This is a genomic window from Bacteroides caecigallinarum (assembly GCF_016901995.1).
In the GTDB taxonomy this organism is placed as follows: Bacteria; Bacteroidota; Bacteroidia; order Bacteroidales; family Bacteroidaceae; genus Phocaeicola; species Phocaeicola cellulolyticus.
On the sequence record NZ_JACJLE010000036.1, the window covers coordinates 1 to 45401 of the forward strand.

41 protein-coding genes, 2 tRNA genes, 1 rRNA gene and 1 pseudogene are annotated in these 45401 nt (G+C 44.2%); 28 read left to right on the plus strand and 17 right to left on the minus strand.

Going from position 1 to position 45401, the window contains the following annotated elements:
* Positions 1-85, plus strand: a 5S ribosomal RNA gene (rrf, locus tag H6A61_RS10040); the annotation flags it as partial.
* Between the two features lie 261 nt (positions 86-346).
* Here rrf and H6A61_RS10045 read toward each other — a convergent pair.
* A complete protein-coding gene (locus H6A61_RS10045; RefSeq protein ID WP_204393328.1) occupies positions 347-1231 on the minus strand; it encodes an NAD kinase in 885 nt (294 codons plus the stop codon).
* A 106-nt stretch (positions 1232-1337) separates the two neighbouring features.
* Between H6A61_RS10045 and H6A61_RS10050 the strand changes: the two genes are divergently transcribed.
* The 13 genes from H6A61_RS10050 (at position 1338) to H6A61_RS10110 (ending at position 16393) form a co-directional block, all read left to right on the plus strand.
* On the plus strand, positions 1338-2051 hold the full coding sequence (locus H6A61_RS10050; RefSeq protein WP_154044469.1) for a pyridoxine 5'-phosphate synthase: 714 nt from the start codon (positions 1338-1340) through the stop codon (positions 2049-2051).
* Positions 2052-2054: 3 nt separating this feature from the next.
* The gene (locus H6A61_RS10055; protein ID WP_154044470.1) at positions 2055-2774 is read left to right on the plus strand and encodes a MotA/TolQ/ExbB proton channel family protein; all 720 of its coding nucleotides are present in this window, start codon (positions 2055-2057) and stop codon (positions 2772-2774) included.
* A 4-nt stretch (positions 2775-2778) separates the two neighbouring features.
* Positions 2779-3195 carry an ExbD/TolR family protein gene (locus H6A61_RS10060; RefSeq protein WP_154044471.1) on the plus strand — a complete coding sequence of 139 codons (417 nt, stop codon included), beginning with the start codon at positions 2779-2781 and terminating at the stop codon, positions 3193-3195.
* Positions 3192-4034, plus strand: a complete 843-nt coding sequence (locus H6A61_RS10065) for a TonB family protein (RefSeq protein WP_204393330.1) — start codon at positions 3192-3194, stop codon at positions 4032-4034. The genes H6A61_RS10060 and H6A61_RS10065 overlap by 4 nt, the downstream gene beginning before the upstream one ends.
* A gap of 174 nt (positions 4035-4208) precedes the next feature.
* Positions 4209-4754 carry a DJ-1 family glyoxalase III gene (locus tag H6A61_RS10070; protein WP_154044473.1) on the plus strand — a complete coding sequence of 182 codons (546 nt, stop codon included), beginning with the start codon at positions 4209-4211 and terminating at the stop codon, positions 4752-4754.
* Positions 4754-5437, plus strand: a complete 684-nt coding sequence (locus H6A61_RS10075) for a 2-C-methyl-D-erythritol 4-phosphate cytidylyltransferase (protein ID WP_204393365.1) — start codon at positions 4754-4756, stop codon at positions 5435-5437. The genes H6A61_RS10070 and H6A61_RS10075 overlap by 1 nt, the downstream gene beginning before the upstream one ends.
* A gap of 38 nt (positions 5438-5475) precedes the next feature.
* Positions 5476-7575: an ATP-dependent DNA helicase RecG gene (gene recG, locus H6A61_RS10080; protein ID WP_204393367.1), complete on the plus strand. Its 2100-nt coding sequence runs from the start codon at positions 5476-5478 to the stop codon at positions 7573-7575.
* Positions 7576-7725: 150 nt separating this feature from the next.
* Positions 7726-9345 carry a sialate O-acetylesterase gene (locus H6A61_RS10085; RefSeq protein WP_239469180.1) on the plus strand — a complete coding sequence of 540 codons (1620 nt, stop codon included), beginning with the start codon at positions 7726-7728 and terminating at the stop codon, positions 9343-9345.
* A gap of 36 nt (positions 9346-9381) precedes the next feature.
* Positions 9382-10875, plus strand: a complete 1494-nt coding sequence (locus H6A61_RS10090; protein WP_154044474.1) for an MFS transporter — start codon at positions 9382-9384, stop codon at positions 10873-10875.
* A gap of 47 nt (positions 10876-10922) precedes the next feature.
* Positions 10923-12056, plus strand: a complete 1134-nt coding sequence (locus H6A61_RS10095) for an endo-1,4-beta-xylanase (RefSeq protein WP_154044475.1) — start codon at positions 10923-10925, stop codon at positions 12054-12056.
* Positions 12057-12133: 77 nt separating this feature from the next.
* The gene (locus tag H6A61_RS10100) at positions 12134-13132 is read left to right on the plus strand and encodes a glycoside hydrolase family 43 protein (RefSeq protein WP_204393332.1); all 999 of its coding nucleotides are present in this window, start codon (positions 12134-12136) and stop codon (positions 13130-13132) included.
* 60 nt (positions 13133-13192) lie between these two features.
* Positions 13193-15205: an alpha-glucuronidase gene (locus H6A61_RS10105; RefSeq protein WP_204393334.1), complete on the plus strand. Its 2013-nt coding sequence runs from the start codon at positions 13193-13195 to the stop codon at positions 15203-15205.
* A 204-nt stretch (positions 15206-15409) separates the two neighbouring features.
* Positions 15410-16393 carry a glycoside hydrolase family 43 protein gene (locus tag H6A61_RS10110; protein WP_204393371.1) on the plus strand — a complete coding sequence of 328 codons (984 nt, stop codon included), beginning with the start codon at positions 15410-15412 and terminating at the stop codon, positions 16391-16393.
* Between the two features lie 146 nt (positions 16394-16539).
* Here the strand turns inward: H6A61_RS10110 and alaS are convergent, their stop codons facing one another.
* On the minus strand, positions 16540-19161 hold the full coding sequence (gene alaS / locus H6A61_RS10115; RefSeq protein WP_204393336.1) for an alanine--tRNA ligase: 2622 nt from the start codon (positions 19159-19161) through the stop codon (positions 16540-16542).
* A 130-nt stretch (positions 19162-19291) separates the two neighbouring features.
* Between alaS and H6A61_RS10120 the strand changes: the two genes are divergently transcribed.
* Positions 19292-20260 carry a M23 family metallopeptidase gene (locus H6A61_RS10120; protein WP_204393338.1) on the plus strand — a complete coding sequence of 323 codons (969 nt, stop codon included), beginning with the start codon at positions 19292-19294 and terminating at the stop codon, positions 20258-20260.
* Between the two features lie 17 nt (positions 20261-20277).
* Positions 20278-20625, plus strand: a complete 348-nt coding sequence (locus tag H6A61_RS10125; RefSeq protein ID WP_154044480.1) for a MerR family transcriptional regulator — start codon at positions 20278-20280, stop codon at positions 20623-20625.
* Here H6A61_RS10125 and H6A61_RS10130 read toward each other — a convergent pair.
* From H6A61_RS10130 to H6A61_RS10150, 5 genes are all read right to left on the minus strand, one after another.
* On the minus strand, positions 20622-22892 hold the full coding sequence (locus H6A61_RS10130) for a RelA/SpoT family protein (RefSeq protein ID WP_204393340.1): 2271 nt from the start codon (positions 22890-22892) through the stop codon (positions 20622-20624). The genes H6A61_RS10125 and H6A61_RS10130 overlap by 4 nt on opposite strands.
* A 105-nt stretch (positions 22893-22997) precedes the next feature.
* Positions 22998-24236: a lytic transglycosylase domain-containing protein gene (locus H6A61_RS10135; protein WP_204393342.1), complete on the minus strand. Its 1239-nt coding sequence runs from the start codon at positions 24234-24236 to the stop codon at positions 22998-23000.
* A gap of 3 nt (positions 24237-24239) precedes the next feature.
* Positions 24240-25031, minus strand: coding sequence for a DUF5683 domain-containing protein (locus H6A61_RS10140; RefSeq protein ID WP_239469182.1), 792 nt, complete (start codon positions 25029-25031; stop codon positions 24240-24242).
* Positions 25032-25042: 11 nt separating this feature from the next.
* Positions 25043-25927, minus strand: a complete 885-nt coding sequence (locus H6A61_RS10145; protein ID WP_204393344.1) for a ParB/RepB/Spo0J family partition protein — start codon at positions 25925-25927, stop codon at positions 25043-25045.
* 6 nt (positions 25928-25933) lie between these two features.
* Positions 25934-26698 (minus strand): ParA family protein, encoded by a 765-nt coding sequence (locus tag H6A61_RS10150; RefSeq protein ID WP_154044484.1) that lies wholly within the window; start codon positions 26696-26698, stop codon positions 25934-25936.
* Between the two features lie 273 nt (positions 26699-26971).
* Between H6A61_RS10150 and surE the strand changes: the two genes are divergently transcribed.
* From surE to pyrH, 6 genes are all read left to right on the plus strand, one after another.
* On the plus strand, positions 26972-27748 hold the full coding sequence (surE, locus tag H6A61_RS10155) for a 5'/3'-nucleotidase SurE (RefSeq protein WP_204393346.1): 777 nt from the start codon (positions 26972-26974) through the stop codon (positions 27746-27748).
* 11 nt (positions 27749-27759) lie between these two features.
* Positions 27760-28893: a lipid-A-disaccharide synthase gene (lpxB, locus tag H6A61_RS10160; protein ID WP_204393348.1), complete on the plus strand. Its 1134-nt coding sequence runs from the start codon at positions 27760-27762 to the stop codon at positions 28891-28893.
* A 270-nt stretch (positions 28894-29163) separates the two neighbouring features.
* Positions 29164-29928 (plus strand): DUF1295 domain-containing protein, encoded by a 765-nt coding sequence (locus tag H6A61_RS10165; RefSeq protein WP_204393350.1) that lies wholly within the window; start codon positions 29164-29166, stop codon positions 29926-29928.
* A 4-nt stretch (positions 29929-29932) separates the two neighbouring features.
* Complete coding sequence (locus tag H6A61_RS10170) at positions 29933-31159, plus strand: NADH:flavin oxidoreductase (RefSeq protein WP_204393352.1); 1227 nt, start codon at positions 29933-29935, stop codon at positions 31157-31159.
* The gene (locus tag H6A61_RS10175; protein ID WP_204393373.1) at positions 31159-32013 is read left to right on the plus strand and encodes an SDR family oxidoreductase; all 855 of its coding nucleotides are present in this window, start codon (positions 31159-31161) and stop codon (positions 32011-32013) included. The genes H6A61_RS10170 and H6A61_RS10175 overlap by 1 nt, the downstream gene beginning before the upstream one ends.
* Before the next feature lie 55 nt (positions 32014-32068).
* Positions 32069-32779: a UMP kinase gene (gene pyrH / locus H6A61_RS10180; protein WP_204393353.1), complete on the plus strand. Its 711-nt coding sequence runs from the start codon at positions 32069-32071 to the stop codon at positions 32777-32779.
* Positions 32780-32876: 97 nt separating this feature from the next.
* On the opposite strand, the gene H6A61_RS10185 is transcribed toward pyrH, so the two are convergent.
* Complete coding sequence (locus H6A61_RS10185) at positions 32877-33392, minus strand: histidine phosphatase family protein (protein WP_204393355.1); 516 nt, start codon at positions 33390-33392, stop codon at positions 32877-32879.
* Positions 33393-33552: 160 nt separating this feature from the next.
* On the opposite strand from H6A61_RS10185, the gene H6A61_RS10190 reads away from it, so the two are divergent.
* A tRNA-Pro gene (locus H6A61_RS10190) sits at positions 33553-33625 on the plus strand.
* 21 nt (positions 33626-33646) lie between these two features.
* A tRNA-Leu gene (locus tag H6A61_RS10195) sits at positions 33647-33730 on the plus strand.
* Positions 33731-33860: 130 nt separating this feature from the next.
* On the opposite strand, the gene H6A61_RS10200 is transcribed toward H6A61_RS10195, so the two are convergent.
* From H6A61_RS10200 to H6A61_RS10220, 5 genes are all read right to left on the minus strand, one after another.
* Positions 33861-34292: a DUF4405 domain-containing protein gene (locus H6A61_RS10200; protein ID WP_204393357.1), complete on the minus strand. Its 432-nt coding sequence runs from the start codon at positions 34290-34292 to the stop codon at positions 33861-33863.
* A gap of 75 nt (positions 34293-34367) precedes the next feature.
* Positions 34368-34901 (minus strand): Crp/Fnr family transcriptional regulator, encoded by a 534-nt coding sequence (locus H6A61_RS10205; protein WP_071147999.1) that lies wholly within the window; start codon positions 34899-34901, stop codon positions 34368-34370.
* A gap of 159 nt (positions 34902-35060) precedes the next feature.
* Entirely contained in the window at positions 35061-35678 is a 618-nt protein-coding gene (locus H6A61_RS10210; RefSeq protein WP_022053087.1) for a flavodoxin family protein, read from the minus strand.
* Between the two features lie 6 nt (positions 35679-35684).
* Positions 35685-36224: a flavodoxin family protein gene (locus H6A61_RS10215; RefSeq protein WP_071147998.1), complete on the minus strand. Its 540-nt coding sequence runs from the start codon at positions 36222-36224 to the stop codon at positions 35685-35687.
* Positions 36225-36238: 14 nt separating this feature from the next.
* Positions 36239-36622 carry a nuclear transport factor 2 family protein gene (locus H6A61_RS10220; RefSeq protein ID WP_022053089.1) on the minus strand — a complete coding sequence of 128 codons (384 nt, stop codon included), beginning with the start codon at positions 36620-36622 and terminating at the stop codon, positions 36239-36241.
* 155 nt (positions 36623-36777) lie between these two features.
* Here H6A61_RS10220 and H6A61_RS10225 point away from each other — a divergent pair, with 155 nt between their 5' ends.
* Both H6A61_RS10225 and H6A61_RS10230 read left to right on the plus strand, forming a co-directional pair.
* Positions 36778-37125: a winged helix-turn-helix transcriptional regulator gene (locus H6A61_RS10225; RefSeq protein WP_022053090.1), complete on the plus strand. Its 348-nt coding sequence runs from the start codon at positions 36778-36780 to the stop codon at positions 37123-37125.
* A gap of 150 nt (positions 37126-37275) precedes the next feature.
* On the plus strand, positions 37276-39291 hold the full coding sequence (locus H6A61_RS10230) for a KUP/HAK/KT family potassium transporter (RefSeq protein WP_018710110.1): 2016 nt from the start codon (positions 37276-37278) through the stop codon (positions 39289-39291).
* A 158-nt stretch (positions 39292-39449) separates the two neighbouring features.
* Here H6A61_RS10230 and H6A61_RS10235 read toward each other — a convergent pair whose 3' ends face one another.
* Positions 39450-40607 (minus strand): PDDEXK nuclease domain-containing protein, encoded by a 1158-nt coding sequence (locus H6A61_RS10235; protein WP_204393359.1) that lies wholly within the window; start codon positions 40605-40607, stop codon positions 39450-39452.
* Between the two features lie 25 nt (positions 40608-40632).
* The gene (locus H6A61_RS10240; protein WP_191710853.1) at positions 40633-41862 is read right to left on the minus strand and encodes a site-specific integrase; all 1230 of its coding nucleotides are present in this window, start codon (positions 41860-41862) and stop codon (positions 40633-40635) included.
* 393 nt (positions 41863-42255) lie between these two features.
* On the opposite strand from H6A61_RS10240, the gene H6A61_RS10245 reads away from it, so the two are divergent.
* Both H6A61_RS10245 and H6A61_RS10250 read left to right on the plus strand, forming a co-directional pair.
* Positions 42256-43065 carry a Fic family protein gene (locus H6A61_RS10245; RefSeq protein ID WP_204393375.1) on the plus strand — a complete coding sequence of 270 codons (810 nt, stop codon included), beginning with the start codon at positions 42256-42258 and terminating at the stop codon, positions 43063-43065.
* A 69-nt stretch (positions 43066-43134) separates the two neighbouring features.
* Entirely contained in the window at positions 43135-44478 is a 1344-nt protein-coding gene (locus H6A61_RS10250; protein ID WP_204393361.1) for an MATE family efflux transporter, read from the plus strand.
* 69 nt (positions 44479-44547) lie between these two features.
* On the opposite strand, the gene H6A61_RS10255 is transcribed toward H6A61_RS10250, so the two are convergent.
* The gene (locus H6A61_RS10255; RefSeq protein WP_204393363.1) at positions 44548-44919 is read right to left on the minus strand and encodes a thioesterase family protein; all 372 of its coding nucleotides are present in this window, start codon (positions 44917-44919) and stop codon (positions 44548-44550) included.
* 177 nt (positions 44920-45096) lie between these two features.
* Positions 45097-45401, minus strand: a pseudogene (locus tag H6A61_RS10260) (reverse transcriptase domain-containing protein); the annotation flags it as partial.

Sequence of the window (45401 nt, forward strand, 5' to 3'; positions counted from 1 at the left end):
CACCTCTTCCCATTCCGAACAGAGAAGTTAAGCTTCGTCACGCCGATGGTACTGCATATTGTGGGAGAGTAGGTAGTCGCCGTCTTATATGAGAGATCCTCGAGGTAGAAATACTTCGGGGATTTTTTGCGTTTATACGCTTTAGATTTTCTCTGCACGGATGTTGCGAATCAACGTAAAAACGGATCAACGTAAAAACGGATCAACGTAAAAACCTGAGGAATTCTAGATTTCTGATCTTGAAATTGAACAAGGATAAACGTATGGAATTTGCACCAATAAAAATAGCATATGAAACATCTAAATAATTTCACATGCTATTTTGTATATATGGAATATCTGATTATTAGATTCTACTATCTGCTCCCCACATCATTTTTTCTCTTAGTGTATTGAAAAAAGTATGGTTGTAGCGTTTTACTATCTTTATAAAGTGGCTAGCTCTTTTTATTATAAGTATTGCTTCTTCATGACAACTTTCACTTCTTCCATCTAAAGATATAAGAAAGTTATGACTGCGACTTCCTACTTCAAGTTTTATTTCCCAATCATCGCGTAGGACAATTGGTCTGACATTCAAACTATGTGGAGCTACTGGTGTTATGCAGAGAGTTCCACTTTGTGGTACCATTATAGGACCTCCTACACTTAATGAATATCCTGTAGAACCAGTAGGTGTTGCCACAATCAGACCGTCAGCCTGGTATATATTAAGTAATTCATTATTTACATATGCCTTAATGGTAATCATTGATGAACTGTCTCTTTTCAATACCGCTACTTCATTAAGAGCATATGGATTTCCTTTAAGAATATTGTTTTCGCATGTCAGTTTTAAGACTCTCCTAGGTTCTGCTATGAATTTCCCTTGATATATTTCGTCAAATGTTTCTTCCATTTCATCCGGTGAGATAGCAGCTAAAAATCCTAAACGTCCTGTATTTATTCCCAATATAGGAATTTCTTTTTCCCCAACGCGACTTGCTGCTTTCAGGAAGGTACCATCACCTCCTATGCTTAAAGCCATGTCTGCAGTGAAATTATTACCGTCGAATATTTCCAGACCGCTTAAATCTGTTTGTGTGTGTATTCTTAGAAATTCGTAGAATTCATGGCTTATGCATATATTTGCATTCTTCTTTCTCAGAATACTAAGTAAATGAGCAACATGCGCTGATTTGTGCTCTTGATATGTATTCCCGAAAATAGCAAATCTCATTTCTTTTTGCATAGAGTGTAGCTTATTATCAATCTTTTTTAACCTGTATGTTAGTTGGTTTATAATAAAACCTGCTAACTTTGCATTCTGATATGCAAAGATATAAAAATCATTCATTATGACCAAACTAAGTGTTAATATAAACAAGATTGCTACTTTACGTAATGCCCGTGGAGGTAATAACCCTGATGTAGAGAAAGTTGCAATGGATTGTGAGGCATTCGGTGCCGAAGGAATTACTGTACATCCCCGTCCTGACGAACGTCATATCAGGCGTAGCGACGTATATGCATTGCGTCCGTTGCTTAGAACCGAGTTTAACATTGAAGGATATCCTTCGGACGATTTTATAGACTTGGTTCTGAAAGTTAAACCTCACCAGGTGACGCTCGTGCCAGATGCTCCCGACCAAATAACATCGAATTCAGGCTGGGATACAAAAGCCAATCTGGATTTCTTGTCTGATTTGATGGACAGGTTTGGCGAAGCAGGAATCAGAACTTCCATTTTCGTGGGGACAGATATTGAGATGATAGAATATGCCGCGCGTGCCGGAGCAGACAGAGTGGAGCTATACACTGAGCCTTATGCGTCGGGTTACAAAAAGAATCGTGAAGAAGCTGTAGCTCCTTTTGTGGAAGCTGCCATGGCTGTTCGCAGGCTGGGAATGGGGCTTAATGCCGGACACGACCTGAGCCTGGAAAACCTGGAGTATTTTCACAAGAACATTCCATGGCTGGATGAAGTGTCGATAGGTCATGCTTTGGTGTGCGATGCCCTGTATCTGGGATTGAAGAAAACTATTGAAGAATATAAAAACTGCCTTCGTTAAATTATGATTACAATGACTTTAATGGCAGCTGCACAGATGGCTGCCGACACAATGGCGGGTGCCAATCCGGTTCTGACTCCGGTGGTAGATGGCGAACCGCAAATGAATCTTTGGGATATGGCCCTGAAGGGCGGATGGATAATGGCTGTACTGGCTCTGATGTCGGTCATAGCATTTTATATCTTCTTCGAACGTGCTTTCACCATAAGCCGTGCGGCAAAGGAAGATCCTCTGTTTATGGACAGGATACGCGACTATATACGCACGGGTGAGGTGAAATCGGCCATCAACTATTGCCGCATAGCGAATACTCCGGCTGCGAGGATGATTGAAAAAGGTATTACGCGTATGGGGCACCCTGTGGCAGACGTGCAGGCTGCTATCGAGAATACGGGAAATATTGAGGTGGCAAAGCTGGAGAACGGACTCTCCATAATGGCCACCATCTCCAGTGGTGCTCCGATGTTGGGATTCCTTGGAACCGTCACCGGTATGGTACAGGCATTCTGGAATATGGCAAATGCGGGTAATAACATTGACATTACACTTTTGTCGAGTGGTATTTACGAGGCTATGATAACCACGGTGGGTGGTCTGGTGGTTGGTATCGTGACGATGTTTGCCTATAATCATCTGGTCTATAGGATAGACAAGGTGGTGAGCCAGATGGAGGCACGCACTATGGCTTTTATGGATTTGTTGAACGAACCTAACGAAAAATAATATCATGGCGCTGAAAAGAAGACAAAGGATATCGCCGGAATTCAGCATGTCGTCGATGACGGACCTGATATTCTTGCTGCTGATATTTTTTATGATTACTTCTACCATGGTTTCGCCAAATGCCATAAAGGTGCTGCTCCCTCAGGGATCACAGCAGACATCGGCAAAGCCTATGGCAAGAATTATCATTGACAAGAACTTGAATTATTACGGGGCTTTCGGCAATGAGGACGAGATGCCTCTGTTTATAGACGAGGTGACAGGTTTTCTGCAGGACTGTGCCGCCAGGGAGCCTGAAATGTATGTGGCGCTTTATGCCGACGAGTCTGTCCCTTACAGGGAGATTGTGCGCATATTGAATATTGCAAACGAAAATCATTTTAAAATGGTGTTGGCCACACGTAGGCCGGATAAAAAATGAAAAGAAGCAAACTGACAGGAATTATAGGAACACTGGCTGTACATGTGCTTGTAGTTGTGTTGCTGGTCTTGCTCCGTCTGGCTGTGCCGGAAAAGCAGGAAGAGGGAGGTGTGCCTGTTATGATGGGAAATACCGACCTGGCACAAGGAAGCTCGGATCCTTATACTATGACCGAAGTGGATGTTGTCAGCGAGCCACAGCCTGAAACTCCGAGTGTGCCGGAACCGCGGCCGGAGGTGAAACAGCCTATGATAACACAACAGGATGAACCATCGCTGAAGGTGAAGGAAGAGAAGCCGAAAGAAAAGAAAAAGACTGAAACCAGGAAAAAAGATACTCCCGAGAAGAAAACAGAAGAAAAGCCTGAAGCGGTAAAGGAAAAAACTGAGGCTGAGAAACGTGTCGAGGCTGAGAAAGCTGCTGCCCAGGCTGCTGCCAGCAAAATTGCCGGAGCTTTCGGAAAGGGAGCACAGATGGGCAGTAAGGGAACGGCTGCATCGGGTACGGGAGTGCAAGGCAGACCGGACGGAAACAGCACGACAGGCGGCACGGCGGGTATGGGAGGATATGGTACTTTCGACCTGAACGGACGTAGCCTGGGACAGGGTGGCCTGCCGGTGCCGGTATATAATGTGCAGGAAGAGGGCCGCGTGGTGGTGACAATAGTGGTGAACCCGGCAGGACAGGTGATAAGCACAAGCATAAACAAGCGTACGAATACGGTTAACCCTGCATTGAGAAAGGCTGCCGAGGATGCGGCGAAAAAAGCGCGTTTCAACGCTGTGGAAGGACCGGACAATCAAAGTGGTACTATAACGTATTATTTCAGACTTAGATGAAGGGAATTAATAATTAATAATGAAAAATTAATAATTAACCAACGGTCTGCGAAGCTGATAATGAAGTCGTCTGCTTATTCTTGACTTTCAGTTAACTTCATTGACTTTTAATTTTTAATTGAATATCATTTTTAATTCTTAATTCTTAATTTTTAATTGAATTAATTGAATATCATGAGACCAATGATTTTTTTGGCTGAGGGATTCGAGGAATCCGAAGCCTTGTTGCCGTTGGATATATTACGCCGCGGTGGAGTGGATGCCATTACAGTTTCTGTGTCATCAGATAAAGTAGTGAAAAGTTCGCATGGAGTTCAGATAGTGGCAGACGCAGTGATAAATGAAATCTCTGCTGCCGATGTTCAGATGATTATCCTGCCGGGAGGGCTTCCCGGAGCTACAAATCTTGACGCATCGGAGCAGCTTGACAGGCTGATTATGGATTTTGCCTCTGCAGGCAAGCCTCTGGCTGCCATCTGTGCCGCTCCTATGGTTTATGGCAAGCGTGGCCTGCTCAGAGGAAAGAAGGCTACCTGCTATCCGGGTTTCGACAAGTATCTTGACGGGGCCGAATATACGGGAGCCTTGGTGGAATGTGTGGATAATTTCATCCTTGGCAAAGGTCCGGCTGCAGCAGCGGAGTTCGGATTTGCCATCCTTGAAAAGCTGGCCGGTAGCGAAAAGGCTGCCGAGGTGAGAAAAGGTATGCTCTACGCATGATGAAGCGCTATGTCATTATAGTGGCAGGGGGGAAGGGCCTGCGTATGGGGGCCGACCTGCCCAAGCAGTTCATTCCCCTTGCCGGCAGGCCTGTGCTGATGCGCACGCTGGAGAACTTCGCCACTTGCGGGATGCCGGCGGACATTGTGCTGGTTCTGCCGCGCGACCATCAGGAGTACTGGCGCAGGCTGTGCGGGGAATATGGCTTCAGGGTGCCGCACCGCATTGCCGACGGGGGCGAGACGAGGTTTCACTCCGTGCGCAACGGCCTCATGCTGGTGGACGATGATGATGCGGTGGTGGCTGTTCACGACGGTGTGCGTCCGTTCGTGAAGCACGATGTGATACGCCGCTGTTTCGCGATGGCTGCCGCCGGACGGGCCGTGGTGCCTGTTACGGGGGTGGTGGACTCGGTGCGCAGGATGGGGCCGGACGGAAGGAGTGCCGCCGTGCCGCGCGGAGAGTACAGGCTGGTGCAGACTCCGCAGGTGTTTCCGGCACGCATGCTGAAGGAGGCGTATGCCTGCGGCTACAGCGAGGACTTCACCGACGATGCTTCTGTGGTGGAAGCTGCGGGCATAAGTGTGGAGCTGGCGGAAGGAAACAGGGAGAATATAAAAATCACCACGCCTTTTGATCTGATTGTGGCGGAAGCATTGTGCCGAAGCCGTGTCTGGGAATAAATGTATAAATCTGAATAGAAATCTTGTCATCCGGCCAAATTATCGACTTGTCATCGCGCGACATCAAGTTTCTCCCGGGTGTGGGACCGCACAGGGCTGAAATTCTGGAGAAGGAGCTGGGAATCCGTTCCTTCAGGGACTTGCTGTATCATTTCCCGTACAAGTATGTGGATAGGAGCCGCATATACCGCATATCGGAAATAGACGGCACGATGCCCTACATACAGCTCAAGGGGCAGATTCTGAGTTTCGAGACTTTCGGCGAGGGAAGGCAGAGGCGTCTGGTGGCGCATTTCTCGGACGGCACGGGGGTGGCGGATCTGGTGTGGTTTCAGGGGATAAAGTTCGTCAGCGGAAAGTACAGGTGCAGGGAGGAGTATATCGTGTTCGGCAAGCCTACCGTGTTCGGAGGGAGGGTGAACATCGCTCATCCGGATATAGACAGTGCCGACGGTGTGACGCTTTCTGCCATGGGCCTGAGGCCGTATTACAACACTACGGAGAGGATGAAGAGGATGAACATTTCGTCGGGCGCAATAGAGAAGCTGGTGGCGAACCTTTTCGCGGTGATTGGCGACGATGCGGTGGAGGAGACTCTGAGCGGGGGGATTATTTCGGCCAATGGCCTTATGCCTCTTATGGAGGCGCTGCGCAATGTGCATTTCCCGCGAAATCCGGAGGTGCTCAGGCGGGCGCAATACAGGCTGAAGTTTGAGGAACTGTTCTATATACAGCTTAACATCCTGCGCTTCTCGCGCGAGAGGAGGAACCGTTTCGGCGGAATAGTGTTCGGCAGGGTGGGCGAGAATTTCAATACTTTTTATTCGGAGTATCTGCCTTTCAGCCTTACGGGGGCGCAGAAAAGGGTGGTGCGCGAGATGCGGCGCGACATGGGCAGCGGACGGCAGATGAACCGCCTGCTGCAGGGCGATGTGGGCAGCGGAAAGACGCTTGTCGCACTGATGGCCATGCTCATAGCTACGGACAACGGTTGCCAGGCGTGCATGATGGCGCCCACGGAGATTCTGGCGTCGCAGCACTACGAGACGCTGTGCCGTTTTCTTGACGGGATGAGTGTCAGGGTGGAGCTGCTGACGGGCTCGGTAAAGGGGAAGAAAAGAGAGACAATATTGAGGGATCTTATGGCCGGCACGGTGAATATCCTGGTGGGTACGCATGCCGTGATAGAGGATACTGTGGGCTTTGCGTCGCTGGGGCTGGTGATTATCGACGAGCAGCACCGCTTCGGAGTGGAGCAGAGGGCAAGGCTGTGGGCGAAGAACAAGGTGTTGCCCCATGTGCTGGTGATGACTGCCACGCCCATTCCGCGCACGCTGGCAATGACGCTTTACGGCGACCTGGATGTGTCGGTGATAGACGAGCTGCCTCCGGGCAGGAAGCCGGTGACCACCGTTCACCGTTTCGACTCGACCAGGGCTTCGATGTATGAGTTCGTGCGCGGGCAGTTGCGCATGGGGCGCCAGGCGTATATCGTCTATCCTCTGATACAGGAGAGCGAGAAGATGGATATCAGAAATCTTGAGGACGGATATGCCACGGTGTGCGAGGTGTTTCCGGAGTACAGGATAAGCCGTGTGCACGGCAAGATGAAACCGGCGGAGAAGGATGAGGAGATGCGCCGCTTCGTGCAGGGCGAGACTCAGATTATGGTGGCCACTACGGTGATCGAGGTTGGGGTGAATGTGCCCAATGCCTCGGTGATGGTGATTGAGAACGCCGAACGCTTCGGCCTCTCGCAGCTGCATCAGCTCAGGGGAAGAGTAGGCAGAGGAGCGGACCAGTCGTACTGCATCCTGATGACGGGATACAAGCTTTCGGAGGAGACGCGCAAGAGAATTCAGATTATGGTGGATACGAACGACGGCTTCGAGATTGCGGAGGCGGACCTGAAGCTGCGCGGACCGGGCGACATCGAGGGTACGCAGCAGAGTGGGGTGGCTTTCGACCTGAAGATAGCAAATCTGGCTCGCGACGGACAGCTGCTGCAGTATGTGCGCGAGGTGGCCGAACGTATCATCGACGACGATCCGCAGGCCACCGGACCGGAGAATGCAGTGGTGTGGCGACATCTGGCGGAAATCAGAAAAAGGAATGTTGACTGGTCGGCAATATCATAGAAATATGGCGTTTCGGGGCGCAATGTAACATACGGCAAAGTTTTTGTTACATTGCTCCCCGCGTATGTTACCTCTCCAAAACCCTTTGTATCATACGGATATACGGGTGGGCGCGGTTTTATGTATCTTTGCCTTAAAACCAGATATATCATGAATACACACAGTTTATATTCAGTAATTATCGCTCTGCTTGCCGCATGGACTTTTTCGGCAGATGTTGTGGCAGAGGTCAGGATGTCGCCTCTGATATCCGATGGTATGGTTCTGCAGCGCGGACGTGAGCTCAGCATAGGCGGATGGGCCGCTCCGGGCGAGAAAATCAGCTTCAGCTTGGCGAACAGGAAGTGTGAAGTGCGTGCGGGTGCGGACGGACGATGGACGGTGAAGCTGGAGCCTATGAAGGCGGGCGGACCGTATGTGATGAGGGCGAACGGCACGGAAGTGAAGGATGTTATGGTGGGCGATGTGTTTCTCTGCTCGGGACAGTCTAACATGGAACTCACCGTGGCGAGAGTTATGGACCGTTTCGCGCAGGAAGTGAACGGATATGAGAACACGCGCGTGAGATATCTCAAGGTACCGTATGCATGGCGTTTCGACCATCCGGCGGACAGCATCCGACGCGAGCCGTGGAAGGCGATGACGGAAGACAATGTGCCCGGATTTTCTGCCTTGTGCTATTTCTTCGGCAGGCTGATGCAGGAGCGCACGGGAGTGGCTGTGGGAATAGTGAATGCAAGCTGGGGAGGCACTCCGGTGGAAGCATGGACAGGCGAGGAAGGACTGAAGGACTTTCCGGAATATATAAATCTGAAATCGATGTACGAGGACAGGAGTCTGACTGACGGAATATCGCGTATGGAACGTGCCAGACAGGCTTCGTGGAGCAGACAGCTGTATGCTGCCGATCCGGGTATGCACGACACCGAGCCGTGGTATGCCGCCGGTATGGACGACAGCGGATGGGACAAGGTGGATATGTTTGCCGGCGGCTGGGCCCTGAGATGCGGACGACCGGCTGCGGGCTCGCACTGGCTGAGGAAGGATTTCACGGTGCCGGCTCACATGGCGGGCAGCGAGGCTGTACTCAGGCTGGGCTGTATGGTGGATGCCGACTCGGTGTATGTGAACGGCCGTTTCGTGGGCAGCACAGGCTATCAGTATCCTCCGCGTATATATAAGGTGCCTGCCGGTCTGTTGCATGAGGGCAGAAATCAGGTTACCATCCGTCTGGTGAGCTATGGCGGTGTGCCGTCGTTCGTCAGGGAGAAGCCTTACAAGATTATCTGCCGCGGGGAGGAGATTTCCCTGGAGGGGGAATGGAAACACCGCATGGGGGCTCAGATGCCTGCATCTCCGCAATCTACATCGTTCCAGAACATGCCTGTGGGGCTCTATAACGGGATGATATATCCGCTCCGTGATTACACGTTCAAGGCTGTGGCGTGGTATCAGGGCGAATCGAACGTGGGACGCTGGAATGAGTATTCCTCTCTTCTCTGTGCCATGATGAAGGACTGGCGCAGGACTTTCGGCGACAATCTGCATTTCTATATCATCGAGCTGGCGGACTTCCTGGCTCCTGACGATCCGGGCAGAAAGGCTTGGGCGGAGATGAGAAAACAGCAGGCTGCGGCCGCGAAAACAGACGGTAACGCCACGCTGATAAAGAACAGCGATACGGGCGAATGGAACGACATCCATCCTCTGGACAAGAAAACTCCTGCGGAAAGGCTGGTGAAGGTGATAATGGAGAATTCCGGAAAATGATAATTGAAAACCAACAACTAATAATCCTAATACCAAATGAATATTCTTAATCAAAAAGTGTCCATGGCCGAGAAGGTGGGCTACGGACTGGGAGACTGCTCGGCAAATCTTGTCTTCCAGATGATGATGATTTATCAGACTAAGTTTTATACCGACGTGTTCGGGCTGGAAGGTGCCATTGCGGGTACGGTGATGCTTGTGGCGCGTATAGCGGACGCGTTTGTCGATCCTACCGTGGGAATCCTTTCGGACAGGACAAACACACGCTGGGGTAAGTATCGTCCTTGGGTGCTTTGGACGGCGTTGCCTTTCATGGTGTTCTATGTGCTGGCGTTCTACAATCCCGGCATCGAGGACAAGGGGCTCGTGGCTCTGTATGCCACTATCTCTTACACCCTGCTCATGACCATGTATTCGTTCAACAATACTCCTTACTCGTCTTTGGGCGGTGTGATGTCGGCTGATATAAAGGAGCGCACCAGCATCACTTCGGTGAGGTTCGTGTTCTCTACAATAGCGCAGTTTGTTGTGCAGGGACTCACTCTGCCGCTGGTGAGCAAGTTTTCCGAAGGTGCCGACAAGGCGCACGGATGGCTGTGTACGGTATCGCTTTTTGCGGCAGTGGGACTGGCGTTCCTGCTCGTGGTGTTCTTCTCTACCAAGGAACGTATCACTCCTCCGGCAGGACAGAAGAATGACACCCGTCAGGATATCAAGGATGTTTTGAGCAGTGTGCCATGGCGTGCCATGTTTGTGCTCACACTCTTTGTGTTCATCACTCTGGCCATGTGGGGAAGCGCCATGAACTATTATTTCGAGAATTATGTTGATCCTGTTGCCCTGTATGCCTTCCTCGACAAAATCGGACTTGTGGCTGCGGAGGCTTCGGATTCTGTGGGCTATCATATCCTTAATGCTTTCGGACTCATAGTCAGTTCGCCTGACAAGGCTTATGAGGTGGGCTTCGGAGTGTTCAATATGTTGGGAGCGCTGGTACAGTTCTTCGGAGTGATTTTGCTGTCGGAATATCTCGCCGGCAAATATGGCAAGAAACGTACTTTCATCGTATGTCTTGCCCTGACTGCCGTATTCACTGCCATGTTCTATTTCCCGGCAAAGGATAATATCGAATTTATGTTTGTCCTCAACTTCCTGAAGAGTCTGGCTTATGCGCCTACTGTTCCTTTGCTTTGGGCTATGATTGCCGATGTGGCAGACCATTCGGAGTATGTCAACTACCGCCGTGCCACAGGATTTGTGTTTGCCGGCGTAGTGTTCGCCCTCAAGGCCGGACTTGGTGTTGGTGGTGCCATCCTTGGCTTCCTGTTGTCAGGCTTCGGATATGTGTCCGGTTCGGGCGTTGCCCAGTCGGAATCGGCTGTGAACGGCATTGTGCTCTCATCAAGCATTATTCCTGCAGTATGTTTCTTCATCGGAGTGATAGCACTCTTCTTCTATCCTATCAGCAAGGAATATAACGAGAAGATGCAGGCTGAACTCAAAGTCAGAAGAAGTAGAAACGATTACTAATAACTGACAACTAATAACTGATTATTAACAACAAAAACCTAAATACAATGAAACTGAAAAACATTTTTGCCGCATCGGTGTGCGGTGCCATGATGGCTGCTTGTGCCGGAAACAATGCAACTGTAACTGTAGAAAAAGGATTGAAAGATGCTGTAGGCGATAAATTCCTTATCGGAACAGCTCTTAACGTACGTCAGTCGGGAGGTATTGACACCTTGGCTGTAAGAATTGTGAAACAGCATTTCAATGCGATAGTTGCAGAGAACTGCATGAAGATGGAAGAGATACATCCTGCCAACGGTGTATATGACTTTGAGGAAGCAGACAAGTTTGTGAACTTCGGTATAGAGAATGGCATGACTGTCACCGGTCACTGTCTGATATGGCACTCGCAGTGTCCAGAATGGTTCTTCCTCGACGATAATGGAAAGACCGTTTCGGCTGAAGTGCTGAAACAGAGAATGAAGGAACACATCACAACTGTTGTTACCAGATATAAAGGAAAAATCAAAGGATGGGATGTCGTGAACGAGGCTATTGTGGAAGACGGTTCATATCGTAAGAGTAAGTTCTACGAAATCCTTGGCGAGGAATTCATCCCTCTTGCATTCCAGTATGCGCACGAAGCCGATCCTGATGTGGAACTTTACTACAACGATTATGGAATGAACGTAAAAGGCAGACGCGACGGAGTGGTTAAACTCGTGAACTCGCTCAAGGAACGCGGACTGCGCATCGATGCTGTGGGTATGCAGGGACATATGGGAATGGACTATCCTGACATTAAGGAATTCGAGGAAAGCATGCTTGCCTTTGCCGCTACAGGCGTTAAGGTGATGATAACAGAATGGGATATGAGTGCGCTTCCTACTGCACGTCAGAGCGCAAACATTTCGGATACTGTGGCATTCAAGAAATCTCTCAATCCTTATCCGGAAGCATTGCCGGACTCAGTAAGCAAGGCTTGGAACGACAGAATGATGCAGTTCTTCAACCTATTTGAGAAACATGCCGATTTCGTTATCCGCGTCACTGCATGGGGAGTAACTGACGGCGATTCATGGAAAAACAACTTCCCTGTTCCGGGACGTACAGACTATGCTCTGCTGTTCGACCGTAATTACCAGCCTAAAGAGTTCGTGAAAGAGATTATTTCAGAATCAGATAAAGAAACAAAGTAAATATATTTATTATCCTATAATAACCTGTGTTCCGTGGTGAGATCATTCTCATTGCGGAACCTTAAAACAGAATTGTTATGAAAAAAGAAGAAAGATACCTTTTCCCTGCCGATTATATGGCAGACCCTTCAGTACATGTGTTCAACGGACGTCTGTATATCTATCCGTCGCACGACCGTGAGTCAGGAATTCCTGAAAACGACAATGGCGACCATTTCGACATGAACGACTATCATGTACTCTCCACCGACGATGTGATGCATGGCGAAGTTACCGACCATGGTGTAGCTCTCCGTGTAGCTGATATTCCATGGGCAGGACGCCAGCTTTGGGACTGCGACGTGGCTTACAAAGACGGAAAGTATTATCTTTATTTCCCTCTGAAGGACCGCAATGACATTTTCCGTATGGGAGTAGCCATCAGCGACAAGCCTGAAGGCCCTTTCATTCCTCAGCCGGACCCTATCCGCGGAAGCTACAGTATCGACATGGCAGTGTTCCGCGATGATGACGGAAGCCATTACATCTATTTCGGTGGTATATGGGGAGGCCAGCTGCAGCGCTACCGTGACAATAAGGCTATCGAGAATCCTCACCTCCCTGCAGATGATGAACCGGCATTGCCTAGCCGCGTGGTGAAACTGGCCGACAATATGCTTGAATTTGCAGAAGAACCACGCCCTGTAGTTATTCTTGGCGAAGACGGAAAGCCTCTCACTGCCGGCGATCCTCACCGTTTCTTCGAAGCTTCATGGATGCACAAGTATAACGGCAAGTATTATCTTTCATATTCAACAGGTGATACCCATCTTCTCTGCTATGCCATCGGTGATAATCCTTACGGACCGTTCACATACCAGGGCGTGATCCTTACTCCAGTAGTCGGATGGACTACTCATCATTCTATTGCCGAATATAAGGGCAAATGGTATCTCTTCCATCATGACTGCGTTCCTTCAAACGGTAAGACATGGCTCCGCAGCCTGAAAGTGGTAGAACTTGAATATGATGAGAACGGAAAGATTAAAACTATTGAAGGAAGTGAAGATATAAGCAAGTTCGGACAGAGATACTGATATTATTTCGAGATACTAGTTTCTAGTTACTGGTCTCTAGTCACCAAAAAAAATATTAACATGCTGAAACGAATATTATTAGTTTTATTTATTTCTGCCACTGCGCTGCCATCCTTTTCGGAGGACGGCAGCCGTCTGTGGTTACGTTACGACACAGTGTCTGTACGTAAGCAAATAGATAAAGGCATTGATTCGCCTGTCATGCGTCTGGCAGAGAATGAACTCTCGACATTCTGGAAGGGAGGCAAAGTTTCATTGCAGCTCATGGCAGACAGTGAATATTTCGCTTTTGGCAAGGATGGTTATACCATTAATGTTGAGAATGGAACAACTGTGCTGCGTTCTATGTCGGAAACCGGACTCCTTTATGCTGCCTATCATCTTCTCCGTCTTCAGGCATGTGGTGAAGACTGCTCCCGACTGGATATCAAGGAGAAGCCTTTGAATGATATCCGTATCCTTAATCACTGGGATAATCCGGACGGAACGATAGAGCGCGGATATGCCGGACGTTCTCTCTGGAAATGGGACGAACTGCCTGCTAAAGTATCTCCACGATATGCCGAATATGCCCGTGCCAATGCCTCTATCGGTATTAACGGTACTGTTCTCAACAATGTAAATGCTTCTCCTGAGGTCCTTTCTTCTGATAATCTGAAGAAGGTTAAGACTCTGGCAGATATTTTCCGTCCTTATGGTATCAAGGTCTATATGTCCGTAAATTTTGCCACACCTATAAAACTTGGCGGACTGGCTACTGCCGATCCTTTGAACAGCGATGTCGCAGAGTGGTGGAAGCAGAAAGTGCACGAGATATACTCAATGATACCCGATTTCGGAGGATTTCTGGTGAAAGCCAATTCAGAAGGACAGCCCGGTCCGTGCGATTATCACCGCACTCATGCCGAAGGAGCCAATATGTTGGCATCCGCACTGAAACCTTACGGAGGAATAGTAATGTGGCGCGCATTCGTCTATAGTCCTAGCGATGCCGACCGTGCCAAGCAGGCATATCTTGAGTTCAAACCGCTCGACGGAAAGTTCCTCGACAATGTTATAGTCCAGGTAAAGAACGGGCCTATAGATTTCCAGCCTCGCGAGCCGTACAGTCCTTTGTTCGGCGCCATGCCTCATACACAGCTCATGGTAGAGTTTCAAGTGACTCAGGAGTATTTGGGACATTCCAATCATCTGGCATATCTTGCTCCGATGTGGAAAGAGTTCTATTCGTACTATAGTCCTTCGAACATGAAGGCCGCCGCCGGAGTGACAAACATTGGCGATGATACTAACTGGTGCGGAAACGATCTTGCACAGTCCAACTGGTACGCTTTCGGCCGTCTGGCATGGAATCCTGCGCTCTCGTCGGAAGAGATAGCCCGCGAGTGGCTTGCCCAGACATTTACTGCTGACAGCCGTTTTGTCCGTCCTATGACAGAAGTCATGATGCAAAGCCGTGAAGCCGTAGTTGACTATATGATGCCGCTCGGTCTGCACCATATATTTGCATGGGGACACCATTACGGTCCTGAACCTTGGTGTGAGATAGAAGGTGCCCGTCAAGACTGGCTTCCTACTTATTATCATCGTGCCGACAAGGAAGGTCTTGGTTTCGACCGTACCACAGATGGCAGCGATGCCGTTTCCCAATACCCTGATTCTCTGGCTGCCGTGTTCAACAGCATCGATAGTTGTCCTGATGAGTTCCTTCTGTGGTTCCATCATGTTCCATGGAAGCATGAGATGAAGTCGGGCCGCACCATGTGGGACGAGCTTTGCCTGCACTATCAGCGAGGAGTGGATGCCGCACGCGGTTTCCGTGATACTTGGAAGGACATGTCGCCATACGTCGATGCAGAGCGTCATGCCGCAGTGGCCCACCGTTTCGATATCCAGGCATCTGATGCCGTGTGGTGGAAGGACGCCTGTCTGGAGTATTTCCGTACATTCTCGCACATGAAATATCCCGCAGGAGTAGAGAAACCGCGTTTCAGCCTGAAGAAACTGAAGAAAGTGAAGCTTCCGATAGACAACTACACATGCCCGTCGGCCGATATGCTTCCAGGATTCTAGCATAAGTTTTGTTTAGGTTAGATTATAAAGACTGAGACTGCTGTACTGGCCTGCCATGCAGCAGTCTTTTTTGTAGCCATGCGGCAATCTGACTTAAATATCCAATAATTTTGCGGAAACAGACTGGCTTGAATTTGACTAACTCTATTAATGTTCAATCTAAAAAACAATCATATGAAAAAGCTTACAGAAACTCTGTTTGTCATGTTTATGGCAATAATTGCCTGTTCGTGTGGCGGCACAAAGCAGGCAGGCGAAAAACAATTCACCTTTACGGGCAATCCACTGATACGCGACAAGTTCACCGCCGATCCTGCACCTATGGTATATGACGGCCGTCTGTATCTGTACGTAGGTCATGACGAGTTCTACGAAGGACAGGACACCGCTTCCGGAGGCAAGGAATTCAATATCACCGAATGGCTCTGTTACTCCACATCCGACATGAAGACATGGACCGACCATGGCTCCGTGCTCCGCCCCACCGACTTCAAGTGGGCTGTAGGCGAGGCATGGGCTTCGCAGGTAGTGGAACACAATGGCAAGTTTTATTATTACACCACCGTACAGGCAGGCGAGCCCTTCACCGGCAAGGCAGTGGGAGTGGCAGTGGCCGATTCACCTACAGGCCCCTTCACCGATGCCATAGGACGTCCGCTTGTGAGCGACGACATGACTTCCAACGGCGAGCGCGGCTGGTGGAACGACATCGACCCTACGGTACTGATTGACGACGACGGCACGGCCTGGCTCTGCTGGGGCAACGGTACATGTTTTCTTGCCCGCCTGAAGGACAACATGACGGAGATTGACGGCGAGATAATGACCCTTGATCTTCCGCAGTATGTAGAAGGCCCGTGGCTTCACAAGAAGGACGGCATATACTACCTCACTTATGCCTCTATGGGCGACGGACGCGAGAATATCTCATATGCCACAGCCGACAGTATGGGCACTGAATGGAAATATCGCGGCGAACTGACAGGCATGGCCGAAAACAGTTTCACCATCCACCCGGGAATAGCCGAATTCAACGGCGAATGGTATCTGTTCTATCATAATGCCGTCCTTACAATAGACGGACACAAGGGAGCCATAGGACGCCGTTCGGTATGTGTCGATAAGCTTTATTATAATCCTGACGGGACGATGAAGCCGGTGGAGCAGAGTGGAAGAGGATTAGAGTAAGATATTAAAGCAGTAAAGTATCAGAGGAGGTAAAGTGATAAAGTTGTAGAGGAATGAAAATGATACAGTGATAAAGTATAAAAGGAGGTAGAGCCACACATCCGGGCTTTACCTCCTTTATCTTCTTTAATATTTTACTGCTATACTTACTTTCTTCCTGCCATTTCCAGCAACTTGTCAACAGCAGCATTCAGTCCGTCAGCGTTCTTGCCTCCCGCAGTTGCAAAGTGAGGCTGACCGCCGCCACCGCCCTGAATAAGTTTGGCAGCCTCGCGAACCATGGCACCCGCATTCATGCCGGCTTTCACAAGGTCTTCGCCAAGCATTACAGTCAGCATAGGCTTGCCTTCGTAGGCGCTGCCGATTGCCACAAACAGGTTGCCGCCCATTTCGCCTTTCAGCTGGAATGCCAGATTCTTCACAGCGTCTGCCGGAAGCGGAAGCACGGTACTGATCACCTTCATGCCGTCAACGTCCTTTGCGCCCTCTATCAGCTTGGCCTTCACAGCCGCCTCTTTCTCCTTCATGAACTCTTCCATCTGCTTTTTCAGACCGGCATTTTCGTCGATATATTTAGTGATGGCCGCTTTCAGGTCAGGAGCATTGTTGAACAGAGCCTTCAGGTCGGCCAGTGTATCCTGGATAGTGTCAAGCATTTCCTCTACCTTGGCACCAGTTACAGCCTCGATACGGCGTACACCGGCAGCTACAGAACTTTCGGAAATGATTTTAACCATACCAATCTTACCTGTAGCGGATACATGAGTACCACCACAGAACTCTATTGATGAACCGAACTGAACCACGCGCACTTCATCACCGTATTTCTCGCCAAAGAGAGCGATGGCGCCCAGTTCCTTAGCCTTCTCGATAGGCAGATTGCGGTATTCAGTCAGAGGAACATTCGCGCGTATCTTCGCATTAACCAGATGTTCCACCTCACGGATCTGTTCAGGAGTAACTTTCTGGAAGTGTGAGAAGTCGAAACGCAAAGAATCCGGAGTCACGAGCGAACCTTTCTGTTCTACGTGTGTACCGAGAACCTCGCGCAAAGCCTCGTCAAGCAAGTGTGTACATGAGTGGTTTGCGGCACAGGCGTCGCGTTTGTCAGTATCCACACAAGCCATCATCGGAGCTTCAGGATGTTCAGGCAGTTTCTTTGCGATATGTATAGGAAGATTGTTCTCCTTCTTCGTGTCGATAATCTCTATAGTCTCGAATTCGCTTACCAATACACCTGTGTCACCTACCTGGCCACCGCTTTCGGCATAGAAAGGAGTGTCGCTCAGCACTATCTGATACAGAGTCTGGTTTTTCTGTTTTACCTGACGGTAGCGGAGGATTGAAGTTTCATACTCAGTATAGTCATATCCTACGAATGTAGTCTCACCTTCTTTCAGTGTAATCCAGTCGCCTGTCTCTACAGCAGCAGCGTTACGCGCACGCGCTTTCTGTTTCTCCATCTCAGCCTCGAAACCTTTCACATCGGCAGTAAGTCCGTTTTCGCGGAGGATAAGCTCGGTAAGGTCGAATGGGAAACCGAATGTATCATACAGAGTAAACGCATCCACACCGCTGATTTCAGTCTTTCCGGCAGCCTTGGCGTCGTTCATAGTTTTGTCAAGCAGGCGGATACCCGTCTCAAGAGTACGAAGGAATGACTCTTCCTCTTCCTTGATAACCTTTTCTATCAGGTTCTGCTGAGCTTTCAGTTCAGGATAAGCACCACCCATATTTTCCACCAATACAGGGACAAGGCGATACATGAATGCCTGCTTCTGTCCGAGGAATGTATATGCATAGCGCACAGCACGGCGCAGGATACGGCGGATAACATAACCCGCTTTTGCGTTCGACGGTAACTGACCGTCAGTTATAGAGAAAGCAATAGTACGTATGTGGTCGGCAATGACACGCATAGCCACGTCAGTCTTTTCTTCTTTTCCGTACGCTACGCCAGCCATGTCGCCTATCACCTTGATGATTGGCTGGAACACGTCAGTGTCATAGTTTGAACGTTTTCCCTGCATAGCCATACAAAGACGTTCGAATCCCATACCCGTGTCGATAACCTTTGCAGGCAGAGGTTCAAGACTGCCGTCAGCCTTACGGTTATATTGCATGAACACAAGGTTCCATATTTCAATTACCTGAGGATGGTCGTGGTTCACCAGCTCGCGTCCCGGCACAGCCGCGCGTTCTTCGTCTGTACGGAGGTCGATATGGATTTCCGAGCAAGGTCCGCATGGTCCTGTATCACCCATTTCCCAGAAGTTGTCATGCTTGTTACCGTTTATGATATGATCTTCCGGCATGTACTGTGCCCAGTAACCTGCAGCTTCATTGTCGCGTTCAAGTCCTTCTTCAGGGCTTCCTTCGAACACAGTTGCATAAAGGTTTTTAGGGTCAATCTTGAGTACATCAACCAGGAACTCCCATGCCCATGAAATAGCTTCTTTCTTGAAATAATCGCCGAACGACCAGTTACCCAGCATTTCGAACATAGTGTGGTGGTATGTGTCGTGGCCCACTTCTTCCAGGTCGTTATGTTTTCCGCTCACACGCAGACATTTCTGCGAGTCTGTCACACGCTTGTATTTGGCAGGATGATTTCCCAGTATAATGTCCTTGAACTGGTTCATACCTGCATTGGTAAACATCAGTGTAGGGTCGTCCTTAATCACCATTGGTGCAGAAGGCACAATCTGATGTCCTTTCGACTCGAAAAACTTTACGAACGAGTCGCGGATTTCATTTGCTGTCAACATATTTATATTCTATGATGGTTAATATTCTGAAAATTGATTTGCAAAGATAACTTGTTTTATTATTTTTGTCGTTAAATTTGGTACAAAATATTGATATATTGTATCTTATTTTTTCATAAAACGAATAGTAATGCGTAAAGTTTATTATATATACAACCCCAAAACACGAACGTACGATCGTATTTATCCCACTTTACGCCAAAGAATAATGAGTTATCTGAGGCGTTTGTTTGTAGGTATGGGATTGGGAGCAGGTAGTTTCCTCGTCTTTTTCTTCATTTTCGGTTCTCCTTCGGAAAAGAGTTTGCGAACGGAGAATTCACAACTTCAGGCACAATATCATATCCTGTCCACAAGACTTGACGAGGCGCTTGATGTGATGAAGCAGATTCAGCAGAGAGATGACAATCTATATAGAGTTATAATGCAGGCCGATCCGGTAAACGACAGGCTTAGATTGGCAAGTTACGGAAATACCAACAGATATGGAGAATTGATGGATATGGCGAACTCCAGACTGGTTGTCAATACTTCCAAGAAGATGGATCTTCTTGCCAGACAGTTGTATATTCAGTCCGAATCGTTCGATGAAGTTGTGGAAATGTGTAAAAAACATGACGAGATGCTTGAATGTATTCCTGCAATCCAACCTGTTTCAAATAAGGATTTGAAAAGAACAGCTTCCGGATACGGGGCACGTATAGACCCGATTTATAAAACAGTTAAGTTTCACGAGGGTATGGATTTCTCTGCAAATGTCGGAACACCAGTATATGTGACCGGTAATGGTAAGGTAATAAAGGCTGGATGGGAAGGACTTTATGGAAATTGTATCACTGTGGATCATGGCTTTGGCTATGTGACAAAGTATGCTCATTTGAGTAAAATCAGAGTGAAAAACGGTCAGAATGTTGTCAGGGGAGAAATTATAGGTGATGTAGGAAGTACAGGAAAGAGTACTGGGCCACATCTGCATTATGAAGTGCATTTGAAAGGAAAAGTGATGAATCCTGTCAATTATTATTTTATGGATCTGAATGCTGAAGATTATGATAAGATGGTAGAAATTGCATCTAATCATGGTAAGGTTTATGATTGATTCTAAGTTGTTATTCTATGGCATTGCGTACAGATAAAGAGTTGAAGATATATTACTCAATAAGTGAGGTTGCACAAATGTTTGGTGTAAATGAATCTTTATTGAGGTACTGGGAAAAAGAATTCCCTTTTATTGCACCTAAAAAAGCAGGTGGAAATATCCGTCAGTATAGAAAAGAAGACATCGACAATGTCAGGCTGGTATATCATCTTGTAAAGGAAAAAGGTATGACTCTGGCAGGTGCTAAACAGAGGTTAAAGCAGGAGAGAGAACTTGAAGTGAGGAATGTTGATATTATCGAACGCCTTAAAGATATAAAAGAAGAGCTCCTCAGTATTCGTAAGGAGCTTGATTATATGACTTAATCAGTCGTGTCGTCATCAAAATTTTCGATTCGGGTTACTCTTTTTACATTTTCTATTTTCTTGAGGTCATTGCATATTGTATTTACATCGTCAACGTCATGTACATACAATTGTATTCGCCCTTCAAAAATACCATCATTAGACTCTATATGCAACTTGTGTATGTTTACATTAAGTTGTTGTGATATTATCTCTGTAACCTTATTCAGAATTCCTATACCATCAATACCTTTTACAAATACGTTGACAGGGAAATAGAGAGCCTTTCCTGTTTCCCATTGTACGGCCAACAGACGATTTCCAAAACTTGATTTCAGTTGCGCTGCAATCGGACAGTGCAGTTTATGGATAATAATTCTATTATTGTCGTCAATATATCCCAAAACATCATCTCCTGGTATTGGCTTGCAGCAATCTGCGATGATGTAATTTTTTTGTATAGTATCAGGAGTAAGCTTTACAATCTTCTTCTTGTCAATGTTTATTGCCGCAGGTGTTTCCTTCTGGACATTCTTGTTCTTGTTGCCTCCGCCAAATGAGAAAGGAATGAATTTTTTCCAGCCATTGCTGACTGTCTTTTCCTTCAATTCGTCAATGTCACTATCGCCCAGCTTAATAACTTTCTGTCCGATTTGTATCATCAACTCATCCGGTGATTTTATTTTATGAAGATTACACAGTTTGGTAATGTTCTCATCGTTGACTTCAATCTTTGCATTTTTGAGGAAGTCATTAAGCATATCCTCGCCAAGCTGCTGTGTCTCTTTGCGTTCACGTCTGAGTATTGCCTGTATTTTGGCTTTGGCCTTGGCTGTAGTGGCGAAATTTACCCAGTCCGGTTGTACTTTCTGCGATTTTGATGTAAGTATTTCCACTTGGTCGCCACTTTGCAGTTTATGGCTTAGTGGTACAAGCTTGTGGTTAACCTTGGCTCCTATACAGTGGCTTCCAAGGAAAGTATGTATAGAAAAAGCAAAGTCAAGAGCCGTACAGTTTTGTGGCATCGTCTTTATTTCACCCTTAGGCGTAAATACGAATATCTCTGACGCGAAAAGGTTAAGTTTTATTGTATCAAGGAAATCAAGCGCGTCAGGTTGCGGATCATCCAATATTTCCTTGATTGTGTGCAGCCATTTTCCTAATTCGCCTTCATCCTCGCTTATTCCACCTTCCTTGTATTTCCAATGAGCAGCAAATCCCTGTTCCGCAATTTCATTCATTCTTTCGCTTCTTATCTGCACTTCAATCCATCTTCCCTGATTGCTCATCAGTGTTACATGGAGTGCCTGATAACCGTTAGCTTTAGGATGGCTGACCCAGTCTCTTAATCTGTCTGGATGAGGCTTGTATATACTTGAGATGGATACGTAAATGTTGAAGCAGTCAATTGCTTCCTTATCTGGATTTTCAGGTTCAAAAATGATTCTTACTGCAAGAATATCGTATATCTCCTCAAAAGTGATGTGCTTTGTCTGCATTTTGTTCCATATAGAATATGGCGATTTTACTCTTGCCTGTATTCTATATTTCAGTCCCATATTGTTCAGCTGCTCTTTTATCGGGGCCGTAAACTCTTCAAAAAGAGTGTCTCGTTCTGCCTGTGTGGCTTCCAGCTTTTTCTGTATCTGGGCGTATGCTTCAGGATGTTCGTATTTGAAGCTCAGATCTTCAAGTTCAGTCTTGATCTTGTTCAGACCCAGTCTGTTGGCCAACGGAGCATATATATACAGTGTTTCCCCTGCAATCTTATATTGTTTGCTAGGCAACATGGATCCCAGTGTACGCATATTGTGCAGGCGGTCTGAAATCTTTATCAGGATTACTCTGATATCGTCATTCATTGTAAGAAGTAGCTTCTTGAAGTTTTCTGCTTGCGCCGAAGCTCTGTCTCCGAAGATTCCTCCAGATATTTTTGTCAGTCCGTCAACGATAAGCGCAATCTTCTCTCCGAACAGATTCTGAATATCTTCTACTGTATAGTCTGTATCTTCTACCACATCGTGCAGCAGTGCGGCACATATTGAGGTAGAGCCAAGTCCTATTTCGCAGCATGCAATTCTTGCTACCGCTATAGGGTGCAATATGTAAGGTTCGCCAGAACGTCTGCGTACACCCTTGTGCGCTTGTTTGGCAAAATTGAATGCTTTTGTAATGATTTCTACTTTTTTTCTGTGTCGGCTTTCCAAATATCTGTCCAATAGCTCTTCAAAGGCTTCGTTTATCACCTTTTCGTCAGCTTGTTCCTGAGTTAACTTTTCATCCGTCATATACGTATTCCTCCAAAAATAAGATAAGTGCAAAAATATGAAATAATCAAAAAAAAGCAAGTATTTCTAAGGTAATTAATTGAAATACTTGCTTTTTAAATGCATTTATCTAATCCTGATAGTCTTTCCGGCGCGTATATTGCTTCCTTTTATGCCATTCAGTCTTCTTATTTGGTTTACGCTTACTCCATATTTGGCAGCTATACCTCCCAGTGTCTCTCCATTTCTGATTTTATGATATACTTCAGCAGTCTTAGGAGTAGTGACTTTAACTGTAGATCTTCTGCTCTGATATATTTGAGGTTTATAGTTGTAAATGCTGTCTTCGTGTTCCAGAAAACAACTTACCATATTGTTTGGCAGTCTTAGCGCATAAGTTTTTGTATTGCCCGGAATTATGTCTTTTCTGAATTCGGGGTTTAATGCGCGAAGCTGTTCGATATTCATTTTACATACATCTGCTATCTGGTTCAGGTTTAAATTCCTGTTGATGTGGATGGTATCTGTGCCCTCCGGCATTTGCATAGCCATTGGTCTGATGTTATGCTCGCAATAATAAGTCATTATATAATTTGCTGCAATAAATGCCGGAACATATCCTCTGGTTTCTTTTGGCAATAGATTGTATATTGACCAGAAGTCTTTTGCTCCTCCGGCACGTCTGATTGCTTTGTTGATATTTCCCGGACCGCAATTATATGCTGCCAGAACAAGATTCCAATCGTGATATATATCATAAAGATCTTTCAGATACCTTGCTGCCGCATATGATGATTTAATAGGATCCCTTCTTTCGTCAATCAGAGAATTTACTTCAAGGCCGTAGATTTTTCCTGTTTTTAACATGAATTGCCATAATCCTGTAGCTCCCTGTCTGGAAACTGCATTAGGGTTCAGGGCTGATTCTATTACCGGTAAATATCTGAGTTCCAATGGCAATCCGTATATTTCCAGTGCTTCTTCGAATATAGGCATATACAGATTGTTTGCACTTAGCATGAATGATACAGTCTCTCGCAATTTTGTAGTATATTGGTCAATGAATTTTTTGATAATATCATTGTATGGCATTTCTATTATTGCGGGAATTCGCTGAAGTCTGTCTATATATACAGAATCGCTTATATTGGGATTGGAATACCCTGATTCGCAGCTTATAGGTGTAATATAGTTTTTCGAAATCCAGTCGAGGTATAAACTGTCAGTAGCAGAAAGCATTCCTTGTGGAAGTTCTATCTCTTCATTTTCTCCTTGGTCATTCCTTACGGTAATAGTTTCCACTTTCTCTTGTGCATACAAAGTGGAAAAAACTAATGATAAAAGGCTAATTAAAATTTTTCTCATACTCTAAAATTTAATATTACATTGTAAACCTATACCTTGCGGGCGGTTACGTAATACGTCATTAAATAATGTCGGCTCCAGTTTAAGACTCAAATCTTTTGATATGTCGAAATCAGACAGTTCAGCATCCACATATGCATCGATAACCGATAACAGATAAACGCCTATGAACGCAAATATGCTAAGGTCTCTCTGGCGACGGTATATGTCTTTGGCATTCTTGAATGTATTCTGATAATATTCCAGATTGCTTTCAATGTCAACGTAAGGCGGAATGAAGTCTTTGTAACTGTCATTGTTAGGGTTGTCACTCATAATGTCCTGATATGCCTGTGAATAGTCATTATACATCTTTGTATTCCATGTCAGGGCGTATGCGCAACCCACAAATCCACCATATATTATAGGTAATTTCCAGTATTTACGGTTGTAAACCTGTCCGGCACCCGGAAGTACCATTGCCATCCATAATGATTTGTTAGAGTCAGGTATCCAACGTTTTACAGGCTTTTTCTCCTTATCGTTCAGAATAGAATCGCTTTTTAATGAAATCATTGCAGTATCGACAGGAGATTCCAGCTCTTTGATTTTTTGCGCAACTTTGTCGTCCTGCTCGAGTGATATGATACTGTCTTGTGCGTTTACTGTTATGCTGTCGTTAATGATGTTTCTTTCATTGTTGACAGTCATTAGTTCATGCACGCACATCGCCTGAACCTCCTTCATGTCGAGAAACAACATGATGGAGATACAGAATAAAACCATTATAGGATATATGTGGACTTTATGTTTCAAAACTCTAATCTTTATTCTGGTTGTTTTAACGAATCCAATATTTCCATTATTCTTTCAAGGTCGGCTTCGTCATTGAACGGGATACTTATTTTACCTTTTCCTTTATTGTTGCATGACAACTGTACCTTTGCTCCGAAGAAACTTGAGAGATGGTTTTGCAGAACTCCGAATGTTTCAGGCAGTTTTTCATTCTTTACAGTTTTCTTTTCCTGCTTTTCTGCATTCAGCGATTTTACAAGTTCTTCCACTTTTCTTACGGAATATCCGTTGGCTATTATTTCATTGAATATTTTCAATTGTATCTGCGGATTGTCTATAGAAAGGAGAGCACGTGCGTGTCCCATATCTATTTCCCTGTTTTTTAATGCAACCTGGATAGTGGCGGGTAGTTTCAGAAGTCTCAGATAGTTTGCTACGGTAGTTCTGTTTTTCCCTACTCTTTCGCTCAGCCTCTCCTGAGTCAGTTCATATTGTTCTATAAGGTGTTGATAGGCAAGGGCTATTTCCAGCGAGTTCAGGTCTTCCCTTTGTATGTTTTCTATCAACGCCATTTCCATCACATTTTCATCATCTGCAGTTTTGATGTAAGCCGGGATGGTTTTAAGTCCGGCAAGTGCTGAAGCCTTGTATCTTCTCTCACCGGCAATGATCTGATATGAGTCGTCGTTTATTTTCCTTAATGTAATAGGTTGAATTACACCTACTTCTGATATAGAATCGGCAAGTTCCTGTAATGCTATCGGGTCAAATTCACGTCGCGGCTGGTTAGGGTTGGCAGAAATCTTGCTCAACTCTATTTCGCCGATATTTGACGAACCGGATGTATGCACTTCCTCATTGTTGGATATAAGTGCGTCCAGCCCTCTTCCTAATGCAAATTTTTTCTGTACTGCCATATATTATTAAATATTTTTCATTATTATTTCGTTGGCCAATGCCAAATGGTTTTTGGCTCCTGTTGATTCGGCATCATACAGTATGGCCGGTATTCCGTGGCTTGGCGCTTCACTCAGTTTTACGTTGCGTTGGATGATGGTTTTGAATACCAGTTCCTGGAAGTGTCTTTTTACATCATCATATATTTGGTTTGCAAGACGCAATCTGGAGTCGTACATTGTCAGAAGAAAACCTTCTATTTCCAATGACGGATTAAGTTTAGTCTTTATTATTTTTATTGTGTTTAGCAGTTTGCTTATTCCTTCGAGGGCGAAATACTCACACTGAACCGGTATGATGACAGAATTTGCAGCTGTCAGGGCGTTTATTGTTATAAGTCCGAGTGATGGTGAACAGTCAATAAGTATATAGTCGTATTCATCTTTCATCGGTTCCAGAGCCTTTTTCATTATTTTCTCTCTGTTTTCCAGATTAAGCATTTCTATTTCAGCTCCTACCAGGTCTATGTGAGATGGTATGATGTCTAATCTGTCAATATCGGTTGTATAAATGGCTTCTCTTATATCAGTTTGATTGATAAGGCATTCATAGATTGAGCAATCGATTTCGTTAACGTTTACTCCAAGACCTGAAGAAGCATTAGCTTGTGGGTCGGCATCTATTACCAATACCTTTTTTTCCAGAGTAGCCAGTGATGCAGCCAAGTTTATTGTTGTAGTAGTTTTTCCTACACCGCCTTTTTGGTTGGCTAAAGCAATTATTTTTCCCATATTAATCAGTTTAATCTTGGTGCGAAATAACTAATAATTAGTGACACGACCAATTAAAAAACTGTTACTTTTGCGGAAAGTGTTGATAACTCACTGCTTTTGTTAATAACTAAACTTGGACAAAGATACTGAAAACCACATAAAAAACTAATCCGGTTTATGAAGATTAAGATTTGAAAACGTATTGTCACATAGTTTTTTGTAGCATTATCTGAAAAGATTGTAACTTTACGTCGTTTTTAAAGTAACTGTGATTTTAATCCCTTTATGTATATGGCAAATAGTAAACCTCTTTTATTGCTGTCGAATGACGATGGCTATCAGGCTAAAGGTATCAACGAATTAATAAAAGCATTGCGCGGTGAAGCCGATTTGGTTGTCGTGGCTCCAGACGGCCCCCGTTCAGGTGCTTCGTGTGCAATAACTTCTGCTGTTCCTGTGCACTATGAAAAGGTTAAGGAGGAAGAAGGACTGGTGGTGTATAAATGTAGTGGAACTCCGGTAGATTGTACCAAACTGGCCATGCATACTATCTTGGGACGTACTCCCGATATGATTATAGGAGGTATAAATCATGGTGATAACTCTTCTGTCAATGTACATTATTCCGGAACAATGGGGATAGTAATAGAAGGATGTCTGAAAGGAATTCCATCAATCGGTTTTTCTCTTTGTAATCATGCTTCTGATGCAGACTTCTCATTTACATTGCCATATGTCAGACAGATTGTGAAGGAGACGTTGAAAAACGGACTTCCTTACGGAACATGTCTTAATGTGAATTTCCCTGATACGAAAGATCTGAAAGGTGTTCGTATATGCCGTCAGACAGACGGAGTGTGGATAAACGAATTTGCCGAATGTAACCATCCCCGTCACGGTGGATATTATTGGCTGACAGGATCTTATAAAAATTATGAACCGAATGCCGAAGATGCAGACCATTGGGCTCTAGATAACGGTTATGTAGCCATAACACCGACAAAAGTTGATGTTACGGCATACGAACTAATGGAGAATATGAAGTCTTGGAATTTTAGTTTGGATTAATTGGAAAAGGTATGAAATACTATCTGATAGTAGGAGAGGCCTCAGGCGATTTGCATGCTTCAAACCTTATGTGCTCGTTGAAAAAGTATGATGGAAATGCAGAATTCCGCTTTTTCGGAGGTGATCTTATGCAGAGTGTGGGTGGAACACTGGTCAAGCATTATAAGGATATGGCATATATGGGTTTTATACCCGTGCTTTTGCATTTGTGTACCATATTCCGCAATATGAGTCTGTGTAAATCGGATATATTGGAATGGAAACCTGATGTGATAATTCTGGTGGATTATCCGGGATTTAACTTGAAAATAGCCAAATATATCAAGCAGCATACGGATATCCCTGTCTATTATTATATCTCTCCTAAAATATGGGCATGGAAGGAATACCGTATAAAGGATATAAAGCGTGATATAGACAAGATGCTTTCCATACTTCCTTTTGAAATAGATTTCTATAAGAAGCATAATTACCCTATATCATATGTAGGCAATCCTAGTGTCGATTCAGTTTCGGAATATCTTGCAAAGCATCCTTCTGACAGACTTTCTTTTATTAAAGATAACGGGCTGTCGGACAAACCTATAGTGGCGATACTTGCCGGAAGCCGCAAACAAGAGATAAGGGATAATCTAACTCGTATGATGGAAGTAGCCCGTTCCTTCCCGCAGTATCAGTTTGTGGTGGCAGGAGCGCCAGGTATATCACATGATTATTATAAACAATACATAACTTCTGAGACGAAAATAGTATTTTCGCAGACATACAGATTGCTTCAGCATTCTGTGGCGGCTATGGTTACGTCCGGCACTGCAACACTGGAAACAGCATTGTTTGGAGTACCTCAGGTGGTATGTTATTATATGTCGGCCGGAAAACTAGTCTCTTTTCTCAGAAAGTTCCTTCTGAAAGTGAAGTATATTTCGCTGGTAAATCTTGTCACAGGTAAGGAAACAGTGAAAGAACTTGTAGCTGACGGTATGACAGCCTCTAACCTGAAGCATGAGTTTGCTGCAATATTGCCCGGAGGGGATAAACGTGAAAGTGTACAGGATGGGTACTCGCAGTTGAAAAGTATATTGGGAAATCCCGGAGCATCCGAAAAAGCGGCAGAGATTATAGTTGAGGCGTTAAGGTCGAAATAGATTCGTATATATAAGGTGTCCAACCGGAGTTTAAATACCATTTAAACTACGGTTGGATTTTTTTTATGAAAATATACATAAACCGTCACACGTACGTGTGACGAATGGAACACGAACGTGTCACTATAGCAACACGAACGTGTCACGAGCGTTACACGTACGTGTAACGGTTTCTCAGAACAGACGTTTTTCTTATTTAGCTCCATGTTTTGTCATCAATAATTGACCGAATGGAAATAAAATCATAAATTTGGGGAAAATACGAATTCTATGATTAATACTTTGTTTAATGTCCTGATGTACATTATGCCTGTGTTGGCTATAATAGTATTCATTGCTCTATTTTTCATAAAGGCAGGCTATGGTATATTTCACACCAATAGTTGGGGCTTGAGCCTTCCCAATAAAGTGGGGTGGGTGATAATGGAATGTCCCGCATTTATCCTTATGGCAGTAATGTGGCACACCGGACAGTATTCGCTGATGTCCGTTCCCGCTGTTTTCTTCATCCTTTTCGAGATACACTATTTCCAGAGGGCATTTGTTTTCCCGCTTCTGATGAAAGGTAAGAGCAAGATGCCCGTAAGTATAATGCTTATGGGAGTAGTGTTTAATCTTATCAACGGTTTTCTTATAGGATATTCATTGTTTCATATTGATAATTATGAAAAATATTCGACAGACTGGCTCTATTCACCTTATTTCATAATAGGAACGTTGATATTCATTGCAGGAATGGTGATAAACCTTCATTCGGACAATGTTATAAGACATCTTCGTCCGAAAGGTGATACACGTCACTATTTCCCGCAAAAAGGAATGTACCGTTACGTCACGTCTGCCAATTATCTGGGAGAGCTGATGGAATGGACTGGATTTGCCATACTTACATGCGATGCGGCGGCATGGGTATTCGTGGTATGGACTTTTGCCAATCTCGCTCCACGTGCATACGCTATAAGGAAACGTTATGTGGAGGAGTTCGGAACGGAAGTGGTAGGAAAAAGAAAATGTTTAATACCTTATATATATTAGGAATATGGAAACATCAAAACTCTTTACAGAATATAAGATTGGTCCTTTGACGCTTAGAAACCGTACTATACGTTCGGCTGCCTTTGAAAGTATGTGTCCCGGCAACAAGCCGTCGAAGGCTTTGTATGACTATCATGTGTCGGTTGCTCATGGTGGAGTGGGAATGACTACTGTGGCATACGCTGCGGTGACACGAAGCGGACTGTCTTTCGACCGACAGTTGTGGATGCGTCCTGAGATTGTTCCAGACCTGAAGAAACTTACTGACGCTATCCATCGTGAGGGGGCTGCTGCAAGCATTCAGCTTGGGCATTGTGGAAACATGTCGCACAAGAAGATATGTGGCGAAACGCCTGTCGGTGCATGTACAGGATTTAATCTCTATTCGCCGACGTTTGTCCGCGGACTCCGTAAGGATGAGCTTCCTGTTTTGGCAAAGGCGTATGGAGATTCTGTTAGATTGGCTCGTGAGGCAGGTTTTGATGCCGTAGAGATACATGCCGGACACGGGTATCTGATAAGCCAGTTCCTTTCACCATATACCAACCACAGAAAGGACGAGTATGGCGGTTCGTTAGAGAATAGGATGCGTTTCATGGACGAAGTTATGACAGAGGTGATGAAAGCTGCCGGAGACGATATGGCTGTTCTGGTAAAGATGAACATGCGCGATGGCTTCAAGGGAGGAATGGATATAGACGAAAGTCTGAAAGTGGCGCAGCGTTTGAAAGAGGACGGTGCTCAGTCCCTTGTGCTTAGTGGAGGTTTTGTCAGTAAGGCACCTATGTACGTCATGCGTGGCGCAATGCCTATAAAGACTCTTACTCATTACATGGACTGCTGGTGGCTGAAGTACGGTGTAAAACTCTTCGGACATCTTATGATACCTACAGTACCTTTCAGCGAGGCTTATTTCCTTGATGATGCACTGAAGTTCAGAGAGCAGATAAAGGATATTCCGCTGGTATATGTAGGCGGACTTGTTTCAAGAGAGAAAATAGATGAGGTGCTGAACAAAGGATTCGAGTTTGTACAGATGGGGCGTGCCCTGCTGAATGAACCGGGATTTGTCAATCGTATGAAGATGGAAGAATGTGCCCGGTGCAATTGCGGACACAGCAATTACTGTATAGGCAGAATGTACACAGTGGATATGGCATGTCATAAGCATCTGAAAGAGGAACTTCCGCCTTGTCTGAAAAAAGAAATTGAAAAATTGGAGAACAAATGATGAAAAAGACTGCTGTAATAACGGGAGCCGACGGAGGTATGGGCTCGGAAATAACCAAGGCCGTTGCGTTGGCAGGTTATCATGTGATAATGGTGTGTTACACCAGTTTTAAAGGTGAGGAAAAGAAAAGCAGGATTGCTCTTGATACCGGCAATGATGATATCGAGGTGGTTCAGGCAGACCTGTCTTCTATGGAATCGGTGGTTGAGGCCGCAAGAAAGATTAAGAGAAAAACACCTTCAGTGGAACTTCTGATGAATAATGCCGGCACGATGTGTACTCATTTCACACGTACGGAAGACGGCTTCGAACATACAGTGGCAGTGAATTATCTGGCTCCGTATCTTCTTACACGTTTGTTATTGCCATTGATGCACGAAGGGAGCAGGATTGTGAGTATGGTTTCGTGTACGTACGCCATCGGAAAAATAGGCCCTAATTTCTTTACGAAAGGACGTGAGGGTAGTTTCTTCCGTATCCCTATATACAGTAATACAAAACTTGCACTCTGGCTTTTCACCCGTGAACTCTCTGAAAGAGTGAAAGACAAGGGAATAACTGTTAATGCTGCCGACCCTGGAATCGTTTCTACCAATATCATCAGGATGGATATGTGGTTTGATCCTCTTACGGATATTCTGTTCCGTCCGTGTATCCGTACTCCCCGACAGGGAGCTGATACGGCGATACATCTTCTGCTTGATGAAAAGTACGAAGGAGTTACCGGCGGAATGTTTGCCTCTTGCAAGCAGAGGAAATTAAGCGACAAGTATCTGCATCATCCTCATATGAAAGAACTTTGGGAACAGACGGAGAAGAAGCTGGAAAGTTTTTTAGTTTCTGAAAATTTGTAAGGTAATAATCAAATAAGTAATTTTGTTTCGGTAAAATAATAAACGATAAAAAGTTATGGCTAAATTCAAAAGAATCCTCCTTAAGCTGAGCGGTGAAAGCTTGATGGGAGAAAAGAAATACGGTATAGACGAAAAGCGCCTTGGCGAGTATGCACAGCAGATCAAGGAAATACACGATATGGGTGTGCAGATTGGTATTGTGATTGGCGGTGGTAACATCTTCCGCGGACTTAGCGGTGCTGGTAAGGGATTCGACCGTGTGAAAGGCGACCAGATGGGTATGCTTGCTACAGTTATCAACAGCCTCGGACTTAGCTCTGCTCTTGTGGCAGCAGGTGTGAAAGCACGTGTGCTTACAGCAATCCGCATGGAACCGATAGGTGAGTTCTATACCAAATGGAAAGCCATCGAGACAATGGAAAACGGCGAAGTGGTAATCATGTCTGCCGGTACAGGAAATCCGTTCTTCACTACAGATACAGGCTCTTCATTGAGAGGTATTGAAATTGAGGCCGACGTAATGTTGAAGGGAACTCGTGTAGATGGTATCTATACTGCTGATCCTGAGAAAGATCCTACAGCAACCAAGTTTGATGAAATCACATACGATGAAGTTCTTGCACGCGGACTTAAGGTTATGGACCTGACTGCTACATGTATGTGTAAGGAAAACAATCTGCCTATTATTGTATTCGATATGGATACAGTTGGTAATCTGAAAAAAGTTATGTCTGGAGAAAACATTGGAACTCTGGTTCATCCTTGATTTCCGGTTGATATAAATACATAAAAAAGAAAGTTATTAACAGGTATGCACAAAGCTGTTAATAACTTTCTTTTTTGTTAATAACTCTCTTTTCTGTTTATAAAGTGAACTTCCTTACTTCGGCATTCTTCATGTGCTGAATGTTGTATAGCTCATTTATATCTACTCCCAATATATGAGCCTGGATGGATCGGTTGATAAGTCCGTGCGCCACTACCAGTACATTTTTCCCGGAGTATTTCTCTTTTATATATTCCACTATACGCTTTCCACGTTCATAAAGCATTTCTTTGGTTTCGGCATCTTCCGGAGGATTCTGTTTATCAACAGAGTCTATCTTTAGCCCTGTCCATTTCCCCCAGTCTATTTCTCTGAGCAATTTTGTCTTTTCCCAAGGCAGATGTCTGTTTGCCATGGCATAGTTCACTGTGTCGATTACACGTTTAAGGTCGCTGCTCAGTATGCAGTCTATTGTGATACCTTCAAGTTCCTTTCCCAGGTTTCGTGCCTGCTCAATGCCATCGGCTGTCAGTGTTCCCGGCAGATGTCCCTGAAAAATCCTCATAAGGTTTTCTTCCGTCTGTCCGTGGCGTGCAAGATATATTGTTGTCATGGTGTTTATAGCTTATAAAATATACTTTTGCGGCTCAAAAGTATGAATTTTCCTATATTCAACAATGATATTTTATGTTTTCGAGCAAAAAATATTACAAAAGTTTTGCAAATACCGATTTTATGAATACCTTTGCATCCGCAAACGAAAAATTCTCACTCGGAATGTAGCGCAGTTGGTAGCGCACTACGTTCGGGACGTAGGGGTCGGGCGTTCGAGTCGCCTCATTCCGACAGAGAATAGAAAGTTAACAAGCCCAGATGGCGGAATCGGTAGACGCGCTGGTCTCAAACACCAGTGGAGTAACATCCATCCCGGTTCGACCCCGGGTCTGGGTACAAGAAAAAGAGCTAAGTATTTGCAAATCAAATATTTAGCTCTTTCCTTTTTATATTAATGTTCCCAAATTGTTCCCGAATATCCTCTTACAAGTTACTAAAGAAAGTTCTAAGCTATAAATATCGGGAACTAACTGTTTTTTGTATTTAAGGACTTGCGAAGAGCAGACAATCGCTTTATAATGTGCCCGATAGCTATGATTATCATTATGATACCTATTTTATAATGCCACAGTCCAAGTGGAGAGTTTGCTCCGCTTACTCCAAGTAATACGATACCTGTAACGGACAGCAATAAAAATATGATAGACAGAACTGCTGTAACCTTGCTTTTCCTGCCTATTCCGTTTTTTATGATTCCCTTATACCACCCCCAGTGTGTTGTCACATGGAATATGATGGCAACAAGGAACAATACACTGCTCACGACATGAACCACTGCCCAGTTATGCCATACTTCGTGGCTGTTCCCATGTCCGGCTATGTGCAGACCAATTCCTGAAATGGCAGACACGATGAATACAACGATTAAAATCCAGTCGATTACAAAAACTTTTTTCATACATTTCCAAATTTAATGGTGCAAAGGTCACTACTTTATCGGAAACGGACGATAACAATTGTAAAGAAATGGAGCTTAGCGACGGTTTCTGATGCGGGAGAGCGAAACAGGAGTAATGCCAAGATAGGAAGCTATGTAATGTTGCGGCACTCGTTGGATGATATTTGGATATTCCTTCAACAGTTCTTCGTACCTTTGCTGTGGTGTATTCTTGATACGGGACAGGAACAGGTGCTGGTAGAAGCTGAACCTCTCTATAATTTTCTCTTCATATAGCTTTCTTAATGAAGAATTGCCTTCTATCTTATTGTAGAAGTCTTCTTTCTTTATAAACAGGACTTCTGACGGCTCGATACTTTCCAGTGAGAACAGGCTCGGTGTACCTTTGTACAGACTGTCAAATGAAGCCACGAAATCTCCCTCGAAGAAAAACTGGAAGGTTATATCCTTTCCCTCATTGTAGAAAAACAATCTCAGACAACCTTTGCGGATAAGGTATATCCTATCCGCAATCTTACCTTCCTCCAGCAATATGGTCTTAGGTGGAATGGGCAAGGTTTCTGCTGTATTATGATTAAAAATATGATTGATTAAATTGTCTTTTGTCATAATCCAAAGTTATGAATAATTTGGCATTCGCTAAAGGTTAGAACAATATCATTATTCCCTAATCCGCAAGAAACCGTGCTGAAAGACGCGGATATTATGGCATAAATACCGATGAAAGTCAGGAACGAGCATGACCTGATTATGAACTTTCATCTTTTATTAAATGAAATTGGTTCTTAGCCTTGGTTCGTATGTTGGCTTTTCTATTCCTGCTTTCTTGCCGCTTTCAATGCATTTCAGTAGCCATGCCATGTTTTGCCCCAAGACTCTCATGGTTTGTAGCCCTTCTTTGTCTTGGTTAACATCATCAGGTGTGAAGCCATGTACAGAATTCCAATATTGAGATGATACAATTGGCATGTTGCAAATCGTGAAATATTGATTGAGTTGCTCAAAGGTTGCAGAGGCTCCTCCCCGTCGGCAAGAAACTACAGATGCTCCCAGTTTGCCAGCCATACGTTTTTCTGTGGCAAAAAATAATCTGTTCAAAAACGAAATCAGTTGACCTGTCGGTGCGCTATAATAGACGGGGGAACCTATGACGATTCCGTTAAATTCATCCAACCTCATCTGGATATCTCGTACGATATCTTTTTGGAAACAAAAACCTGTCGTCATGCAATTCATACAAGCAATACAACCAGAAACAGGCGCTTTACCCAAATGAAGCATTTCAGTCTCTATTCCATTTTGTTGTAATGTTGTTTCCACTTCGTGTAATGCCGTATAAGTGCAGCCCTTTTTATGAGGGCTGCCATTTATAAGTAATACTTTCATTTGTTGTCAAAATTTATAAGCCAGTTCTGCCGCCTGTTTACAGCCATCAGTATTCTTTATCTCTCCCTCATTCAGTACACCTGGTATGAGCACTTCTCCTGCCAGTTCCCATTTCAGCAAAGCTGCAGTTCTTTCCATAGAAATACGAACACCATCCATGACGGTCGGATCGTCTTCTTCACAGCATGTTATCAGTCCCCATTTCTTTCCGGCAACTTCCTTTCCGCCTACCACAAGTGAAAACATACAATCAATAACTCCCTTTATCTGTGCCGGTATTGAATACCAATAAACGGGCATGGTAAATACAATGGCATCGGAGTCAACTATTGAAGATGCGATAATGTCAAATTCTTCATTGAAAGAACAGGCTTTCCCAGTCTTGTAACATGTCATACAGGCATGGCAGCCTCCAATCTTCATAAATGCTGCATCAAAACGTTTTATTTCATGCCCACAATGTTCTGCTTCCTTTATAAAAGTTTCTGTCATGGCGAAACTGTTGCCATGTTTGCGTGGACTACCTGTGATAACTGTTATTCTCATGATATTTCCACCTTTTATTTTTGAATAGTATCTGAGTTCTGATTATATGCTTTTGCTACGCATTTCCATTCGTTGTTTATCTTTAACAGGAGCAAATAATCTGTAAAATCAATTCTGTCGCCCCATTTTTCTTCTAATACACGCACAACTGCTACAGTTTCTTCCACAGAAACGATGTCTATACGTGCCTTAAAGTTATTACCAGCACTTACCGTATCAACATTATGGTAGAATTGCTCGATGGAACCGTGTTCTAATTTGCCATCCAAATAGCCGAATAAGACTGCTTCATCGACAAATAGATCTTTTGCATAACTACTGTTTCCTTCTGCTACACTTTTAACAAATTTCATGGCAGCGTTTTCCACTGCTTTGTATTCTTCAATATTAGCTCTCATAATTTTATATTTTATGTGTTATTAATTCTATTGCAAAGTTAGGCGGTAGCCTCTGTTTATACAAGTACCGTAAAATTATTCATATACCGAAAATTTATTCGGTATACTTATTCTTCTGTATATTATTAGTAATTTTACCACAAAAACAGAATAATATGTACGAACGAAAAATACCTATAGACTTGGATTGCCCGTTACGATTGACCATGAGTCTTATAGACTCTAAATGGAAATCGTGTATATTGGATGAGTTGCGTTATCGCTCGATGCGGCCCAGTGAGCTTCATAAGGCATTACCAGAAGCTACTCCAAGAGTGTTAGACATACAATTGAAAGAATTGGTAGAAGATGGTCTGGTAAAGAAAACCATATTCCCCGAGCTTCCACCTCGCTCGGAATATTCAATAACGTCTCTTGGACTTACTCTTATCCCAATTATTGATGCTATGCTCGAATGGGGAAAAAAGAATAAGGATTTATTTGAGAGAAAATATGGTAAGTAAGTTCTATCTCTTTGCCCCTTGACCATCGTCAAGGTTTATATGATATTTTTCACGAAAAAAGAAAAGTGAAATCTTATTGTTAAGATTTTATTTTATATTTGCGCCGCTTAAAAGGAAAACAAATATATGTAGAACAAAAAACTACTTTTTATGGCAAACTTATCAAAAGAAGGCAATATTCAACATAAACTTGGATTTGCCGGGTTACTCATCACATTGGGTATTGTTTTTGGTGACATTGGAACATCGCCACTCTATGTTATGAAAGCCATCATTCATACTGGAGAAGCTCTTGATGAAAATTATGTTTTAGGCGCATTGTCTTGTATCATATGGACGCTTACTCTTCAGACTACGGTGAAATATGTGCTGGTGGCTCTCCGTGCCGACAATAACGGGGAGGGTGGCATACTTGCGCTTTATGCCCTTTTACGCCGCCACAGAAGAAGGTGGATTTACATCATTGCCATTATCGGTGCGAGCACTTTGCTTGCTGATGGTATTATCACTCCAGCCATTACGGTCACAACTGCCATAGAAGGACTTGAAAGTATCAGTCCGCATCTGCCTGTGATTCCTATTACACTGACCATTATTACCATTATATTTTTCGTTCAGCGTTTTGGTACAGAAAATATAGGACGGTCATTTGGCATATTTATGCTACTTTGGTTCCTGCTTCTTGGAATCGCCGGAGCTATCAGTCTGACTTCCTATCCTCAAGTATTCAAGGCATTCAATCCTTACTATGCCATACGGTTATTAGTGGAATCCCCCCACTGGTTTCTGATATTGGGTGCCGTTTTCTTGTGTACCACTGGTGCAGAAGCCTTATACTCTGATTTAGGGCACTGTGGCAGACGAAATATTACGGTCAGTTGGATATTTGTAAAGGTGATGCTTATTCTAAATTATTTGGGGCAAGGAGCGTGGGTATTGCATCATCCGGAAAGTGCAGAAGGTACAGTGAACCCATTTTATTCAATCATGCCACAAGAAATACTGTTGTTTTCCATAGCAATGGCTACCGGGGCAGCTATTGTTGCGAGCCAAGCTCTAATAAGCGGTTCATTTTCCATATTGAGTGAAGCTATGAACTTGAATTTCTGGCCTCGTATGCGTATTAAGCACCCTACCAACGTAAAAGGTCAGTCATTTATTCCAATGGTAAACCTTGTAATGTATATTGGAGTAATATTTACTATATTGTTGTTTCGAGATTCCACCCACATGGAAGCCGCTTATGGACTTGCCATAACTATTACAATGTTGATGACAACATTGTTGTTGGGATTCTATTTGCATATGCATAACATTCCACGCATTCTATCAATACTGTTTGTCGGCGGATATTGTGTTATTGAAGGTATTTTCCTTGCTGCAAACCTGTCCAAATTTATGGTCGGAGGTTGGTTTACGCTGTTAATAGGTGGATTATTATGTTTTATCATGTTTGTATGGGTAAGTGCCAACAAAATTCGTCGAAAACATATGTCTTCCAAACGGTTAAGTGAATACTACAACATTATTTCTGATATTAAGGCGGACGAAAGCATATCCAAATATGCTTCTAATCTTGTCTATGTGAATCATGCAGACAAAGAAGGTTGTGTGGACGATAAATTGTTGTATTCCATAATTAATAAGCAGCCTAAACGGGCAGATCATTATTGGCTTATTAACCTTGAATTTGTGGATACACCAGACACACTTGAATATAATTGTTCCACATTAATAAAAGGGACATTGTTTAGTATAACCATGCGTATAGGTTTTCGTATAGAACCGCGCGTGAGCCTTTATTTACGACAAGTAGTTGATGACCTTGTTGCGGATGGTGAAGTAGAACTAACAAGCTCTTATCCTTCATTGCATAAGAATGGCATACCGGGTGATTTTCGCTTTATTATTATCCACCGGATATATTATCCTGAAGATTCCCGTAACCGCCGACAAAATTTGCTGATGAGCCTTTATGCCTTAATTAGAAAGATAGGCATTGGAGAACCGAGTGCGTTGGGGCTTGACACATCGGTTGTTGTTGTCGAGCGTGTACCGTTAATTATAGCTAATAGGGCAAAACATATTCGTCGTATAGAGCGGATTAAGCCTGAAAAATGCGATAATGATGCTAATATAGTCTTGGAAGAACAGAATGTATCATAAGTGACTTGCTATAATTATTGTCTGCATTTACGGTTTAGTTCTGTCTTTTGTATATACATCCAAACTAACCTAAACCTATTCTTGTTGGCAGTAATAAACGTGCTGGCGAAAAGAGAAAGAATGGCTTTCCTTCTTTTCGCCAGTAGTGTTTTTTATTGCTAATAGTTTGCAGTTGAAATGAACTTCTTAATTTCCTCTTCAGTGGGAAGTTCTATCATATACTTTTGCACGAAGATGTTCGGGTCTAATCCGGCAGTGGCGTATTTTACCAACGTGTCGCCCTTCTCGGTGCAAAGCAGGATGCCGACAGGCGGATTGTCGTCGGGTTGCATCACTTCCGCCTTGAAGTAGTTAAGATATAGGTTCAGTTGCGAAGCGTATTCGTGGCGGAACTTGTCTATCTTCAATTCCACGATGACATGGCATTTCAAAATGCGGTGGTAAAACACGAGGTCGGCAAAGAAATAATCCCCGTCTATCAGGATTCTCTTTTGGCGTGCTTCGAAGCAGAAGCCATGTCCCATTTCCAACAGGAAGCGTTGCAGGTTGTCCAGAATGGATTGCTCCAAGTTGTTTTCCGTTACCAAAGCACGGTCGTTCAATCCCAAGAACTCCAACGTAACGGGCGTGTTAATAATGTCTTTGGGCTGCAGCGGCATGGCTTGCCGCTGCACCAAGGCAGACAAGGTTTCCTTATTTTGGGATAATCCGCTGCGTTCGTAATAGAGGGAATTGATTTGCCGCTCCAATTCCTTTACTGACCAGCAGCCCCGAATGGCTTCCATTTCGTAGAAAGCACGTTTAATGGGGTTGTCAATGGGAGAAATCGCATTCAAATGAGTGGACGATAGACGACTAAACAACTTTTCAGGTGGGGTTATCCATCTGTTTTGAGCCGATTGAATATATTGAGAAGATTCGGCGGTTGGCGACCGCCGAATTTCATCATCGGATTTGGCGGTCAATAACCGCCGAATTGGGTCTGCAAATTCGGCGGACAGTGTGTGCCGAATTTCGCTTCCTGCCAATATGTATTGTGCGATAGGCTCTTTCAGTTGCGGATAAACAAGGTATAGCCGCCGGAACTCACGAAACCTGCGCTCGTTCAGTCCTTTGACATTCAACCGCTGTTCCAGTTTCTTCAACAGTTGTTCGCCGTATGCGGCACGGTCTTCACCGTTTTGCTCAAACTCCACGATATAGCAGCCCATGAGCCAATTGCGGGCAGTCAGGGCGAGGTTTACAGCGTGTGCGGCTTGCGCCTGCAACGTGCTTTGTATCGTGCTGATATGTTTTACTAATGCTTCAAAGTCCATAATTGCAAAGGTAAGTCTTTTATGGTTAAAACTTTAATTCCGGCAGGCTGTTTATCGCCTCCTCTTTCAATTTATCCACCGCACGGGTGTATTTCTCCGTATGTTTCAGTCCGCTATGCCCGAGCAGGCTGGCAACCGTCTTGATGTTCGCCCCATTGTTGAGGATATTCACGGCGAATGAGTGACGGGCGCAATGCCAGCTTATGTGCTTATCTATCCCGGCTCTTTTCACCCAACGCTTGACGGATTTGCAGCAACTTTCATACGAAGGCAGGTTGAAGATGAGAGCGTCTTTGTTACCGTCTGCCGGCGGTTCTCCCACAAGCGAAAGAAGACCGTCATTGAGCGGAATGACCACACCGCTACTGGCGGAATGACCTTTGGTCTTGTTCTGCTCAAATTTTAGCAGCTTATTAGCGTAGTCGATATTCTTATAGGTAAGGTCTTTCACATCACAGAAGCGCAAGCCACAATACAGGCAAAAGATAAACGCACGCCTTACGTTGGGGTTCTCGTTGTCATAATGGCACGCAATCAACCGCTGGATTTCTTCCGGCGAAAGCACGTCCTTGCGTAGTATCTGGCTATCCGCCTTGCAGGTAACGCCTTTGCAGGGGTCTTTCAGCATCACATCGTGGTCAATCGCATAGTGGATAACCTTCTTGAAACGCTGGAAGATGCTTTTAGCCCCTTCGCCCACGCTCCGGGATTGCAGATAAGCTACGAACTGTTCCATCATGTCCTTCGTGATAAGTTCCGGCTTGATGCCGAACTCGTGCATCGGGTAATGCTCCTTCAAAAAGTCCTTGAAACGGCTTAGGGCGATTTGCACCATCCGAATGTCTTTCTTGGTATAGTCATTGATATAGGCTTGAAAATAATCCAAGAAATTCACGTTCCGGTCTTTTTTCAGGCGATAGCCCAACATGCTTTCCTTGAACTCCTGTTCACGTTCGGCACGTATTTTTACAGCAAGCTCCAGTGTTTCCTTGTTCTGCTGGCGTTCCGCAGGGGTACGTGGCTTCTCTATCAGATACAGGCTGAGGTTCTCTTTTCGCCTGTGATGCTTGATAGCGAACTTCGGCTTTCCCCGCATCTTACCGCTTTCATAATACACCTGATTACCGTTTTCATCCAATACAGGCTTTTCCTCTCTACCCAAATAATACTCCAGATACAAACTAATTCTGCCGTCCGACAGCCTGTTTTGCTCCAATTTAGGGTTTTCTTTCGTTTTATTTTCTAACTTTGCCATTGTTTAGAGGTTTTATCCCGATTTAGATACCGTAACCGGGTGATTACGCTAAATAATTGATTTTCTTTTGTTTTTCGATATTGCAAAGGTACAAAAGAAAATGAAATTTCAAAGTGTACTAAAAGTGTACTTAATGACGAAAAATGGGCAAAATATGGCAAAAATGGAGAAAATAAGAAATATGCAAATAGTTGATAATAAGAAAGATAAATTCTTTTGTTTTCCTATGATTTCTGTGGCTTGTACCGGGTCTGGGTACAAGAAAAAAAGCTAAGTATAGGAATGACTATTACTTAGCTTTTTTTGTTTTTACATGTAAAAACAATTTCTTTTCTTTTGTTAAGACATAAAAAGAATGTATTTTTGAAAAAATCAACCAATCAATTACAAGATATGCAGTCAGTGGTTTGGCAGGAGATTGAACAACTATATCAGGAATTTCAGAAGCTTGGTATCAGTGAGTCGGTGGACTATGATAAGTACTACCTCTATTCTCTTATAACCCATTCTACTGCTATCGAAGGTTCTACTCTTACAGAAGTGGAAACTCAAATGTTGTTTGATGAGGGTTTGACCGCTAATGGAAAGCCACTCGTATATCATTTGATGAATGAGGATTTAAAGAATGCATACGAACTTGCTAAAGATGAAGCCAAACGTAAAATTTCGGTTACAGCGGAATTTTTGCAGAGATTGAATGCTGCACTGATGCGTACTACAGGTACTACATATAATGTAATGGGTGGATCATTCGATTCTTCGAAAGGTGATTTCCGGCTTTGTGGCGTCACAGCCGGTATTGGCGGATGGTCATATATGAATTATCTGAAAGTCCCTGTAAAAGTAGAAGAATTTTGCAATGTATTGCAGCAAAGGCAGAATGCAGTCGAAACATTGCGTGAACAATATGAATTAAGTTTCAATGCCCATCTCAATTTGGTGACTATCCATCCGTGGGTCGATGGAAACGGAAGGACTGCACGTCTGTTGATGAATTATATTCAGTTCTGTCATAATCTTTTCCCTACAAAGGTTTTCATTGAAGACAGAGAAGAGTATATTCTTTCATTACGTCAATCACAAGAGGAAGAAAACAATCGGTATTTTCTTGATTTCATGTTCGGCCAATTAAAGAAGTCTCTTTTGTTAGAAATTGAAAAGTTCAATTCTTCACGGAAGAAAGGATTTAGTTTTATGTTTTGATAGGTTGAATAAAATATATGTCGGGATAGATTTTGTATCTTTGCACAGTGATTGATTAAAGATATTCCCATGAATAATATTCAGAAAAAAGCATATACCTCTAAAGAAATTCTGACCATAGCCTATCCCATACTTATCAGCCTTGTGATGGAACAGGCAATAGGTATGACCGATACTGCCTTCCTGGGGCGTGTGGGCGAGATAGAGCTTGGTGCTTCTGCCATAGCCGGAGTATATTATATCGCTATCTTCATGATAGGTTTCGGTTTCAGTATCGGTTCGCAGATACTGATGGCGCGAAGGAACGGCGAAAAGAGATATTCCGAGATAGGCGACATATTTTATCAGGGAGTGTATTTCATGATTTTTCTGGCAGCGGCCGCGTTTACTCTTACCGAGTTGATAACGCCGTGGTTGCTTCCGAAGATACTTTCGTCGCAGAATATTTATGCTGCCGCCGAGAGTTATATTCACTGGAGGGCTTTCGGATTCTTCTTCTCATTCGTGGCTGTGATGTTCAGGGCTTTCTTTGTCGGTACTACTCAGACCAAGACTCTTACTCTGAATTCGCTTGTGATGGTGGGCTCGAACATTGTTTTCAATTATATCCTGATTTTCGGTAAGTTGGGATTCCCGGCTCTTGGAATAGCAGGTGCGGCAATAGGTTCGTCGCTTGCGGAGCTTGTATCACTGATCTTTTTCATAACATATACCGTTAGGAAAATAGACCTGAAGAAATATGGTCTGAACAGGTTCAGTTCATTCAATACGGATAAACTCAGAAGAATTCTTAATGTCTCCCTGTGGACAATGATTCAGAATTTCGTATCGCTTTCCACATGGTTTATCTTCTTTCTTTATGTGGAGCATCTGGGCGAACGTTCGCTTGCGATAACAAATATCATAAGGAATATCTCCGGTATCACGTTTATGATAATATCTGCGTTTGCTTCCACGTGCGGTTCGCTCGTAAGTAATCAGATAGGTGCAGGAAAGGCTGACAGTGTGGTCTGTACGGTGCATCAGCATATAAAACTTGCACTGTCTATTGTTTTGCCGTTGACCATATTGTTTGCGGTATTTCCTACTGTGGTATTAGGTATTTACACCGATATGCCTGATCTTATAGAAGCGTCAATTCCGTCGTTGTGGGTGTTCTGTACCACTACATGGCTTACGGCTGCATCGAATATATATTTTCAATCTGTATCGGGTACGGGAAATACGCGTATGGCGTTTATGTTGGAACTGTCAACTCTAGTGATTTATGCTGCATATATCACATTTATAATTCAGGTGATGAGGCTTGATGTGGCTTGGTGCTGGACTTCGGAACATGTTTACGGAGGATTCCTACTCATCTTTTGCAGTATATATCTACATCGGGGAAAATGGAAATTGAAGAGGATATAGAAAAGAATACGGATCGTTTCACAAATTAGACTGAAACGGTCCGTATTGGTTTATTGCTTAAGGCTTTTCTTATTTCAGTTTAGAGAGGAAACGTTCCCTATCCACTATATAGCGGATATGTTTTCCTTCGCCTATTGTACCTTTTGAATCAGATGCAGTAACCTTGAATGTAAGCTTTCTGCCGTCTATTTCTTCAAGTATAGCTTCTGCGTTAACTGTTTCTCCCAAAGCTGATGGCTTGATATGAGATGTTTCCATCATTGCTCCTACAGTAGTTGAGCCTTCTGGCAGATGAGGTGCAACTGCTTTCATTGCGGCATTTTCCATGAGAGCTACCATTGCAGGTGTAGCGAAAACTTCCATATTGCCCGAGCCCATTGTGAGGGCTGTGTTGGCAGCACTTACGGTTAATGTGCTGACGTGTTTTAATCCTGTTTCCATTATTATATGTTTGTTGTTATTGTTATGTAGGTCGGCGGCATTGCTGCCGCTTTCCCCATTAAGAACTGTACGTGCGACTTTCACCGCATACAGCTCAGATAATTCTAAATTTAATTCTCATAAAATTAAATCGGCTCATAATCATCTTGCGATGACTTGTTTCCGATAAAGTTTTCTTCACGCACGTTGACGGGCACTTTTAAGTTTCCGTTTTTCGAAGTATTCGTCCCATGAGGGGTCAAACGGATTGGCTTCGCATTTAATCTTTATGTGTCGCTTGATTGGAGTCTCAGTCAGTTGTTGTACCGTGAACTTCTCCTTTATTCCTCCACATACATATACAAAACCGAAAATCCAATTTCTGCAACCTTTTCGGATAAAATACTTCTTCCTTATCCATTTCCTTGACTTGTTGGTATGTCTGCGATATGACCATCTTTTAAGTTGATTTATTAAGATATGGTCACATCGGCAGAACACCT

Bases quoted from the DNA above. Each gene is read 5' to 3' on its own strand.
- H6A61_RS10045 (WP_204393328.1), bottom strand. From the start codon at position 1,231: ATGCAAAAAGAAATGAGATTTGCTATTTTCGGGAATACATATCAAGAG.
- H6A61_RS10050 (WP_154044469.1), top strand. From the start codon at position 1,338: ATGACCAAACTAAGTGTTAATATAAACAAGATTGCTACTTTACGTAAT.
- H6A61_RS10055 (WP_154044470.1), top strand. From the start codon at position 2,055: ATGATTACAATGACTTTAATGGCAGCTGCACAGATGGCTGCCGACACA.
- H6A61_RS10060 (WP_154044471.1), top strand. From the start codon at position 2,779: ATGGCGCTGAAAAGAAGACAAAGGATATCGCCGGAATTCAGCATGTCG.
- H6A61_RS10065 (WP_204393330.1), top strand. From the start codon at position 3,192: ATGAAAAGAAGCAAACTGACAGGAATTATAGGAACACTGGCTGTACAT.
- H6A61_RS10070 (WP_154044473.1), top strand. From the start codon at position 4,209: ATGAGACCAATGATTTTTTTGGCTGAGGGATTCGAGGAATCCGAAGCC.
- H6A61_RS10075 (WP_204393365.1), top strand. From the start codon at position 4,754: ATGAAGCGCTATGTCATTATAGTGGCAGGGGGGAAGGGCCTGCGTATG.
- H6A61_RS10085 (WP_239469180.1), top strand. From the start codon at position 7,726: ATGAATACACACAGTTTATATTCAGTAATTATCGCTCTGCTTGCCGCA.
- H6A61_RS10090 (WP_154044474.1), top strand. From the start codon at position 9,382: ATGAATATTCTTAATCAAAAAGTGTCCATGGCCGAGAAGGTGGGCTAC.
- H6A61_RS10095 (WP_154044475.1), top strand. From the start codon at position 10,923: ATGAAACTGAAAAACATTTTTGCCGCATCGGTGTGCGGTGCCATGATG.
- H6A61_RS10100 (WP_204393332.1), top strand. From the start codon at position 12,134: ATGAAAAAAGAAGAAAGATACCTTTTCCCTGCCGATTATATGGCAGAC.
- H6A61_RS10105 (WP_204393334.1), top strand. From the start codon at position 13,193: ATGCTGAAACGAATATTATTAGTTTTATTTATTTCTGCCACTGCGCTG.
- H6A61_RS10110 (WP_204393371.1), top strand. From the start codon at position 15,410: ATGTTTATGGCAATAATTGCCTGTTCGTGTGGCGGCACAAAGCAGGCA.
- alaS (WP_204393336.1), bottom strand. From the start codon at position 19,161: ATGTTGACAGCAAATGAAATCCGCGACTCGTTCGTAAAGTTTTTCGAG.
- H6A61_RS10120 (WP_204393338.1), top strand. From the start codon at position 19,292: ATGCGTAAAGTTTATTATATATACAACCCCAAAACACGAACGTACGAT.
- H6A61_RS10125 (WP_154044480.1), top strand. From the start codon at position 20,278: ATGGCATTGCGTACAGATAAAGAGTTGAAGATATATTACTCAATAAGT.
- H6A61_RS10130 (WP_204393340.1), bottom strand. From the start codon at position 22,892: ATGACGGATGAAAAGTTAACTCAGGAACAAGCTGACGAAAAGGTGATA.
- H6A61_RS10135 (WP_204393342.1), bottom strand. From the start codon at position 24,236: ATGAGAAAAATTTTAATTAGCCTTTTATCATTAGTTTTTTCCACTTTG.
- H6A61_RS10145 (WP_204393344.1), bottom strand. From the start codon at position 25,927: ATGGCAGTACAGAAAAAATTTGCATTAGGAAGAGGGCTGGACGCACTT.
- H6A61_RS10150 (WP_154044484.1), bottom strand. From the start codon at position 26,698: ATGGGAAAAATAATTGCTTTAGCCAACCAAAAAGGCGGTGTAGGAAAA.
- surE (WP_204393346.1), top strand. From the start codon at position 26,972: ATGGCAAATAGTAAACCTCTTTTATTGCTGTCGAATGACGATGGCTAT.
- lpxB (WP_204393348.1), top strand. From the start codon at position 27,760: ATGAAATACTATCTGATAGTAGGAGAGGCCTCAGGCGATTTGCATGCT.
- H6A61_RS10165 (WP_204393350.1), top strand. From the start codon at position 29,164: ATGATTAATACTTTGTTTAATGTCCTGATGTACATTATGCCTGTGTTG.
- H6A61_RS10170 (WP_204393352.1), top strand. From the start codon at position 29,933: ATGGAAACATCAAAACTCTTTACAGAATATAAGATTGGTCCTTTGACG.
- H6A61_RS10175 (WP_204393373.1), top strand. From the start codon at position 31,159: ATGAAAAAGACTGCTGTAATAACGGGAGCCGACGGAGGTATGGGCTCG.
- pyrH (WP_204393353.1), top strand. From the start codon at position 32,069: ATGGCTAAATTCAAAAGAATCCTCCTTAAGCTGAGCGGTGAAAGCTTG.
- H6A61_RS10185 (WP_204393355.1), bottom strand. From the start codon at position 33,392: ATGACAACAATATATCTTGCACGCCACGGACAGACGGAAGAAAACCTT.
- H6A61_RS10200 (WP_204393357.1), bottom strand. From the start codon at position 34,292: ATGAAAAAAGTTTTTGTAATCGACTGGATTTTAATCGTTGTATTCATC.
- H6A61_RS10205 (WP_071147999.1), bottom strand. From the start codon at position 34,901: ATGACAAAAGACAATTTAATCAATCATATTTTTAATCATAATACAGCA.
- H6A61_RS10210 (WP_022053087.1), bottom strand. From the start codon at position 35,678: ATGAAAGTATTACTTATAAATGGCAGCCCTCATAAAAAGGGCTGCACT.
- H6A61_RS10215 (WP_071147998.1), bottom strand. From the start codon at position 36,224: ATGAGAATAACAGTTATCACAGGTAGTCCACGCAAACATGGCAACAGT.
- H6A61_RS10220 (WP_022053089.1), bottom strand. From the start codon at position 36,622: ATGAGAGCTAATATTGAAGAATACAAAGCAGTGGAAAACGCTGCCATG.
- H6A61_RS10225 (WP_022053090.1), top strand. From the start codon at position 36,778: ATGTACGAACGAAAAATACCTATAGACTTGGATTGCCCGTTACGATTG.
- H6A61_RS10230 (WP_018710110.1), top strand. From the start codon at position 37,276: ATGGCAAACTTATCAAAAGAAGGCAATATTCAACATAAACTTGGATTT.
- H6A61_RS10235 (WP_204393359.1), bottom strand. From the start codon at position 40,607: ATGGACTTTGAAGCATTAGTAAAACATATCAGCACGATACAAAGCACG.
- H6A61_RS10240 (WP_191710853.1), bottom strand. From the start codon at position 41,862: ATGGCAAAGTTAGAAAATAAAACGAAAGAAAACCCTAAATTGGAGCAA.
- H6A61_RS10245 (WP_204393375.1), top strand. From the start codon at position 42,256: ATGCAGTCAGTGGTTTGGCAGGAGATTGAACAACTATATCAGGAATTT.
- H6A61_RS10250 (WP_204393361.1), top strand. From the start codon at position 43,135: ATGAATAATATTCAGAAAAAAGCATATACCTCTAAAGAAATTCTGACC.
- H6A61_RS10255 (WP_204393363.1), bottom strand. From the start codon at position 44,919: ATGGAAACAGGATTAAAACACGTCAGCACATTAACCGTAAGTGCTGCC.